The organism is Variovorax sp. dw_954 (assembly GCF_018449755.1).
Lineage (GTDB): Bacteria > Pseudomonadota > Gammaproteobacteria > Burkholderiales > Burkholderiaceae_C > Variovorax.
Genome location: NZ_JAAVVD010000005.1, coordinates 1 through 57,184, shown reverse-complemented (window position 1 = coordinate 57,184; position 57,184 = coordinate 1). Strand labels below are relative to the sequence as shown.

Genomic DNA, 57,184 nt, shown 5'->3' with positions numbered 1-57,184 from the left:
CCACCTGCTTCCATCTCAAGGATCGCGGCCTCATCGTCATTTCTTCCTGCGGGCATGCGGGCATCGTCAATTCGACACGGCAGGCGATGAAGGTGTCGGGGATCGACAAGGTGCATGCGATCGTCGGCGGCTTCCATCTCTTTCCGGCCGATGATGCCTACCTGAAGCAGACCGTCGTGGAACTGGGCAAGATCAATCCGGATGTGCTGATCCCCATGCACTGCTCCGGGCCCGGCTTGATGACCGCGTTGCGCAACATGATGCCGGAGCAGGTGGTTCCGTCGACGACGGGTACCGAGTTCACGTTCGGCGCATGACGTGCCTGTGGCCCATCGGACGACGACGATGACTCGCCGCGCCGCCGGGCTCTTGGCCGCATGGACGCTGGGTGCGTGGGCAGCTTTCGCACCCAACTGCGGCAATGCCGAAGAGGCAGCGAGCACGCCCGTTCGTGCCGAGGCTGCGCGCCTCATGAACGAACTCATGACCGGCACCGGGCAGCCCATCGGCGGACCGTTCCAGCTCACCGACCCGGACGGTCGCCGCGTGGGGCCGGCGCAGTGGCGCGGCAAGGTGGTGCTGATGTACTTCGGCTACACGGGCTGCCCGGATGCGTGCCCCACGGCCCTGGCCGACATGGCCGCCGCGATCACCGCCCTGGGAGCCGACGGGGACCGCGTCCAGCCCGTGTTCGTGACGCTCGATCCGTTGCGCGATACGCCGGCCGTGCTGGCTGCCTATGTCCGGAGTTTCAATCCGCGCCTTGTCGCTCTTGGCGGCACCGAAGAGGAGGTGCGGCGGGTCGCGTTGTCGTACAAGGTGTTCTACGAGAAGGTGCCGATACCAGGGTCGCGTTTCTACATGATCGACCACACGTCGTTCACCTATGTGCTCAACGAAGCGGGCCAGTATGTCGGTTACTTTCCGCCTGCCACCAGCGGCGAGCGGATTGCCGCGCAGATGAGGGCGATGTTGCCTGCACCCGAGCGTTCGCAGTGAAGTGAAGACCCTGTCCTCGTCGGCTTGTCAGGCTTGACGCACCGGCCGAAAGGACGTCATCGCTGGCGCCGCGAGCGCATGGCCGGGTACAAACGGCCGCGTACCATCGCCGTCATCGGCGACGCCGGGATTCCACTCACCGCCACCCGCAAGGTCCTCCACCGCACACTGCGCGAGCGCATGGCCAGCGCCGCGACGCAGTGACACGAACCACCGCATGCAACAGATCCTGCTCGTCACCGCTCCCTTCTTCGCGCTGGTGTTCTGCGGCTGGATCGTGGCGCGCGCAGGGCTGCTGCCGCTGGAGGCGATTCCGGGGCTGAACGTCTTCGTGCTGTACTTCGCCCTGCCCTGCATGCTGTATCGCTTTGCGGCGACCACGCCGATCGTGCGTCTGCTCGATCCCACGGTCTCGTCGGTCTACCTGCTGTGCGCGCTCCTGATCGTGGCGCTCGCGATCCTGGCCACCCGGCGCGGGGACATCGGCTGGAACGACGCGTCCTTCGGCGCCCTGGTCGCGGCATTCCCGAACTCGGGCTTCATGGGCGTGCCGTTGCTCGTGGCCCTGCTCGGCCAGCGCGCGGCCGGCCCGGCCATCGTGGCGCTGGCCATCGACATGGTCGTGACTTCGTCGCTGTGCATTGCCCTGTCGCGCCTGGACAGCGCCATCGAGCACGGCGTCTCGCGCGCCATCGGCAATGCGTTGAAAGGCATGCTGAAAAACCCCCTGCCCTGGGCCATCGGGCTCGGGTGCCTGACCGCCGCCACCGGCTTCCGGCTGTGGGAGCCGGCCCGCAATTCGGTCGGCATGCTGGCCGACGGGGCGTCGCCGGTGGCGCTGTTCACCATCGGCGCGGTGCTGGCGCGGCCGCAGAAGGAGACGGCCTCCAGGGGCGTCGGCGACGTCCCGCTGATCGTGCTCTGCAAGCTCTTCGTGCATCCGGCGCTGGTGCTGGGCGTCGGCAAGCTAGCACAGGCCATCGGCGTGCCGCTCGACGATTTCGCGCTCGTCGTGCTGGTGCTCATCGCCGCGCTGCCCAGCGCCAGCAGCATCCCCATGCTGGCCGAGCGATTCAGTGCCGACACCGGCCGCATCGCACGCATCGTGCTCATCACCACAATGCTGTCCTTCGTCAGCTTTTCGGTGGCGGTCGCGTGGCTGGCCTGAGCCTGAAGACATGGCGTCGGCGCGCAGCGCGACGAGGCACGTTCCGACAGGCGCCCATGACGGCGCCCGCGGAAACTTGCTGCATGACCCAATTCATCCTTGCCTCGCTGGTTTCCCTCGCAGCTGCCGCCGTAATGACTGCCACCCTGCCTGCGGATGCGGCTTCGGTGGATTGGCAGTTGCCTTCCCTTGAAAGCCGGTGAGGCGCGGCCAGGGGCCTGGACGACGACCAGGCCACCACATGCCAGATGCTCAGCGTCTCACCGAGGCGCAGATCACCTGCCCTCCGCTTCCCTGAAATGCCCGGCATGGCGCTCCCGCAGCACGGACTTCTGGATCTTGCCGGTGGCAGTCTTGGGCAGCGCGTCGACCATGATGTAGGCCTTGGGGCATTTGTAGGGACTCAGCCTTTCACGCAAGCGACTGTCCAGAGCCTGCGTGTCCAGTTGCGCGCCCGGCCGCGTCACGACGACCGCGGTCACAGCCTCGCTCCAGTGCGCGTGCGGCAGGCCGATCACCACCACTTCCGCGATCGCCGGCTCCGCTTCATAGAGGGCCTTCTCGACCTCGATCGAGGCAATGTTCTCGCCGCCGCTCTTGATCACGTCCTTGAAGCGATCCTTGAACCACAACAGGCCGTCGGCGTCGAAGTAGCCCACGTCGCCCGAGTGGAACCAGCCGTGGCGGAACGCCTGCTGCGTGGCCGCCTCGTCATGCAGGTAGCCTGACAACGCCTGCGGGCTGCGATAAACGATCTCACCGGCCTCGCCTTGTGGCAGCCCGATGCCGTCCGGATCGACGATGGCCACCTGCACATTCGTCCCCGGCGTGCCGGCCGCGCCGGGATGGCTGAGCTGGTGCTCCGGCCGGAAGAAGGTCGCGACCGGGCTCATCTCGGTCTGGCCGAACATCAGCGAGAAGCCGCAGCCAAAGGTCTCGATGGCCGCGCGCAGTTCGTGGTCGGGCATCGGCGCCATCGCATACACGGCCAGGCGCAGGCTGCGCACGTCGCGTGGGCGCTCGCGCTGCGCCTCGAGCAGTGCGCGGTACATCATCGGCAGGCCGAACAGCAGCGTGAGCTTCTCCTTCTCGACCAGGTCGAGCAGCCGTTGCGCATCGAAGCCCTGCATGACGCAGATGGCGCCACCGACGGCGATCACCGGCGTGCAGATAGCGTTGATCTGCGCGGTATGGAACATCGGCATCAGCGCCACCGCACGCTCGTCGGCGCTCATGCGCGTGTCGATGGCGGTGCCGAGCGACTCGAGGTAGATGGCGAGCTGGCTGCCGACCACGCCCTTCGGCGCGGAGGTGGTGCCGCTGGTGTAGAGGTAGGACAGCGGCGCCCGGTCCTCGACGAAGACCGGCGGCACGTGCGCCGGCTGCGCTCGCTGAAGCGCGTCGTAGGCGTGCAGCGCATAGGTGTCCGCCAACTGCCCGCGCACCTTGTCGATGTCCCCGATGACGATGACCTCGCCCAAGGCCAGGCCGGGCTCCAGGCCGGTGCTGAACTGCTCGAACAGGTCGGTGGTCACCACCGCGCCGCGCACTTTCGCGTGGCCCAGCACATAGGCCAGTTCGCGGTTGCGCCAGAACAGGTTGATCGGCACGCAGACCACGCCGACCTTGGCGCAGGCGAAGTAGGTGGCAAGGAACTCGGCGCTGTTGGCGGACATCAGCGCGAGCGCATCGCCGGGGCCGTACCCCAGCGACAGCAGGCCATGCGCAACCCGGTTGGCGAGCGCCTCGAATTCACCGTAGCTGAATCGCCGTTCGCCATCGATCACGCAATCCTTCGCCGGCCCACGTGCGGCACTGCGCGTCAGCAGGTCGCCGACGTTGACGCGCTGGATCAGGTTGCGGTCGATGCGCTGGTCTTGTTCCATGTTGTCTCCTGTCGTTGTTGTTCAGTGCCCGGTGAAGTGCGGCGGGCGCTTCTCGATGAAGGCGCTGCAGCCTTCGTGCGCGTCGTCGCTATCGAACACGAGGCTGATCATGGCCTGTTCGTATTCGAGCGCGGCATCGAGCGGCATTTCCGCTCCATGCAGCATCGCGCGCTTCAACATCCGCAGGGCGACCGGGGATTGCGCCGCGATGCGCTGCGCCAGCGCCATCGTCTCGGCCATCAAATGCATGGCCGGCACCACGCGATTGACCAGCCCTAGCGAGAGCGCCTCGGCGGCGGTGATCGGATCGCCGGTGAACATCAGCAGCTTGGCCTGGCACAGGGGCAACTGGCGCATCAGGCGCTGCGAGCCGCCGCCGCCGGGGAACAGGCCCAGCTTGATCTCGGGCAGCCCGATCTGCGCGCCGTCGGCGATCAGGCGGATGTCGGTGCACAGCAGCAGTTCCATGCCGCCGCCCAGCGCCCAGCCGTTGACGGCGGCCAACGTCGGCTTGCTGCAGCTCTCCAGGCGCCGGAACACACGCCGCACCACTTCGCCGAACTCGCCGTGATGCGCGAGGCCGCGCCGCGTGTTCAGGTCCCGGATGTCGCCACCGGCGACGAAGGCGCGATCGCCCACGCCGGTGATGACGATGGCGCGCACCGACGGGTCCTGCGCGAGACGGTCGATCGCCTGTTCCATCGCCAGCAGCATCGGCACGTCCAGCGCGTTGAGCGTGCGCGGACTGTTGAAGCGCATGACGCCGACGGCGCCCTCGTTGAACAGCTCGATGGGTGGGGCTTGCATGGTCAGGGCGGGGCGAGTGCAGTGAAGGGCCGCGAAGCCAGGGCGCCGGCGAGCACGGCGTCGATCTGCGGCAATCGATCGACGCCGAAGAATGGCTCGCCGTCCACCATCACGAAAGGCGAGCCGAAGACGCGCTGGCGCACGGCTTCGTCGACCGCCGCCGCCAGCAAGGACCTCGCCTGCGCGCCTTGCAACAGTTGCAGGCAGGTGTCCGCATTGCCAAGGACAGGCGCCTGCGCGGCCAGCCATCGCGCCACGACCGCCGGGTCGCCGATCGGCGTCGCATCGACGAAGTAGGCGCGCATCACGCCGCGGGCGAAGCGCACCGCGGCCTGCGCATCGACGGCCTCCAGCAGGTAGAAGCCACGCGCCGCATGCTGGGTGATCGCAGGAAAGCCCGGGGGCAGGCGGAAGTCCACGCCCAGGTGCCGCGCCGAACGCTCGAAGTCATGCGCCATGTAATCGCGCTTGACAGGGTTCTCCAACGGCGCGGGCAACCCCAGCGCACGCAGCACGGCAAACAACAGGATCGGTCGCCAGCGCACGCTGCGACCGTGGCGCGCAGCCAGCGCGTCGATCTTTTCGCCCATGAAGTAGCCATAGGGCGACGCGAAGTCGAACCAGAAATGGAGCGGAGCGGGAGCCTGCATGGTCATCAGGCCGTCCGCAGCGCGGGGCTCGGCGGAATGCGGCAGGCAGCCCGGTATTCCTCGGCTATGCGCCTGACGAGTTCGGCGACGGTCGGGATGTCGTGGATCGTGGCCACGCCCTGCCCTGCGCTCCACAGGTCTTTCCAGACGCGGGCCTCGGTGTCGGTCAGCGACGCCATGTCGGGCTTCTTCGGCGGCAGCGTGGCGACGTCGATGCCGAAGCGATCGATCGACGCGCGCAGGAAATTGGCCGGCACGCCGGAGAAGCGGTCGGTGTAGATCAGGTCGGCCACGCCGGCGTCGACCACCATCTGCTTGTAGGCCTGCTGCGCCTGCGACTCGCGCGTGGCGAGGAAGCGCGTGCCCATGTAGGCCAGGTCGGCGCCGAGCATCTCGGCCGCGCGCACCTGCCAGCCGTCGTTGATGGCGCCGCCCAGCACCAGGCTGCCCTGCCAGAACTCGCGGATCTCGCGCACCAGCGAGAACGCGCCCTGGCTCGATGCATGGCCGCCTGCGCCGGCGCCGACGCAGATCAGGCCATCGACGCCGGCCCGCGCCGACTTGCGTGCGTGCTCGGCGCTCGTGACGTCGCAGAAGACCGTGCCCCCATAGGCATGCACAGCCTGCACGACCGGCGCGGGATTGCCGAGGCAGGTGATGACGAAGGGCACCTTGTGCGCCACCACCACTTCGAGGTCCGGCTCGAAGCGCGGATTGGTGTGGTGCACCACGAGGTTGATGCCGAACGGCGCGATGAGGGCTTTCGGGTCGGCCGCGCGGGACGATGCCAGCTCGCGCTCGATCTCGCTGAGCCAGTCATCGAGCTGCGCCGTCGGTCGCGCATTGACGTGCGGAAAGGTGCCGACCACGCCGGCCTTGCACAAGGCCGTCACCAGCGGCGGAAAGGACACCAGGAACATCGGCGCGCCGATGACAGGCACCGACAGGGTGTTCTGGAACAGCGTGGGCAATGGCATGGTGGATCGCTTAGCCGTCAGAGCCGCAGCACGCCATACCCGATGTCGTCGTCGAAGGGCGCATTGAGCGAGGCGACGATCGCCATGCCGAGCGCATTGCGCGTGTCGACCGGATCGAGGATGCCGTCGTCCCACAGTTCCGAGGTCGAGTGGTAGGCATCGCTCTCCTCCTCGAAGCTCTTGAGCACCGGGTCGCGAATGGCGGCCACCTCTTCGGCCGACAGCGTGCGGCCCTTGCGCTCCAGCTGCCGCACCTTGACCTCGGCCAGCGTATTGGCGGCCTGCTCCGCGCCCATCACCGCGATCTGCGACTGCGGCCACATCCAGAGGAAGCGCCCGTCGAACGCGCGCCCGCACATGCCGTAGTTGCCCGCGCCGAAGGAGCCGCCGACGATCACGGTGAACTTCGGCACCGTGCAGCCCACCTGCGTCATGATCATCTTCGCGCCGTCCTTGGTGATGCCGCGCTCCTCGTACTCGCGCCCGACCATATAGCCGGTGATGTTCTGCAGGAAGACCAGCGGCGTGCGGTCACGGTCGCACAGCCGCATGAAGTGCGCGGCCTTGAGCGAGCTGTCGTTGAAGAGCACGCCGTTGTTGGCGAGGATGCCGACCTTGCAGCCCCAGATGCGCGCATAGCCGCAGACCATCGTGGTGCCGTAGCCCGGCTGGTATTCATGGAAGTTGCTGCCGTCGACGATGCGCGCGATCACCTCGCGCATGTCGAAGCCGGTCTTCCAGTCGGTCGGGATGATGCCGTAGAGCTCCTGCGGATCGTAGTGAGGCGGCTCGGCCTCGACGCGGTCGATCGCCTGCTTCCGGATGGGCGTGGTCTGGGCCAGGATGTCGCGCGCGATGGCAAAGGCATGCGGCTCGTCGTCGGCGGCGTAGTCGCAGGTGCCGGAGACGGTCGTGTGCATCTCGGCGCCGCCGAGCGCCTCGGCCGTGACCACTTCGCCGGTGGCCGCCTTCACCAGCGGTGGCCCGCCGAGGAACACGCCGCCGTTGCCGCGCACGATCACGCTGTAGTCGCACAGCGCCGGGATGTAGGCGCCGCCCGCCGTGCAATGCCCCAGCACGATGGCGATCTGCGGCACGCCCATCTTCGACAGCGTGCACTGGTTGCGGAAGATGCGGCCGGCCGCATGCCGGTCCGGGAACAGGTCGGACTGCAGGGGCAGGAAGCCGCCGGCGCTGTCGCACAGGTGCAGCACCGGCAGCCGGTTCTCGATCGCGATGTCGAGCGTGCGCACGATCTTCTTCACCGACAGCGGATACCAGGCGCCACCCTTGATGCTCGGGTCGTCGGCATGGATGACGACCTCGCGGCCCTGGATGATGCCGATGCCCGACACCTGCCCCGCGCCATGCACCTCGCCGCCATAGGCGCGATTGGCGGCCAACGTGCCGATCTCCAGGAACGGCGTGCCGGGGTCCAGCAGCAGGTCGAGGCGTTCGCGCACGGTGAGCTTCTTCTGGCGATGCAGGCGCTCGATGTCGCGCTCCGGCCGCTCGTGGCGGGCCGTGTGGATGCGCTGGCGCAGCGCCTCGACGCGCTCGCTCATGGCCGCATGGTTTTGCCTGTAGCTGGCGCTGCCGGTGTCGACATGGCTCTGGATACGACTCATGCGCCGCTCCCTTCCTCTGCGGCCACGCGCACCAGCACCGCCCCGCGCTGGAAGGTCTGGCCGACCGCGAATGGCAGTTCGGCGACCACGCCATCGCATGCGGCGCCGATGGTCATCTGGAGCTTCATGCTCTCGATGACGAGCAGCGCCTCGCCCTGGCGCACCAATTGGCCCGGCGCGGCGTGCAGCGACACCACGACGCCGGGCATCGGCGCCTGCGAACTGCCGTCGGCGGAAGCGCCGCCCGCAGACCGGGCGCGCGTCGGATCGATGCGCTCCACGCGCCAGGCACGGCCCTGCAACTGGACGTAGATGGCGTCGCCGTTGGCCACGGCCAGCAGCTTCTCGATGCGGCCATCGACCAGGGTGCTGAACTCGCCGTTGCCGGTCTGGCGCACGGCCAGCCGGGTGTCATCGACGGCCACGCCGTCGTGGCGCAGGTGCACCTGATGCCGCGTGGACGGCTCGTCGCTGAGGGAAAGCAGGGTCATGGATTGAAGAGGTCCACTCGGAACCTGTGAATAAATCGGACGTGTACGAGCAGTTCGTCCAAACGCGCCCAATCCAGGCGCAAAGCGCAGCCGTAGCTCGCGCTACGGCGAGCATTCGCAACGACGAGTGGGCGTGTTTGGGCGGGCTGAGCGTGCATGGCTGGTTTGTTCACAGGTTCTCAGTTGCGCCACGCGCCCATCGAGGCGTAGGGCTCGGGAATCGGCCTGGCGCTGCGCTCGGGCGCGGCGCTGGCGGCCACCGCCAACAGGGCGTGGCGCTGCGCATCGCTCAGCGAGTCCGGCAGGAGGTCGGCGCGATGCCGCTCGAGGAAGCCGGTATCGGTCTCCCCGCGTCCGAAGGCCGGGTGACGCAACACGCGGCCCAGGTAGTCGCTGTTGATCGTCACGCCGAGCATCGCGGTCTCGGCCAGCGCGTTGCGCATGCGCGAGATCGCCAGCCCGCGGTCCACGCCATGCACCACCAGCTTGGCCAGCATCGAATCGAAATCCGCCGTCACCGCCGCGCCCTCGATCACGCCGCCGTCGAAGCGCACGCCCGGGCCCTGCGGCGTGCGCAGCAGCAGCACATGGCCGGTGTCGGGCACGAAGCCGGCGTCGGCGTCCTCGGCGAGGATGCGGCATTCGATCGCGTGGCCGGCATGGCGCACGTCTTCCTGCGCAATGCCCAGCGGCTCGCCCTGCGCCACGCGCAACTGGAGTTCGACGAGGTCAAGGCCGGTCACCATCTCCGTCACCGGATGCTCGACCTGCAGCCGCGTGTTCATCTCGAGGAAGAAGAATTCGCCTTCGGGCGAGACGATGCATTCGACCGTGCCCGCATTGACGTAGCCGGCCGCGCCCGCCAGCCGCACGGCGGCGGCACAGATGCGTTCGCGCAGGGCCGGCGCAAGGCCGGGCGCGGGCGATTCCTCGATCAGCTTCTGGAAGCGCCGCTGGATCGAGCACTCGCGCTCGCCGAGGTGGATCACGTGGCCGTGCGCATCGCCGAACACCTGCACCTCGATGTGCCGCGGCCGCTCGACGAAGCGCTCGGCAAAGAGCCGGCCATCGCCGAAGTAGCGCTGGCTCTCGCCGCGCGCGATCGTGATCGCGTCTGCCAGTCCGTCTTCGCCCCGGACGATCTGCATGCCCTTGCCGCCGCCGCCGGCCGCGCCCTTGATCAGCAGCGGAAAGCCGACGGCGCGTGCACGCGCGGCGAAGGTCGACGGATCGTCCGCCTCGTCGGCTGAAGGGGTGACCGGCACGCCATGCGCCACCGCGAATTTGCGCGCGCTGATCTTGTCGCCCATCAGCTCGATCACCTTGGCGGGCGGGCCGACGAACACGAGGCCGGCATCGGCCACGGCCTGCGCGAAGGCGGCGTTCTCGGAGAGGAAGCCATAACCCGGGTGGATTGCGTCGCAGCCGCTGTCGCGGGCCGCGCGGATCATCGCCTGTGCGTCGAGCCAGGCCGCGACGGGCGGCTGGCCGAACACCTCCACCATGTCGGTCGCCGCTGCAAGCGCAGGGCCGGCGCGATCCTGCTGGTGCCAGGGCACGACGGTGTCGATGCCCAGGCGCCGCGCGGTGCGAACGATGCGCAGCGCGATCTCGGCGCGGTTGGCGATGAAGAGCTTGCGAATGGCTGTCATGAACGTGCCTTGCGGCGTTTGGCCGCAACCGGCTGTTTCGCTGCGACGGTGGCTGGTGGCGCTGCGACGGTGGGCATGCTGCGTACATCCTCTGCCGCGGCGCCGGCGACGATGCGTTCGAGCCGCGCCAAGCGGCGCTCGATGTCGGCCGGCGAGCCCGCGGCCGGCTGCGCCGCGACGGCGTCTTCCATCAACAGGCCGTTCAGCAGCAGGGCGGTGAACTGGTCGGCCATCGCCTCCACGTCGACAGCGCCCCCGCGGCCGAACAACTGCGCCCACATGCGATGCTCGATGCCGCCATAGACCATGCTGCGAACCAGTTCGGCATCGGTGCCCGCAGGCAACTCGCCGCTGTCCACCGCCTCGTGCACCGTGTGCAGCAGGAAGGCGGTGTAGCGCACGTGCAGGTCGTGCAGCACGGACTTGAAGTATTCAGGGCTGGTGCGCACCTCGTGCAGCACGATGCGCGAAAGGCTCGGCTCCTCCACGTACACGCGCAGATGTCGCCAGACCAGGAAGCGCAGCCGGCTGCGCAGGCCGTGGATGCGGGCGAAGCTGGTGGCGATGTCCTCGATCAGCGGCTCGTACATGCCGCGAAGCACTTCGTTGAGCAGGTCGCGCTTGGTCGGGAAATAGGTGTAGACCAGTCCCTCGACCACGCCGACACGCGCGGCAATCTCCCCGACCGAAGCGCGCTCGAAGCCCTTCTCCAGGAACACCGCGCGCGCGGCGGCGAGGATCTCTGCCGCGCGTCGCAGGCGGCGAGGCGTCTGCTTGCCGGCGGCGATGGGCGTCACCTTGGCGGTGGAAGTGGATGGCTTGGCCTCTGGTTTCATGGCAATTCCTGTAGCAGGCTGCGTGGCACTTCCACCGGCAGGTCCAGCAGCATCTGGGCGAAGGCCTTGCCCTGCGGGTCGTAGCGCAGCGAGGCGACGCCACCGCCGCCCAGGGCGTTCTCCAGTGTGAAGTTGAAGGCGTGGCAACCGGGCATTGCGAAGCGTGTCACCTTGCCGCGGCACACATGGGCGAAGTAGGAGGCCACCGAGTCGGCATCGAGCACCCGGCCCAGGAACTCGTACGCGGCCGGCGAGCGCGCGATCACGCCGATGTTGGCCATGTCGCCCTTGTCGCCGCTGCGGGCATGGGCGATGCGGATCAGTGGCACGGTTTCAGTGGGCGTGGTGGGGCTGCTTTCATCGATGCGCGGTTCAAGGTCAGGGGCGCTGTCATCGCCGGAAAGGTGTGCGACCGGCTCCGCCTCGAACGCCAGTGGCTCGCCGTCCAGGCTGACGCGCACGTCGACCTGCGACGGATCGACGCGCAGCGAGAACAGGCGCACCACCGGCGACGGCGAAGGCCTGCCCGCCGCGAAGCCCGTGATGCCCTGCGCCATCGAGGTGGCCGAGGGTGCGATCTCGCGGGCCAGCAGATCGAGCGCCGCGCGCTGCGCATGGCGCGCCGCCAGTTTGAGGATTACCTCGCGGCTGTCCGCAGTCCGCGCATGCGGGCCATACGTGCTCTCTGCGCCCAGCACCTCGATGCTCGTCTCGTCGAAGTCCGCCATGCCGCGCGCGAGGTTCAGTCGGCGGCAGCGCGCGAGGATCGCGTCGCCCACGCGCTGCGCCTTTCGTGCCGCGGCAGGGCCGCCGATCATCAGCGTGCCCAGCAGGCGCCAGCCGTCGGCATAGGTGGCGCTGGCCTTGAGCGTGGCCGGCGCGGGTCGGCCACGCGCGCCGGTCACCCGCACGCTGTCGGGGCCCGCTTGCAACATCGTCACCCCGGAGAAGTCGCAGCAGACATCCGGCAGCAGGTAGGCACGCGGATCGCCGATCTCGTAGACGAGTTGTTCCGCCACGGTCGCCGGCTCGACCAGTCCGCCCGTGCCGGCCGGCTTGGTGAGCGTGAAGCCCTGCCCATCCGGATCGCATTCGACGATCGGGAAACCCATCTCCTCCCAGCCGGGCACGCGCTCCCAGTCGGTGAAGAGGCCGCCCGTCGCCTGCGCGCCGCATTCGATCAGGTGGCCGGCCAGGCTCCCGGTGGCGAGCCGGTCCCAGTCCTGCCAGCCCCAGCCGAATTCATGCACCAGCGGCGCCAGCGTGACCGCGCTGTCGACAACGCGACCGGTGATCACGATGTCGGCGCCGGCGTCCAGTGCGGCGACGATCGGTTGCGCGCCGAGGTAGGCGTTGAGGCTCAGCAATTGCGGTGGCATCGGCGCACCGCTGAACATCTCGCGCGTGCCGGCCGCACGCAAGGCATCGGCACGGCTCGACAAGTCGTCGCCCTCCACCACCGCGATGCGCAGCGGCACGCCGAGCGCCCGGAGTTCTCCGGCCAGGGCGCGCGCGCAGGCGGCTGGATTGACGCCGCCCGCGTTCGACACCACGCGGATGCCGCGCGACTGGATCTCGCCCGCAAGCGCCGCTACCACGCGTACGAAGTCCGGCGCATAGCCGGCCTCGGGCGACTTGGCGCGCGCCCGTGCAAGCAGCGACATCGTGATCTCGGCCAGGAAGTCGAACACCAGGTAGTCGATGTCGCCGCGCCGCACGAGCTGCGCGGCGCCCTCCTCCGAGTCGCCCCAGAAGCCGCTCGCGCAGCCGATGCGCAACGGGTGTGTGCGGAGCGTCGAACGGCTCATGGCACGGTCCTTCAACGCCCGGGCCACACCGGCGCGCGGCGCTCGGCGAAGGCCTTCATGCCTTCGCGCGTGTCCTCGCTCTGCGACAGCACCGGCAGGATGGCCTGCGCCAGGTTCAGCGCATCGCCAAAGGCAAGATCATGGATCGCAGAGATGGCGCGCCGCCCGATGCGCAACGCCACGGGCGAGTTGGCGGCCAGCCTGGCCACCATGGCATCGACCGCGCCGTCCAGTTCACCGGCCGGCACCACGGCATTCACGATGTCGAAGCGCTGCGCCTCGGCGGCCGTGAAGCGCTGCGCGAAGAAGCACATCTCCTGTAATCGGCGCCGCGGAATCACGCGCATCAGCACCGGCAGGATCATCATCGGAAAGACGCCGACCCTGGCCTCGGTGGTGCCGAACATGGCGCCTTCGGTGGCAATGGCGAAGTCGCAGGCGCAGACCAGGCCGAGGCCGCCGCCGAAGGCGCCGCCGTTGACGCGGGCGATGATCGGCAGGTTGCAGCGCTCCAGCGCACGGAACAGTTCCGCGACCGGGTTGTCGAAGCGGCCCGGCTCCAGCGCGAACGGCGAGCCGTCGGCCGTGGGCTTGAGGTGTCCGCCGGCGCAGAAGGTCTTGTCACCCGCGCCGGTCAGGACGATGGCGCGCACGCCCTCCATCGCTTCGGCTTGCTGCAGGGCCTCCACCAACGCGGCCATGACGGCATCGGTCATCGTGTTGTGCGCGTCGGCCCGATCGATCGTGATGCGGCAGGCGGCGCCGTCGCGCTCGACCCTGACCTGCGAAGTAGCCGTAGTGGTCGAAGCAGTCATGGGCCCGCCGCCCCTTCCGGCGCGCCGCCATCGGCGAAGGTCACCGGCGGCTGGTACTGCGGAAAGCCATCGAAGGGGAAGCTGCGCTGGGCCGCGGCCAGCGTCCATGTGTGGCGCGCCGTGGGAACCCCACCGTCGACACGGATCACCGTGCCGTTGATGAAGCCGGCCGCTTCCGACAGCAGGTACACCACGGCCGACGACAACTCCGCCTCGGTGCCGAAGCGCTGCAGCGGCACCTTGCCGCGCAAGCCCCGCAGCACGTTGCGGTAGTCCTCGTCGTAGGTGTCGATGCCGGCGGAGGCGATCCAGCCCGGCGCGACCCCGTTGACCCGCACGCCTGAATGCCCCCATTCGCAGGCCGCCGTCTCGGTGAGCGTGAGCACGCCGCCGCGCGCCGCCCCCGAGTGCCCCATGCCGGGCAGCCCGCCCCAGATGTCGGCCAGCATGTTGACGATGCTTCCGCCATGCGCCTGCATCCATTGCACGTAGCACTCGCGCGAGAAGAGGAAGGTGCCGTGCAGGTTGTTGCGCACCACCGCATCCCAGCCCTTGAAGGAGATGCTCTCCAGCTTCGCCGGGTACTGGCCGCCGGCGCAGTTGAAGAGCCCGTCGAGCCGGCCATGGGACTGCACGATGGCCGCGACCGTGGCCTGGACCGACGCCTCGTCGCGGATGTCGCAGGCATGGCATGTGACGTCCGCGGCGCGCTCCGGGTAGATCGCGGTGATCTCCGCCGCGACCGCCTGCAGCTTGGCCGTCTGCCGGCCCACCAGTGCGACGTGCGCGCCCAGGCTCGCCAGTTCATGCGCGGTGCAGCGGCCGAGTCCGCTTCCGCCACCCGTGACGACGACGGTGCGGCCCTCGAACAGGCCGGGCCGGAAGGCCGACCGATAGCGCTCGAGATTGGGAGATGGCGTGGCTGGAATGGTCATCGTCGGAAAGTTCAATACGCGTCGAAGTCGGTCAACGCCTTCACCGTGCCAGCCTGCGGATCGGTCTGGAACAGCTTGATCGGCAGCACCGCCTGGGCCTTCGGGTTGTCGAAGGAGACCGGCCCGCTCAGCCCACCGACCTTGAAGTCATGCAGCTTGTCGAGCTGCGCCACGACGCAGGCGCGCGTCAAGGTGGCGCCGCAACGGCGCACCCCTTCGGCGAACACCATCGTGCCGACGTAGCCGCTCACGGTGTAGCGGTTGAAGTTGTTGTAGTCGTCAGGGCTCAGGTACTTCCTGGCGGAGGCCATCAGCGCCACGCCGGCCGGGTCGTAGTTCGATGCGTAGTAGTCGGGGATCAGGTACTGGTAGCCGGACGGCGCGGCCAGCTTGACCGCCGCAGGCAACTGACCCGCCCACAGCGTCGCCAGCGTCACGTCCATGTCGAGCCGGCGCAGCTCCGACATGATCGAGGCTGACTCGGTCGTCAGCGTGCCGAGGTAGATCGCGTTCACGCCCTTGTCCTTCAGCGTGAGCACCTCGGCCGAGAAGTCCTTGGCGCCGCGCTTGAAGGAAATCTCCGCGACGCTGTTCAGGCCGTACTGCTTCACCGCCTTCTGGTAGCCGGACAGCAGCGCCTTGCCGAAGTCGTCGTCCTGGTAGAGGATGCCGAACTTGGCGCCCTTCTTGTTCATCTTCTCGACCATGTAGCGCATCGGCGCGTAGCTTGCATAGTCGTAGTCGGGGCCGATCATGAACACGGTGGGCCGGCGCGGCGACACCACCGCGGGGTTCGGCGCCATGTGCACCACAGTCGGCACCTTGGCTTCCTCGATGGCCGGCAGCATCGCCACCATGTGCGAGCTGCCGCTGGTGCCGGTGATGCCGAAGACCTTGTCGGTATCGATCAGCTTCTTCACCGCCGACACCGAGCGCGATGGCACGTAGCCGTCGTCCTCGTAGATCGCGCGCAGCTTGCGGCCGTTGATGCCGCCGGCCGCGTTGATCTCGGCGATCGCGAGCTTCGAACCGGCGGCGCCCGCCTTGCCGATCAGCGAGGCCGGGCCCGACATCGGCTGCACCTCGCCGATCAGGATTTCCGTGGCCGTCACGCCCACGTCCTGCGCCTGCGCGCCGAACGCCGCAAGAAGGCCGGCGAGGCCGAGGGTCGTGGTGGCGGCAAGGCGAAGCGCGCGTCTCGTTGCAAGCTGGTTCACTGGGGTCTCCTTCTGTGGGCGCCGGCGCTGGACGATTCCGGACCGTGCGCTGTCTTCGTATTCATCTGTCTCGACGATCATTGCGACAGGGGCCACTGCACCCAGAAGCGCTTGGACTTGCGCCAGATGCCAGCCAGGCCTTCGGGTTCGAGCCGCAGGAACAGCAGGATCACCACGCCGTACATCAGGCCCTTGACCTCGTAGATGCGGTCGGCCATCAGCGTGCGCACGCTGTCACCCGCGGCCGCGAAGCCGTAGTTCAGCAGTTCAGGCAGGAAGAGGATCAACGCCGCGCCGAGGATCGCGCCATGGGTGCGGCCCATGCCGCCCACGATCACCATGGCCAGCGCCTCGATGCTGATCAGCACCGTGAAAGTGTCGACGTTGACGAAGCGCGTCTGCAAGGCCACCAGTGCGCCCGCCACGCCGGTGTAGAAGGCGCTCACCATGAAGGCCAGCAGCTTGTAGCGCATCAGGTCGATGCCCATGGCGCGGGCCGCGATGTCATGGTCGCGCAGCGCCAGCCAGGCCCGGCCGATGCGCGTGCGCATGATGTTGAGCGTGATGAGCACGAACAGCACCAGCATCGCCAGCGCGGCATAGTAGAAGCGTTCGTCGCCCTTGAACGAGAAGCCGGCGATGGACAGCGGCTCGACCGGCATCCCCGCCGAGCCGCGCGTCAGCCCTTCGGCAAACAGCACCACATGCCGCACGATGAAGGTGAAGGCCAGCGTGGTGATCGCAAGGTACAAGCCCTTGAGTCGCAGCGACGGGACGCCGACGATGAGGCTCGCGAGCGCGGCGACCAGCCCGGCCAGAGGAATCGCCAGCAGCGAGGGCACGCCATAGTCCGTGCCGAGGATCGCCTGCGCATAGGCGCCGATCAGCAGGAAGCCGGCATGGCCCAGCGAGATCTGCCCGGCCACGCCCGACAGCAGGTTCAGCCCGAGCACGCCGATCGACACCACGAAGATGTCGGTCAGGATGTTGAGCCCGTGCGCGCCGAACCACGCCGGTGCCAAGGTCAGCAGCACGAGCCCGGCCAGCGACCACGACCAGGTGGAGCGGCGCGGCGCCAGCGCGACGAGGCCGGCGTAGGTGGTCTGGTAGGTACGGCTTTGCATCAGACGCGCTCGATCTCACGTTGGCCGAACAGGCCGTAGGGCTTCACCATCAGCACGACGATGATCAGCACGAAGCCGGCGATCTCCTTGAGCCCGCGCCCCAGGTAGCCGCCGGCCAGGTTCTCGACCACGCCGATCACCAGCCCGCCGAAGGCGCCGCCGATGACCGAGTCGAGCCCGCCGAGGATGGTCGCCGGAAAGCCGCGCAGGCCCATCTGCGAGATCTCCGGCTCCAGGCTGAACATCAGGCAGAAGGTCAATCCGGCGAAGGCCGCGAACACCGCCGACAGCGCCCAGGCGATGGCGCTGATGCGCTTCACGTTGATGCCCATCAGCAGCGCGGTGGTCTCGTTGTTGGAGGTGGCCCGCATGGCGATGCCGATGCGCGAGCGCGAGAAGAAGAGCCACATCAGGAGGCACAGCACCGCCAGCACGACCATCGCGAAGATCTGCCCCGGATAGAGCGCGAGCCCGGCGAAGCGGATGACCGTGTTGCCGAAGGGCCGCGGGAAGGCCGTCGGCTCGACGCCCCAGATCAGGATGACCGTGGAGCGGATCACCACTGCCAGCCCGATCGTGACCATGACGCGCGAGAACATCGGCTCGCCGAGCATCGGCCGGATGAAGACCCGGTCGATCGCCAGGCCCAGCAGCACGGCGATCGCCAGCACCGCGGCCAGCAGCGGACCGAAGCCGATGCCCGGAATCGTGGCCAGGCTGAAGCTGATGTAGGCGATCAGCATCATCACTTCGCCCTGCGCGAAATTCACCATGCCGGTGGCGCGGTAGACGATGGCGAAGCCCATTGCGACCAGGCCGTAGAGCGCGCCGATGACGAGGCCGGAGGTCACGAGGTTGAGGAAGTAGTTCATGCCGCTTCCAGCCCGTAGATGTGCGCCACCTCGGCCGCGAACTTCTGCTCGATCACGCGGCGGCGCACTTTCATCGTGGCGGTGAGTTCGCCATCGTCGTGGTCGAGTTGCTTCCGCAGCAGCGCGAACTTGCGGATGTTCTCCACGCGCGAGAAGCGCTCGTTGACGCGTTTCACATCCTCCGCGATGAGCGTGTTGACCGCCTCCAGCCGGGCCAGGGTCTCGTAGGTGGTGTAGGCGATGCCGCGCTCCTGCGCCCATTTGCCCACCGTGTCGAGGTCGATCTGGATCAGCGCCGAGACGAAATGCCGGCCATCGCCGAGCAGCACCGCCTCGCTGATGTAGGGACTCTCCTTCAACGCGTTCTCGATCAGCGAGGGCGTGATGTTCTTGCCGCCGCTGGTGATGAGGATCGCCTTCTTGCGGTCGACGATCTGCACCTGGCCGGTGGCCGCGTCGAGCTCGACGATGTCGCCGGTGCGCAGCCAGCCTTCGTCGAAGGCCGCGCGCGTGGCCTCCTCGTCATGCAGGTAGCCGTTGAAGACGATCGGGCCGCGCAATTGCAGTTCGCCATCGGCAGCCACGCGCTGCTCGACCACGCCGGGCACGGGCGGCCCGCACCAGCCGAGCCGCGATTGCGCCGGCGATTGCGAATGGCTTGCGCCGCTGCTCTCGGTCATGCCGTAGATCTGGTAGATCGGCACCCCCAGCGCGCGAAAGAACAGGATGACCGAGGGCGAGATCGAGGCGCCGCCCGTCATCGCGACCCGGGTGCGGTCCAGCCCGACGCCGGCCAGCAGGTTGCTGAACACCGTGACACGCAGCAGCCACGCGCCGAAGGCATCGCGCGCACTCACCGGCTTGCCGCCGTTGGCAATGGTCCGCTCGGCAATCGGCGTCGCAGTCGCCAGCGCACGCTCGAAGGCGCGCCGCGCGATGGGCCGCGCGTCGCGCGAGCGAATCAGGATCTCCTGCTGCAGCTTCTCCCAGATACGCGGCACGCCGAAGAAGAAGCTCGGCCCGATCTCGTGCAGGTTGTGCGTCACTGCGTCGATCGATTCCGCGAAGTTGACGACGGAGCCATAGACCAGTTGCATCACCGTCGACATCAGCCGCTCGGCTACATGGCACAGCGGCAGGTAGCAGACCACGGTGAGCGGCTTGCCGCCGAAGCCCTGCACCTGGCCAAGCGCGGCCGCGTTGCGCACGATGCCGGCGTGCGAGATGCGCGCGCCCTTGGGCATGCCGGTGGTGCCGGAGGTGTAGACGATCAATGCGTCCTGGTCGGCGTCGACCGCTTCCAGCGTGGCGTCCCAGGCGGCGCTGCGCACAGGGTCGCCTGCCAGGGCATGGCCTTGCGCGAGCGCCTCCGCAAAAGGCTGCAGGATGGGCTCCTGGTAGTGGCGCATGCCCTTCCAGTCGACGGTCAGCACATGCTCGAGGTCCGGCAATCCACCGTCGCGGCGCATCGCTTCGAGCACCTTGTCGGTCTGTTCCTGGTCGCCGCAGACCGCTACGCGCGCCTTGCAATGGCGCACGATGTATTGAAGCTCCGGCCACGGATTGGTCGGGTAGATGCCCACCGTGACCCCGCCGAGCGACTGCGCCGCGAGGTCGGCGAAGAACCATTCGGGCGTGCCGTCCGAAGCGATGACCAGCTTGTCGCCCGCGCCGAAGCCGATGCCCTGCAGGTACAGCGCAAAGGCCCGCACCTGCTCGAAGTAGCCCGACCAGCTCGTGCCCTGCCAGATGCCGCGAACCTTCTCGCGCAGCGCGATGCGATCCGGCGTGCTGCGAGCCCGATGCCGCAGGAGGCCGGGCAAGGTGGCGCGGCCTTCCAGGACACCGGGCGGCAGCTCGGCATCGGCATGCAGCGTGTGGTCGCGCTGGGTCATGCGGCTTGGCCCAGGTAGGCGGCGATGACCGCGGGGTTGCCGGCGACCTCGGCCGGCGTGCCGTCGGCAATCTTGCGGCCAAAGTTCAGCACGCAGACATGGTCGGAGATGTCCATCACGATGCCCATCTCGTGCTCGATCATCATCACCGTGACGTTGCGTTCCTCGCGGATGTCGAGGATGAAGCGCGCGATGTCCTCGGTCTCTTCCTGGTTCATGCCGGAGACCATCTCGTCGAGCAGCAGCAGGCGCGGCTGCATCGCCAGCGCGCGGCCCAGCTCGACACGCTTCTGCAGGCCATAGGAAAGCGTGCCGACCGGCAGGTCGCGGATGGTCTCGATCTCCAGGAACTCGACGATCTCTTCCGCGGCCTCGCGCGCGGCGATCTCCGCACGGCGGGTCGCGCCCCAGAACAACGCGGCGCCGAAGATGCCGGTGCTCAGGCGCGCATGCAGGCCGGTCAGGATGTTGTCGATGACCGATTCGTGCTTGAACACCGCCAGGTTTTGGAAGGTGCGCGCGATGCCGCGGCGCGACAGGCTGTGGGCCGGCGCGCCGGTGATGTCCTCGCCCTCGAAGGCGATGCTGCCGCTGCTCGGCCGCAGCAGGCAGGAGACCAGGTTGAACAGCGTCGTCTTGCCCGCGCCATTGGGCCCGATGACGCTGCAGATGTGGCCGCGCTGCACACGCAGGTCGATGCCTGCCAGGGCTTCCAGTCCGCCGAAGCGCTTGCCGATGCCTTGGAGTTCGAGCAGCGTCTGCGCCGCGGATTCCACCGCCGACGTGCCAGCGGCGCCGATCGCCCCCGCCATCACGACACGGTCCGTGTGCGGCGCCAGCACTGCACTCACCTGCAGACCTCCGCGCTGCGCGCTGCGGTGCGAGCGCCTTCGGGCGGCCGGGCGGCGCTCATTGGAAACCTCCGCACTGTCGCGCTGCGGTGCGAGCGCCTTCGGGCGGCCGGGCGGCGCTCATGACAACCACCTCTTGCGCCGCTTGTAGTGCTTGATCTCGCGCATGCTGCGCCGCTGGCCGCCAGCCTGCACGCCAAGGTAGAACTCCTTCACGTCGTCGTTGGCCAGCAGCTTCGCGGGCGTGTCGTCGAGCACCACCCTGCCGCGCTCCATGATGTAGCCGTAGTCCGCCAGCGAGAGCGCGAGCTGCGCGTTCTGCTCGACCAGGAGCACCGTCAGTCCGCGCTCGTCGCGAAGCCGCCGGATGATGTCGAAGATCTCCGCGATGATCTGCGGCGCCAGCCCCAGCGAAGGCTCGTCGAGCAGCAGCAGCTTCGGCTGGCTCATGAGCGCCCGGCCGATCGCCACCATCTGCTGCTGCCCGCCAGAGAGATAGCCGGCCACCCGATGCCGGTGCGCCTCGATCGCGGGGAACAATCTGTAGATGTTGGCGAGCGCCTCCGATGTGCCGGCTGCGGGCTGCAGGTAGCCGCCCATGCGCAGGTTCTCCTCCACCGTGAGGGTGTCGAACAGGCGCCGGCCTTCGGGTACCTGCACCAGGCCGCGAGCCACGATCTCGTGCGGGGCGCAGCGCTCCAGGCTGTCGTCGCGGTAGCGGATGGTGCCGCCGGTGATCTCGCCGTCCTCGGGGTACAGCACGCCGCAAATGGCCTTCAGCACGGTCGACTTGCCGGCGCCGTTGCTGCCCAGCAGCGCGATGATCCGGCCCTCGCCCACTTCGAGCGACACATCGCGCACAGCCTCCACCGCATGGTCATAGAAGACCTGCAGGTTGGTGACGTTCAGCATGGCCGTGCGCCGCGGGTCGGCGACTCTCGCAAGTTCAAGTCTTGTCTCCGCGCCGATGCCGGCGTCTGTGTTGTGTGGCCGGATATTGCGACCCGGCTTCGAGCCTGTCAACAGATTTATGACCCTCACTCAAATTCTGGAATCGACCGATCACGGGCATCATTTCCCCTCGTTCATTCGCATGGAGCCTCAAGCCGGAGCGAATGAAGATTGCATATGTCAGGGTATTACCTAGCCCTGCATCCCTTCCAAAACCAGCCGATCGGGTGTCTCATCGCATTCGCATCCCAACACTTTTATTGAGTGACGGTCAATACGAGCAGCATGGCCTGTGCAGGGGCCCTGGAGACATATGGACAAATCGAATTCCGTGGTGCTCGACGCATCGAGCGAAGTCGTCACGCTCACACTCCAGCGCCCCGCTTCGCTGAACGCCCTCGACTTCGACGCGATCACTGCCCTGGCCCGCGCGGTCGCGCAAGTTGCCGCGATGCCGCATGCGCGGGTGCTGGTGTTGCGCGGCGAGGGACGTTCCTTCTGCGGCGGCGGCGACGTGGCCGCCATGCATGCGGAGCGCGCGGACCTGCCGGCCTTCATCGCCAGGATGATCGACAGCTTCCACGGCACGGCCATGGCCCTCAACCGCTTGCCAATCCCGGTGATCGCCAGCGTGCACGGCGCCGTGGCGGGCGGCGGCATATCGCTCGCGCTGGCCTGCGACTTGGTGGTCGCAGCGCGCGGCACGCGCTTCGTGACGGCCTATGCGCAACTGGGCGCGTCGGCCGATGGCGGGCTCAGCTTCAGGCTCACGCAGCAACTGGGCGCGGCGCGCGCCTTCGAACTGCTGACGGTGCGCAGCACGCTGGAGGCCGAGGAGGCACTGCGCCTCGGACTGATCAATCGCGTGGTCGATGCCGACCGGGCCGACGATGAAGCCTTGCGCTGGGCGCACCAGCTGGCAGCCATGGCGCCGCAAGCCGTCGCGGAGATCAAGGGCCTGACCTCGGTGCAGGTCCGCGATGCACTGGAGGTGCACCTTGCGCGAGAGAAGGAGGCATTTCTTCGATGCGCGGCCACACCGGACTTTGCTGCGCGCGTGGCGGCCTTCGCGGAGCGCGGCAACGCGGCCCCGGCACAGAGGAGCGCCGCGCCATGATCGCCCGCCGGTCGCCCGAAGGCGCTCGCACCGCAGCGCGTAGCGCGAAGGTTCCCCGATGAGCACTGCTTCCGCCACGCCCACCTGGTCGACAGACGCGGTGCTCGCGAGCGACATCACGCTCGATGCGATGTTCCGCCGTGCGTTCACCGTGTTCGGCCCGCGCACCGCGATCAGTTGGGACGGGGGCACACGAACCTACGCGGAAACCGGCGAGCGCGCCTGGCGGCTGGCCAGCGCATTGCAGGCCCGTGGCTACCGGCGCGGCGACACCATCGCGGTGCTGTCGGAAACGCGCGCGGAGTACATCGAGTGCTATGCCGCACTCGCAGCGCTCGGCATCACGGTCGCGACGCTGAACACCCGCCTGCACCCTCGCGAACTGGCGACCTGCCTGCACAAGTGCCGGCCGACCGGCCTGCTGGTCTCGGACGCCCTGGCGCCGGTGGCGGAAGGACTGCGCGCGGACCAGGCGCAGATCCGCCACTGGATCGCCTTCGGCAACGTGCCCGGCTTCGATGACTACGAAGCCTTGCTGCGCGCGAGCCCAGCCGATGCACCGCCGCGCGTGGCGCAGGGCTCGGACATCCACAACATCCTCTTCACCAGCGGCACCACCGGCCAGCCCAAGGGCGCCCTCATCAGCCAGCGCGCCGCGGCCACGCGCGGCCTGCGGCTGGCGCAGTGGTTCGGCCTGACCGAGAACGACGGCTTCATCGGCTGGCTGCCCCTGTTCCATTGCGGCGGCGACGAACCGCTGTACGCCACGATCTGGACTGGCGGCACCTACGCGACCTTGCGCAAGGCGGATGCGGCGCAGATGTTCAACCTGGTTGAGCGCGACCGGCTGAGCTGGACCCTGCTGCTGCCCGGCGTCATCACCGATTTCCTGAACCATCCGGCGCGCACGTCGCACGACCTGTCGAGCCTGCGCTTCGCGATCGGCTACGCGAACATGATGCCGCAGGTGATCGCCCGCCTGACCGCGGCCTGCAACATCGACTTCTACGATGCCTTCGGCCAGAGCGAGAGCAGCCTGCTGCTGGCGCACCGGCGTTCCGGTCCCGGCGAGATGCCGTCGCTTCGCAAGCTGCCATCCCCGCTCATGGAAGTGCGCATCGTCGACGACGACATGAACGAGATGCCGGTGGGCCAGCCTGGCGAATGCGTGGTGCGCGGCCCGAGCGTCATGTCGGGCTACCTCGACGACGACGCCGCCAATGCCGAGGTGTTCCGCGGCGGCTGGCTGCACACCGGCGACCTGTTGCGCCGCGAGGCGGACGGCACGCTGGTCTTCGTCGACCGCAAGAAGTACCTCATCAAGACCGGCGGCGAGAACGTCTACCCGGCCGAGGTCGAGGCCGTCATCGGACGGCACCCTGCCGTGCAGGAGGCCTGCGTCTTCGGCGTGCCCGATGCCCACTGGGGCGAGACCATCAAGGCGGTGCTGGTGCTGCAACCGGGCGCGCAAGCCACGCGCGAAGAGATCGTCGCCTGGTGCCGCGAAGGACTCGCGGGCTACAAGCGCCCACGCTACCTGCAGTTCGTGCGCAGCGAGGAACTGCCGCGCAGCACCACCGGCAAGCTGCAACGGCACGAACTCGCGCGGCTGCCGCTCGACGACGGGCAGCGCATCGACTAGCGGTGTGCCATCACGCCCTTGAATTTCCCATCTCCAAACCACATGAACTCCACCGCCTCCACGCAAAGCGCAGCCCAACGCTTCTCCGGCCTCTCCGACGACGAGCAGCAGATCCTCGACCAGGCCGACCATTTCGCCCGGCAGGAGCTCTACCCGCTTTCGCAGCGCATGGACGACGAGGAATGGTGGCCGCCCGAAGCCTTCGCGCGCATCGGCGCCACCGGCTACTTCGGCGTGCCGGTGCCCGAGGCCTACGGCGGCGTCGGCATGGACCTGTTCGCCAGCGGCCTGGTGGTGCAGGCCTTCTCGCGCTGGAACCATGCGCTGGCGCTGAGCTGGGTCGCGCACGAGAACCTCTGCCTCTACAACATCTACCGCAACGCCAACGAAGATCTGCGCAAGACCTACCTGCCCGGCCTGTGCAACGGCACAAAGGTCGGCGCACTCGGCCTCACGGAACCCGGCGCCGGGTCCGACGCGCTCGGCTCCATGCGCACCACCGCCACGCGCGACGGAGACGACTACCTGCTCAACGGCAGCAAGATCTACATCACCAACGGCGCCGTCGCCGACGTGATGCTGGTCTATGCCAAGACGAACAAGGACAAGGGCGCCAAGGGCATCTCGGCTTTCATCGTCGAGAAGGACTACCCCGGCTTCAAGGTCGCGCAGAAGCTGAAGAAGATGGGCTTCCGCGGCAGCCAGACGGCCGAGCTCGTGTTCGACAACTGCCGCGTGCCCGCGCGCAACCTGGTCGGGGAGGAAGACCGCGGCGTGCAGGTGGTGATGAGCGGGCTGGACCTGGAGCGCTCGATGATCTCGCCGATCTGCCTGGGCATCTGCGAGCGCGCGCTGCAACTGTCGATCGACTACGCCCGCACCCGCCAGCAGTTCGGCCAGCCGATCTCCAATTTCCAGATGATTCGCGCCAAGCTGGCGGACATGTACGTGTGGATCGAGTCGATGCGCGTGTTCACCTACCAGGCGCTGCGCGCGGCCAACGAGCTCGAGATTGGCGGCGGCGGCCGCGGCGACATCCACATGATCACCGCCGCGTCCGTGATGTACGCGGCCGAGACCATGAACAAGGTGCTCAACGAAGCCGTGCAGATCCACGGCGGCACCGGCTACATCTGGGAGTCGGAAGTGAACCGGCTCTATCGGGCGATCAAGCTGCTGGAGATCGGCGCCGGCACGACCGAAGTGCGAAAGATCATCATCAGCGACGAGTTGCTCAAGCGCTGAGGGAATTGACGGATCGGGCAGCCGCCGCTGCCCCGCGCACGGCGCAACCGCCTCTTGCGCCGGTCTGCGACTTGCGATCTGCTTGCGCCCATGAGCAGCAATGAGCCCGGGGCAGATGATCGCAACGTGCGCGTCCGGGGCGCGCGCGAGCACAACCTGAAGGATGTCGACGTCGACATACCGCGCGATGCGCTGGTCGTCTTCAGCGGCGTGTCGGGCTCCGGCAAGTCCTCGCTCGCCTTCGGGACGATCTATGCCGAGGCGCAGCGCCGCTACTTCGAATCGGTCGCGCCCTATGCGCGGCGCCTCATCGACCAGGTCGGCGTGCCCGACGTGGACAGCATCGAAGGGCTGCCGCCCGCCGTCGCCCTCCAGCAGCAGCGCGGCACGCCCAGCACACGCTCGTCCGTCGGCAGCGTCACCACGCTGTCGAGCCTGTTGCGCATGCTCTATTCGCGCGCCGGCAGCTACCCGCCGAAGCAGCCCATGCTGTATGCCGAGGACTTCTCCCCCAACACGCCACAGGGCGCCTGCCCGACCTGCCACGGCCTCGGCCGCGTGTTCGAGGTCAACGAGAAGACCATGGTGCCGGACGATTCGCTCACCATCCGCGAGCGCGCCATCGCCTCCTGGCCCCCGGCCTGGCAAGGGCAGAACCTGCGCGACATCCTGGTCAGCCTGGGCTACGACGTCGACACGCCATGGCGCGACCTGCCCAGGAAGCACCGCGACTGGATCCTCTTCACCGAGGAACAGCCGACCGCCCCGGTCTATGCCGGCTTCACGCCCGAGGAGACGCGCGCAGCCCTGCGCCGGAAGATGGAACCCAGCTACCAGGGCACCTTCACGGGCGCAAGGCGCTACGTCCTGCACACCTTCGCGACCACCCAAAGTGCGTTGATGAAGAAGCGTGTCGCGCGCTTCATGATCGGCGCCACCTGTCCGACCTGCGGCGGCAAGCGCCTCAAGCGGGAAGCGCTGGGCGTGACCTTCGCCGGCCATGACATCGGCGAGATCTCGCGCATGCCGCTCAGCCAGTTGGCGGAAGTGCTCAAGCCGGCTGCCGAAGGGCGGCTGGTGGGCGCGCAGGCCGCTTCGACGTTCAGCCGCTCGGCCTCGCGCAAGGACACCGAGCGCCGGATCGCCGCTGGCGGCGCCAGCCACGCGGCCTCGCCCGACGTGCGCCGCACGCCCGAGCTGTCGGAAGAAAAGCGCATCGCAGCCCAGCGCATCGCGCACGACGTGCTGGAACGCGTCACCACGCTCACCGAACTCGGCCTCGGGTACCTCTCGCTCGACCGCAGCACGCCCACGCTGTCGCCGGGCGAACTGCAGCGCCTGCGGCTCGCCACGCAGATCCGCTCCAACCTGTTCGGTGTCGTGTACGTGCTCGACGAACCTTCCGCGGGGCTGCACCCGGCCGACGGCGAGGCGCTGCGCGTGGCGCTCGGCCGCCTCAAGCGCTCGGGCAACTCGATCTTCGTGGTCGAGCATGACCTCGAGGTGATGCGCCATGCGGACTGGATCGTCGACGTCGGCCCGGATGCCGGCGAACTCGGCGGTCGCGTGCTCTACAGCGGCCCGCCCCAAGGCTTGCGCGACCTGGCCGGCTCGCATACCGCGCGCTACCTGTTCGCCGAACCGGCGCCGCGCGCCCGCCCGCCGCGCCAGCCCGTCGGTTGGCTGCAGCTTGCGAACGTGACGCGCAACAACCTGCAGCACCTCGACGCGGCCATCCCGCTGGGCGTGTTCACCACGGTGACCGGCGTCTCGGGCTCGGGCAAATCGAGCCTCGTGAGCCAGGCGCTGATCGAGCTCGTGGCTGCACACCTCGGCCACGAGCCGCCCGAGGCCGAAGACGAATCCGATGACCCGGAAGCCTCCTTGCCGCCGGGCGCCGTGGCCGGACACATCGCCAGCGGCGTCGCGGGCATCCACCGGCTGGTGCGCGTCGACCAGAAGCCGATCGGCCGTACGCCGCGCTCCAACCTTGCCACCTACACCGGCCTCTTCGACGCGGTGCGCAAGCTGTTCGCGGGGACGGCGGCGGCAAGGCGGCTGCGCTATGACGCCGGCCGCTTCTCTTTCAACGTTGCCAAGGGCCGATGCGACACCTGCGAAGGCGAGGGCTTCGTGAGCGTCGAACTGCTCTTCATGCCGAGCGTCTATGCGCCCTGCCCCACCTGCCACGGCGCCCGCTACAACGAGGCGACGCTCAAGGTGCAATGGAACGGCCGCAACATCGCCGAGGTACTGGGCCTGACGGTGAGCGAGGCCGTGGCTTTCTTCGCCGACCAGCCGGCGGTGGGCCGCCCGCTGGCGCTGCTGGAGGCGATCGGCCTCGGCTACCTGCGGCTGGGCCAGCCGGCCACGGAACTCTCGGGCGGCGAAGCCCAGCGCATCAAGCTCGCGACCGAACTTCAGCGCGTGCAGCGCGGCCACACGCTCTATGTGCTCGACGAGCCGACCACCGGCCTGCACGCGGCCGACGTCGACAAGCTGATGGCGCAACTGGATGGGTTGGTCGAGGCCGGCAACACCGTGGTCGTGGTCGAGCACGAACTGCGCGTGATCGCCGCGAGCGACTGGGTCATCGACATGGGGCCGGGTGCCGGCGACGAAGGCGGGCGCATTGTCGCGCAGAGCACGCCCGACGCGATCACGGCGGCGAGCGCAAGCGTGACCGGCAGGTACCTGGCGCGTCTCGGGGCAGGCGCATGAAGCTCGCCGACCCCGGCTCAGGCTCAGGCTCAGGCTCAGGCTTCGTCATCGTCTTCTTCGTCATCGTCTTCGGACGCAGCGAGCTCTTCCACTGACGCTGCCGCCGGATCGTCGATGGACACGGCCGCATCCATCGCGTCCTGCGGCACGGTGCCGATCCGGTCGGGCAGGATGTCCGCGTCGACATCGGGTGCGTCGGCTTCAGCCGAGGCGCGCTCCCCGGTGCCGGCTGCGTCGCTGCTGCTGGCGTGCGAGATGGGGAAGGCGCCCTCGGCGCTCTCATCGGGCAAGGCCGAATGGTTGCGTTCGGTTTGCACGTCGCTGCCGCTGTCGCTGGTGTCGCTGGGGCCGAGGGCGTCGACGTCGGTACCGGCCGGATACGCAGGCGCGTGCTCGCCGCCGAGGATGCTGCTGTTGCTCATGGGGGTCTCCTGTTCTGGTGCGGTATGTCGATGCCGGATCACACGGGACTACGTGCGCGTGCGGTCAGTGCGATGGCCCGACGGCGCGCCAGATGACATTGCCCACGTCATCGGCCACCAGCAGCGCACCCTTGGCGTCGATGGCCACGCCAACCGGCCTTCCGTACGCTTCGCCCTTGTCATTGACGAAGCCCGTCAACACATCGACGGGCTGCCCATCAGGCTTGCCGTCCGCGAACGGAACGAAGACCACCTTGTAGCCGACAGGCGGCTTGCGGTTCCACGATCCATGCTCCCCGATGAACACGCCGTTTGCAAACGGCGCCGGCAAGCTCGTCTTGCCGGCAGCCACGAGCCCGAGTGCGGCCACGTGGGCGCCGAGTGCGTAGTCCGGCGGGATGGCCTTTGCGACCAGGTCGCCCCGCGTGGGCTTGACGCGGTCGTCGACATGCTGGCCGTAGTAGCTGTAGGGCCAGCCATAGAACGCGTCCTTCCTGACCGAGGTGAGGTAGTCCGGCACGAGGTCGTTGCCCAGCTCGTCGCGCTCATTGGCCACAGTCCACAAGTCACTGCTGCCCGGCACCCACGCCATGCCGTTGGGATTGCGCAGGCCGGTCGCAAAAAGATGCTTCTGCCCGGTGGCACGGTCCACCTCCCAGATGGCGGCGCGGCCCTCTTCTGCGGCCATGCCGTTTTCGCCGGCGTTGCTGTTCGATCCGACGGTCGCGTAGAGCTTCGAGCCATCCGGGCTCGCGATGATGTTCTTGGTCCAGTGGTGGTTGATCGTTCCGGCCGGAAGATCGGTCAGCTTCGTGCCCTTGTCGCTGATGCTCGTCTGGCCTGCGGCGTAGGGGAAGCGGAGGATGGCGTCGCTGTCGGCCACGTAGAAGTCCGAACCCACGAGCGCCATGCCGAAGGGCGAGTTCAGGTTGTCGATGAACACCGTTTTTGTCTCGGCCACGCCGTCGCCATCGGTGTCGCGCAACAGCATGATGCGGTTGCCCGTTGGCGCGCCGGCGCCGGCCCGTGCCTGAACCGCCTTCATGATCTTGCCCTTCACACCCTTGCTGTCGTCGGGCTTGGGCGGGGCATTGGTTTCGGCGACGAGCACGTCCCCGTTGGGGAGCACGTAGATCCAGCGTGGATGATTCAAGCCGGCGGCAAAGGGGTTCACGGCAACGCCGGCCGCCGCCGCCGGTTTCCCGGCCGCAGGCCACCCTTTGGCGGGGGCGATTTGCACCGTCGTCACCAGCGGCTTGTCAACGGGCGCAATGGTGGGATGCGGTCCGACGGTTCCGGCAGGGGATGGAACCGGTCCGCTGTTCGCGTCGCCGGGTAAGGCCATGCCCGAATGAGCGATGAACGCGCTCGCCAGGGCGAGGGCGAGTTTCGGAAAGGTCGTCATGGAGACTCCTGACTGATCAAGGTGCTGACGCGGCCATCCTGTCGAGCGCGTATGTGCGAATGCGTAGGCCGAGCCCTGCAACTCGCGCCGGAAGATCGACATTGGCGGGCTCTACGCCTCAGCCTTCCCGATCGCGGGTCATTCCCCGGCAATCGTCGGCTTGCCAAAGGCTTTTCTCAGCGCATTCTTCGCCTTGCCCAAGCGTGCGCGCCGCGTGGCCGAGAGCGACTTGCCCGCCCGGTTGATGTAGAAGTTGAGCATCGACATGGCCGAGCGGAACGGCGCGCTCTTGCGGCGCTTGCTGTGCTCCGCAGAGGACTTGAGCGAGCGCGCAATGGCTTGCGGCGACTTGTCGAAGATCCCGTGCCGGAGGTCCAGCGCATCGCTGGATTCCGTCACGTGCTGCGACCATTTCCTTTGCCTGCGGGCCGATGAGGTAGACATGGGCTATCTCCTTTCGCTCCCGACACACTACGAACGCATCGCGATGTCACTGTAGGACGGCGCGCTCTCGCCTCCACATCCGCGGGCGTGCGCGGATGCGCGTGCGAATCCCGCGACACGCAATCATTCCCTTGTCCCACATCCACGCGCGGCAGTCGTGCCGAGGATGACCCGACACGACAGGAGCCTCGTCATGAGCATGAACGTCAGCGAATATGTGTGGCATCGCCTCAAGCAATGGGGCCTGCATCGCGTCTACGGCTATCCGGGCGATGGCGTGGGCGGTCTCGACGTCGCGCTCGAAAAAGCCAGGGACATGCACTACGTGCAGGTGCGCCACGAGGAAATGGCTGCCTTCATGGCCACCGGTCATGCCAAGTTCACAGGCGAAGTCGGCCTGTGCTATGCCACCTCCGGCCCCGGGGCGATCCATTTGCTGACGGGTCTCTACGACGCGAAGATGGACCACGTGCCGGTCGTCGCGATCGTCGGCCAGCAAGCGCGCAGTTCGATCGGCGCGCACTACCAGCAGGAGGTCGACCTGCAGTCGCTCTTCAAGGACGTGGCGGCCGACTTCGTCGCCACGGCCAGCGTGGCGAGCCAGGTGCGCCACCTTATCGACCGCGCGGTGCGCATCGCCGCGACGCGGCGCACCGTCACCTGCGTGATCCTGCCCAACGACGTGCAGCTGCTCGACTACGAGGAGCCGCCCATGGCGCATGGCTCCACGCACACCGGCGTGGGCTATGCAGGCCCTGCGCAATTGCCCGCCGCCGGCCTGCTGCAAGGCGCTGCCGATGTGCTGAACGCAGGCAAGAAGGTGGCCATCCTCGTTGGCGCAGGCGCGCGCGGCGCAACGGACGAGGTCATCGCCGTGGCGGACCGCTTGCAGGCCGGGGCGGCCAAGGCCTTGCTCGGCAAGGCCGTGCTGCCCGACGATCTGCCATGGGTCACGGGCTCGCTGGGCCTGCTGGGCACCGAGCCGAGTTGGGACCTCATGCAGGGCTGCGACACCTTCCTCATGATCGGCTCGGCCTTTCCCTACAGCGAGTTCCTGCCCAAGCCCGGCGACGCGCGCGGGGTCCAGATCGACCTCGACGGCACGATGCTGAGCCTGCGCTACCCGATGGAAGTCAACATGGTGGGCGACAGCGCCGTCACCTTGCAAGCCCTGCTGCCGCTGCTGGCGCAAAAGACCGAGCACGCGTGGCGCGACAGCATCGAGGCCAAGGTCGCAAAGTGGTGGAACACGCTGGAGGAGCGCGCCATGCAGCCGGCCAGGCCCATCAACCCGCAGCGCGTGTTCTGGGAGCTCTCCAGGCGCCTGCCAGACAACTGCATCTTCACCGGCGACGCCGGCACGGTCGCCAACTGGTATGCGCGCGACATCCGCATGCGCCGCGGCATGATGGGCTCGCTCTCGGGCAGCCTCGCCTCGCTGGGCTCGGCCACGCCCTATGCGGTGGCGGCGAAGATGGCTTTCCCGGATCGCGTGGTCATCGCCTTCATCGGCGACGGCGCCATGCAGATGAACGGACTCAACGTGATGATCACCATTGCCAGGTACTGGAAGCAGTGGTCCGATCCGCGCCTCATCGTGATGGTGCTCAACAACCGCGACCTGTCGCAAGTGACCTGGGAAGAGCGCGTGCAGATGGGCGAAGGCAAGACGGAATCGACGCAGGCGCTGCCGGACTTTCCATATGCGCGCTATGCGGAACTGCTGGGGCTGCGCGGCATCCATGTCGACGATCCGGAGCGCCTGGGCAGCGCATGGGACGAGGCCCTGTCCGCCGACCGCCCGGTGCTGCTCGAATGCGTGACCGACCCCAACGTGCCGCCCCTGCCGCCACACATCACGGCCAAGGATGCGAGGAACTTCATCAAGATGGCCGCGTCGGAGCCAGAACTGGGCGGCGTGGTGGCCAACACCGTGAAGCAGGTGCTGGCGGGCATCCTCGGCAAAGGCAAGGTGAAGTAGCCGTCGAATCAACCTGCTTGCGCTGCGGGCATCCGGCCGCATATATCGTCTCCAGGGCGCTCCGGCCCGCGGCCCGCAGACGACATGCCCACCGAATCCTTTCACCCCGCCGTTTCCCGCTGGTTCCAGCGGACCTTCCCCGCCGCCACCGCGGCGCAGGTGGCGGCGTGGCCGAGCATTCGCGCGCGTCGCGACACACTGGTGGCGGCGCCGACCGGGTCGGGCAAGACGCTCACCGCCTTCCTGGCTGCGCTGGATGAGCTGGTGCGTCAGGGTCTGGAGCCGGACGGCCTGCCGGAAGAGACGGCGGTCGTCTACGTCTCGCCGCTCAAGGCCCTGTCCAACGACATCCGCCTGAACCTCGACGCACCGCTGGCCGGCATCCGGGCGGAATTGGCGCAGCTCGGCATGCCCGATGTCGAAATCCGGACAGCCGTGCGCACCGGCGACACGCCGCCGCGCGAACGCCAGCAGAACCTGCGCAAGCCGCCGCACATCCTGGTGACGACGCCGGAGTCGCTCTACGTGCTGCTGGGGTCCCTCTCCGGGCGCAAGATGCTGTCGACCGTGCGCAGCGTGATCGTCGACGAGATCCACGCGATTGCCGCGAGCAAGCGCGGCAGCCACCTGGCGCTGTCGCTGGAGCGGCTGCAATCGCTCTGCGCATCCGGCTGGGGCGGGCGGCCGGTGCGCATCGGCCTGTCGGCCACGCAAAAGCCCATCGACGAAGTGGCGCGCTTCCTCGTCGGCGCGGGCGCGCTGCGCGCCGATGGCACGGCCGAATGCGACATCGTCGACATCGGCTATGCCAAGGAGCGCGACCTGGCGCTGGAGCTGCCGCCCGCGCCGCTCGAAGCGGTGATGTCGGGCGACCAGTGGACGCAGGTGTATTCGCGCGTCGCCGAACTGGTCCGGCTGCACCGCACCACGCTGGTCTTCGTGAACACGCGGCGCATGGCCGAGCGGGCGACGCGGCACCTGGGCGAAATCCTCGGCAAGGAGGCGATTGCCGCGCACCACGGCAGCCTGTCGAAGGAGACGCGGCTCGCGGCCGAGCAGCGCCTGAAGCGCGGCGAACTCAAGGTGCTGGTCGCGACCGCCTCGCTGGAGCTGGGGCTGGACATCGGCGACGTTGACCTGGTCTGCCAGCTCGGCTCGCCACGCTCGATCGCGACCTTCCTGCAGCGCGCCGGGCGATCCGGCCATGCGGTGGGCGGCGTGCCGAAGGCGCGGCTCTTCCCGCAATCGCGCGACGAACTGGTCGAGTGCGCCGCACTGCTCGACTGCATCCGCCGCGGCGAACTCGACGCACTGCGCATCCTGCCCGCGCCACTCGACGTTCTTGCGCAGCAGATCGTGGCCGAGACCGCCTGCCGCGAATGGCAGGAGGACGATCTCTTCGCGCTCATGCGCCGCGCATGGCCCTATGCGCAGCTCACGCACGCACGTTTCATGGAGGTCGTTCGCATGGTCTCCGAGGGCTTCACCACGCGGCAGGGCCAGCGCGCCGGCTATGTGCACCGCGATGCCGTGAACCACCTGCTGCGCGAGCGCAAGGGTGCGCGCATGACGGCGCTGACTTCCGGCGGAACCATTCCCGAGACCGGCGACTACACCGTGATGCTGGAGCCGCAGGCCGAGAAGATCGGCACGGTCAACGAAGACTTTGCGGTCGAGAGCCTGGCAGGCGACGTGTTCCAGCTCGGCAATACCAGCTACCGCATCCTCAAGATCGAGCCAGGCCGCGTGCGGGTGGAAGACGCGCATGGCGCCGCGCCGAACATTCCGTTCTGGCTGGGCGAGGCGCCGGGGCGCAGCGATGAGCTGTCCTTCGGCGTTTCGCGCTTGCGCGAGGAAGTGGCCCAGTCACTGGCCGATGGCGGGCGCGATGCGGCGATGAATCTGCTCATGCAGTCCATCGGCCTCGACGAGGAGGCAGCGCGCCAGATCGTCGAACACCTCGCGCACGGCGCCGCAGTGCTCGGCACGCTGCCGACGCAACGCACCCTCGTCATGGAGCGCTTCTTCGACGCCTCTGGCGGCATGCAGCTGGTGATCCATTCGCCCTTCGGCAGCCGGCTCAACCGTGCCTGGGGCCTGGCGCTGCGCAAGCGCTTTTGCCGCACCTTCAACTTCGAGTTGCAGGCCGCGGCGACCGAGGACGCGATCGTGCTGTCGCTCTCGACCAGCCACAGTTTTCCGCTGGACGAAGTGGCGCGTTACCTGCACTCCGCCACCGCGCTGGACGTGCTGGTGCAGGCGCTGCTCGACGCGCCCCTCTTCGGCGTGCGCTGGCGCTGGAACGCGACCACCGCGCTCGCATTGCCGCGCTTCACCGGCGGCCGCAAGGTGGCGCCGCAGTTGCAGCGCATGCGCTCCGAAGACCTGCTCGCGGCGGTGTTCCCCGATCAGGTGGCATGCGCCGAGAACCTCGCGGGCGAGCGCGAGATCCCCGAGCATCCCCTGGTCGCGCAGACGCTGGACGATTGCCTGCACGAGGCCATGGATGCCGACGGCTGGCTCGCCCTGCTGCGCCGCATGGAGTCGGGCGAAGTGCGCATGGTGGCGCTCGACCTGCCCGCGCCATCACCCCTGGCCATGGAAGCGCTCAACGCGCGCCCCTACGCCTTCCTCGACGATGCGCCCATCGAGGAACGTCGGACCATGGCCGTGCAGAACCGCCGCTACACCGACCCGGAAAGTGCCGACGACGTGGGGCAGCTCGATGCCGAAGCGATCGCCAGCGTGCGCGAGGAAGCCTGGCCGCAGCCGCGCAGCCCCGATGAGATGCACGAGGCGCTGGGCATGCTGGGCGCGATCAGCGACGACGAGGTGGCGCGCGAGGCCGATTGGAAGCCCTGGCTCGGCGCCCTTGCCAAGGCCGGCCGTGCGACGCGGCTGCTGCTGCATGGCAAGGGCCGCAGCGCACGCGGCGTGTGGGCGGCGGCCGAGCGGCTGCCACTCTGGCGGGCCATCGCGCCCGACGCGCCGATGCAGCCCGCCATCGCCGCCCCGGCCGACGCAGAACAACCGGCAGGCCACGACACCGCGTTGCGCGAACTGCTGCGATCCCGGCTCGGCGGCCTCGGCCCGGTCAGCGTGGCCGCCTTGGCCGATGCGCTGTTCCTGCCGCACGCCGAAGTGCAATCCGTGCTGCTCGCCTTGCAAGCCGAAGGCAGCGTGCTGCAAGGCCGCTTCACACCGGGCATCGACACCGTCGAATGGTGCGAGCGCCATCTGCTGGCGCGCATCCATCGCTACACGCTCAAGCGCCTGCGCCGGGAGATCGAGCCGGTTGAGCCGCGCGACTTCATGCGCTTCCTCTTCGAGTGGCAGCACGTCGGTGCAGCCACGCGCGTGAGCGGGCCGGAGGCGCTCTCGGGCGTGCTGTCGCAGCTCGAAGGCTACGAGGCCCCCGCGGCGGTGTGGGAAGCGGACCTGCTGCCGGCGCGCGTCGCCGACTACTCAAGCGCGTGGCTCGACGACCTGTGCACCGCAGGCCGCGTGTTGTGGACACGGCTACGGCCCCTGCCCGCATCCGCCCTCGAAGCCGCGAAGGGCACCGGCAACAACTCCCTTCGGGCCACGCCGGTCGTGCTGCTGCCACGCCGCAGCGCTTCGCTGTGGACCGGGCTTGCGCCCTCGCCCGCCGATGACGACACGCTGGGCTCGCGCGCCGAACGCGTCGCAACGCACCTGGCGCAGCACGGCGCCTGCTTCTTCGACGAGATCGCGAGCGGCACGCGCCTGTTGCCGGTCGAGATCGAGATGGCGTTGACGGAACTGGTCGCCAAGGGCCGCGTGCGCTGCGACAGCTTCGCAGGCCTGCGCGCGCTGCTCGTGCCCGCATCGAAGCGTGCATCGGCCGACTCGCGGCGGCGCCGGCGCGTGCCGCTCTCCGGCATCGAGGACGCGGGGCGCTGGACGCTGGTGCGGCCGCAAGCCCAGCCGCAAACAGCCGACGACAACCCCACGCAGGCCATCGAACAGGTCGTGCACGTGCTGTTGCGCCGCTATGGCGTGATCTGCTGGCGTCTGCTCGAACGCGAAGCCGCTTGGCTGCCGCCGTGGCGCGACATGGTGCGCGTGTGCCGCCGACTGGAGGCGCGCGGCGAGATTCGCGGCGGGCGCTTCATCGCCGGCGTGCCGGGCGAACAGTTCGCGCTGCCCGAGGCGGTGGCCGCCATGCGCCGGATGCGCCGCACGCCAGGCGACGGTTCGCTGATCGTGCTGGCGGCCAGCGACCCGGCCAACCTGCTCGGCACCATCGTGCAGGGTGCCAGGGTGCCGCGCGTCGCGGGCTCGCGCGTGCTGTATCGCGATGGCGTGCCGATCGCCACCAGCGTGGCCGGCGAGATCGAAGCGCTGGTGGGCCTTGGAGAGGCGGAGGACCGTGTGGCGCGCCGCGCACTCACGCTGGATTCCCCGACGCGACTACTAATTGCGTCGATGGCGGGGACCGGCGCCTGACCCGCGTGTCCGTTCAGCCCATCAACTTGTCCAGCGTGATCGGCAACACACGCACGCGCTTTCCGCAGGCGTTGTAAACCGCATTGGCCACCGCGGCCCCGACCCCGGTGATGCCGATCTCACCGACACCGCGAGCGCCCATCGGCGAACGCGGATCGGCGATGTCGGTCCAGATCACGTCGATCTCTGGCACGTCCATGTGCACGGGCACGTGGTATTCCGCCAGGCTTGGATTCATGACGCGGCCGTTGCGTTCGTCGAACTGCGTCTCCTCCATCAGCGCGAGGCCCAGGCCCATTACGATGCCGCCGCGGAACTGGCTGCCCGCTGTCTTGGCATTGAGGATCCGTCCGCAGTCGAACGAGCCGAGGAAGCGGCTGACATGCGTCTCGCCGGTCACCGCGTTCACCCGCACCTCGCAGAACATCGCGCCGTGCGAATGCATCGACCAGTGCTGTGTTTCCAGCGGCGGCGGCGCGCTTGCTTCCACGACGAGCTCGTTTCGCCCGGCCCGCGCGAGGATGGCGGTGTAGCGCTCGAAGCGCGCAGGGTCGTCCAGCTTGCCGAGGCCGCCGTCGCGGCACGCCACCTCGTCCGGCTTCAGGCCATGCAGTGGCGACTCCTTGCCGGCGAGCTTCAGCAACGCGGCGACGAGTTCCTGTTGCGCTGCCATCACGGCGCTGCCGATCGCGGCTGTCTGCTGCGAGCCACCCGCCAGCACGATCCCGGGAAAGCGGGAGTCCCCGTGGCAGAAGCGAACCTTCTCCATCGGCAGGCCGAGCCGCTCGGCAGCGACCTGGGTCTGGGCCGTGGCGGTGCCCATGCCCATCTCGTGCGCCGCGATCTCGACCTTGGCCTGGCCGTCCCGGCTGAGCGTGATGCGGGCCGCGCCACCGGGCATGCGGTAGTAAGGGTACGTGGCCGTGGCGCAACCCATGCCGACCAGCCACTCGCCCTCGCGTCGCGAGCCAGGCGCGGTGTTGCGCAGGCCCCAACCGAAGCGCTCCGCTCCGGCCCGGTACGCCTCCACGATATGGCGAGACGAAAAGGGTGCGCCGGTGGTCGGATCCTTCTCCGGCTCATTGCGGATGCGAAGTTCGATCGGATCGATCTTCATGAGACAGGCCAGTTCGTCGATGGCGCTCTCGAGTGCGAAGGTGCCGACCGCTTCGCCCGGTGCGCGCATGAAGGTGTTGGCCAGCATGTCGAGGGTGGCCACCTCCACGTCGAGCTTGAAGCTGCCGGCCGCATAGGCCGAGCGGGCCGGAAGGACGAAGGGCTCCGGCAGGTTGTTGTGCGCGGTCATCGCGACCACGCCGGTGTGGATCAATGCATCGAAGCGACCGTCGGCCTGCGCGCCGAGCGCCACGCGTTGCTCGGTGAGCGTGCGGCCGCCGACGACGCGGTAGACGCCCTCGCGGCTCAGCATGACGCGTACCGGTCGGCCGGCCAGCTTCGAGGCCGCCGCCGCAAGCACGTGGTGTCCCCACAGCGTCTTGCTGCCGAAGCCGCCGCCGACGAAGGGCGAGGTCACATGCACCTGCTTCTCGTCCAGCCCGAAGATTTCCGCCATCGACCAGGCCATGTGCGAGACGGCCTGCGAGGCGTCGTGGATGGTGAGTTCATCGTCTTTCCAGGCAAGGGTCGCGCCGTGCAACTCGATCGCGTTGTGGTTGTGCCGCGGTGTGTGATAGACGGCATCCACCCGGTGCGGGGCCGCTGCGAGTGCGGCCTCGGCGTCGCCGATTTCCCGCTTCAGCGGCTCGCCCTGGAAGGTGCCGGGTTTCGTCCCTTTCGCCCTGGCCGCGGCGAACGAAGTCGTCGCCGGCTCGGCTTCATACGTCACGCGGATCAACGATGCCGCGTGATCCGCCCCTTCCTGGGTCTCGCCGAGCACGACGGCGATCGGCTGGCCGTTCCAGTGCACCCTGTCGTCCTGCATCACCGGCAGATCGTCGCCACCGGCGGCCTTGCTCTTCGACATGAAGAGCGGCATCGGCTTCATGCGCGGTGCGTTCTTGTGCGTCATCACCAGCGCCACGCCGGGCGCGGCTTCCGCCGCGGCGGTGTCGAGCATGGCGATGCGCCCCTTGGGCACGGTGCTGTAGACCAGCGCGGCATAGAGCATGCCCTCCATCGGGAACTCGGCCGCGAAGCGCGCCTCGCCCCGCACCTTGAGCGGCCCGTCGACGCGCGAGATCGGCGCACCGATCAGACCTTGCCGGCGCGCGATCAGCGGATCGGGCGTGCCACCGGGCATCCATGCATCGGGAGCGATCTCGATGGCCTTCTTCATGACCGCCTGAAGGGCTTCCTGAACGATGCTCATGCTTTGATCTCCGTCAGTTCGACGAGCACGGCGGCGATGGTGCGCTTCGCCAGCTCGACCTTGAATCCGTTGTCCCGCAAGGGCTGTGCGGCGGCCAGCTCCGCCTCGGCCGCCATCCGGAAACTCTCTGCCGTGGCCGGCTGTCCCCGCAGCGCCTGTTCCGCCTTCCAGGCACGCCACGGCTTGTGCGCGACCCCGCCCAGGGCGATGCGCACGTCCTTGACCGTGTCGCCGTCCAGTTCGAGCGCAGCGGCCACCGAGACCAGCGCAAAGGCGAAGCTGGCCCGGTCGCGGACCTTCCGATAGGTCGAACGAGCACCGAATGCCAGCGCGGGCAATTCGATCGCGGTGATGAGTTCGCCGGGCTCGAGCAGCGTGTCGATTTCGGGATGGTCTTCGGGCAGGCGATGCAGGTCCGTGATCGGCAAGGTGCGTTCGCCCCGGGCGCCCTGGAGGTGGATCACCGCATCGAGCGCCGCGAGCGCCACGCACATGTCGGACGGATGCGTCGCGACGCAACCCGGCGAGGCGCCCAGGATGGCATGGCCGCGGTTGAAGCCGTCAAGCGCATCGCAACCCTGGCCGGGGTTTCGCTTGTTGCAGCGCGAACCCTCGCAGTCGTAGAAGTAGGTGCAGCGCGTGCGCTGCAGGATGTTGCCGCCGACCGTCGCCATGTTCCGGATCTGGGCCGAAGCGCCGGCCGTGATCGCCCGGGCCAGCACCGGGTAGCGGCTTCTCACTGCGGGATGCGAGGCGAGCGCCGTGTTGCGCGTGGCGCCGCCGATCCACAGGCTGCCGTCCGCGCGTTCCTCGATGTCCCTGGACAGCCCGGTCACGTCGACCAGCATGCCCGGGCCCTCGATCGCCTCGCGCATCAGGTCCACGAGATTGGTGCCGCCGCCCAGGTACCTGGCGCCCGGCTGAGTGCACAGCCGCAAGGCATCGCCCGCGTCCTGCGCGCGATGGTAGGTGAAGGGCATCATGACGCGGCCTCCGCACAGGTCTCGGCGATGGCCGCGACGATGCCGTTGTAGGCCCCGCAGCGGCACAGGTTGCCGCTCATGCGTTCGCGCAGCTCGTCGTGGCTGAGTGCGATCGTGGCGGCCGAGAGGTCCGCCGTGACATGACTGGGAACGCCTCGCCGCAACTCGCCGGCCATCCCGACGGCCGAGCAGATCTGCCCGGGCGTGCAGTAGCCGCACTGGAAGCCGTCGTGCTCGATGAAAGCCTTCTGGAGCGGATGCAACTCGCCCTCTTTCGCAAGCCCTTCGATCGTGGTCACGGAGCTGCCTTCGCACTGCACGGCCAATGTCAGGCACGCGAGCACGCGATCGTCATCGACAAGCACCGTGCACGCGCCGCATGCGCCTTGGTTGCAGCCCTTCTTGGCGCCGTAGAGATGGAGATGCTCGCGCAGGAAATCGAGCAGCGAAACCCGCGGATCGCCGGGCAACTCCGCCGGCAAGCCATTGATGGTGATGGTCATGGATACCTCGTGGGGGTATGAGGTGAGCAAAGAGTCGTCCCACCGTTGCGTGACGATGCGATCGACTGCCGGACGCACTTCTTAGCATGACGGGGGGCGGTGCGCCGTCATCCTTTTTCCACAACGCGTGCATGGGAGGGCCCTGGCGGGCGCGCTCGTCCTACGACGAATCCGTATGTGTTCCTTCGTGGCGACTCGCCCGGCGACTTCACCATCCGACGGATGAAAACCTCGCATCGCCTTGGAGCCGTGGCCTCGGCAGCAGTCGGATTGCTGGCAGCCGTGCTGGCCGTCGCGGGGTGCTCCTCCGCGCCGCAGCGCCAGGCGCAATGGACGAATCCCGCCCTCGGTGCGCAGTCGGGGTTCCTCCGGGGCGAGAAGGTGCTCATCGCGTGCGACGCCTTCGACGTGGCGATGCGCCGCACCTGCGAGGACGGGCTCTACCGCGAGGTGCTCGCGAAGGGCGCCACGCCGGTGCAGGTGCCCGCCGGTACTGTGCTGCTCAACGACCGCGAACTCGACGGCCAACTCGTTGCCAGCGCCCGCGCGCTCGGGGCCAAGGCCGTGTTCACGATGACCTTGACGCCAGCAACCTCCAACGCGGGCTCGGGTGTCTCGCTGGGGATCGGCGGATTCAACTTCGGCAGCGGCGGGGGCGGAGGGATCGGCCTGAGCGTTCCGGTGGGCGGCGGTGGTTGGTCAACGGGTTTCGCAGCCAATGGTCGTGTCACCGAGGTGAGCAGCAGCCGGCTGGTGTGGACCGCGACCGTGGTGGCAGCACCGTCATCAGACCTCAATGCGCAGTTCGCGGACTTGTCGCGTTCGATGCTGGAGACGGCGCAAGGCGCAGGCCTGCTCTAGTGCCTTTCAGCAGCCAGCAGGACTGACGCAGGAGAGTGAGTCAGCGCGCAGAATGCTGGCACGCGCAGCATCCTGCAGCTCGACGCAGCCCGTTCGTCCCACCGTGCAACCATCGCGCCGTAACCGCCCGCGGAGAAAATTCCATGCCACTTCTTGTCGCTGGCCTCATCCTGTTCCTCGGCATCCATTCGGTCTCGATCGTCGCGCCAGCCTGGCGGGATGCGCAGATCGGCCGGCACGGAGAAAAGCTCTGGAAGGGCCTCTATTCCCTCGCGTCGCTGGCCGGACTGCTCTTGCTCATCTACGGCTACGGCGTTGCCCGCCAGAGTCCGGTTGTGCTTTACACGCCGCCGCAGGCCCTGCGCCATGTCGCGCTGCTGCTGATGGTTCCTGTGTTTCCCTTGCTGTTTGCCGCCTACCTGCCCGGCCGCATCGCGCGCATGGCCAGGCACCCGATGCTGGTTGCCGTCAAGCTCTGGGCCACGGCGCACCTGTTGGCCAACGGCACGCTCGCTGACGTGCTGCTGTTCGGGGCCTTCCTTGCGTGGGCCGTGGCGGACAGGATTTCCGTCAAGCGGCGTGCCGTGCCGCACAGCGTGCCTCGGGCCCCTGCAGGTGCCATGAACGACCTGATCGTGGTCGTCGGCGGGCTGGTGGTCTATGGAGGTTTCTTGTACCGGGTACACGTCTGGTTGACCGGGGTGTCACCACTGGGCTAATACGCAAGGCACAAGCCCGGGTTTGCCGCCGCCATGACTGAGCGCGGCATTCGGCTCCCCCGGGAGTGCCAGGGTTGGCTCGGCGAGATCCTCTCGAGCTGACGGAGGACGATGGCGCGATCAGGCAAGCAGGAGCGGCATGCCTGGGTCGCCCTTCTGCATCGCGCGCTGATAGGCCTCGCGCCCTGCGATGCGCTGCAGGTAAGCCAGGATGTTCGGATACGGCGTGAGGTCGAAGGGCATGAAGTAGCGCATCGTCGTCAACGAGAAGCCGGTCATGATGTCCGCGGCGGTGAAGTCCTTGCCGGCCAGGAACGGTACATCGCCGAGCCGGCCCTCGATCAGCGCGAAGGCGCTGACAAGCCGGCTGTTCAGGCGCGCTGCGATGGGATTGTCGGACGGCAGTTGCAGCCGCCGGACAAACATGTTGCGGCCCATGTTCGGCTGGAAATTCCCGTTGGCGTAGTGCCACCAGAAGATGTAGTCGACGAAGTCCGGATGGTCCGGTCCGAGCACCAGCCGGCCACCCCCGTGCTTCGCGATGATGTATTCCATGATGGCGCCGGACTCCGCAAGCAGAAGCTCCCCGTCGCTGATCACGGGCGCCGTGCCCAGCGGGTGCAACGCCACGAGTTCCGGCGGCGCCAGGGAGGTGACAGGATCCCGCACATAGTGCTTGAGTTCGTACGTCAGGCCGAGCTCCTCGCAGAGCCATACGATGCGCTCCGATTGCGACTTGCCGAGATGGTGGACTATGAGCACTTTGCTTCCTTGAAATAGACGCTCGATCATCGCAGGTGCGTGACGGCGCAAAAGGGACTTCAGCATGCAAACTCACCACCAGGCAGACAAGGATGGCCGCGCCATGGAAACACCGCATGGTCACGGCATCCATCTCGGTTGCGCGGGCTGGAATGTGCCACGGGACTTTGCGGACGCGTTCGGCGAGGGCTCCTCGCATCTCGCCCGCTATGCCACCCGGTTTCATGCCGTGGAGATCAACAGCTCCTTCTACCGGCCGCATCGGCGGCAGACCTACGAGCGCTGGGCCGCGAGCACGCCGCCCGACTTTGCCTTCAGCGTCAAGCTTCCGCAGGCCATCACGCACGAACTGCGGCTGGTTCGTGCGATGCAGGTGTTCGACACGTTCCGGGATCAGGTCCAGGGCCTTGGAGAGCGACTGCGCTGCCTGCTGGTCCAGCTCCCACCGAGCCTGGCCTTTGACGCACGCGTGGCGGGCCGCTTCGCCACCGCGCTGCGCCGACGCTACGCAGGACCGGTAGCGATCGAGCCGCGTCATGTCAGTTGGTTCACGCCGGAAGTCGATGCATTGCTCGCGAGCTGGCGCTTCGGCCGCGTGCTCGCCGACCCGGTGCGCCATGACGCGGGAGCGGCACCAGGCGGATGGCCCGAGACCGTCTACTTGCGGCTGCACGGATCGCCGCGCATGTACTGGTCGCGCTACGAGGATGACCTGCTCCGCCTGCTCGCGCCGCGGCTGTCGACGGCGGTCGCGGACGTCCAGCATTGCTGGTGCATCTTCGACAACACGGCGGCCGGCCAGGCAGTGGGCGACGCGCTGCGGCTCGACGCGATGCTCGCCAGGATGCCCAAAGCGCCAGGCTAGCGCGACGACCTGCCGGGAAGAGCCGCTCGCAGTGCCCAACCCTCAAGCGCGAGCCGGCTCGAAGCGCCCCGCGAACTCCTCGGCACACGCCCGAAACTTGGCGTTGCGCTGGTCGAGCGCTTCCTGCGTCATGGGCACCATGATCGGTCCGCCCTCGTGCGCGAAGGCCTGGCACTGCTCGACGTAGGGACGCAGGCGCTCGTGATAGATGGGCGCGGCAGCGCCCATGTCGCCGCCGCAGTCGGTCCAGGTGCTCGCAAGCGTTTCCGCGGCCACCATTGCCAAGGTGGTGCCCATGCCCGACAGCAGCGCCGCGCAGTGGCCTGCATCGCCGATGACCGCCACGTTGCCGTGGATCCAGCTGGGCATGTGGGTCTGGCTCACCGAGTCGAAGTAGAAACCCTTGGCGGCGGGATCGGTGAACGCCGCGCGGATCTCGCGCACCTGCCAGGCGTCGACCCGCGACAGGAAGCCATCGACGATCCCGCGATGACTGGCCGCGTCACGGTAGTCGTAGTCGATCTCCGGACTGGCGCACAGCATGAGCGCTTGCGGACCGTCACCCGCATCGCGCACGGCGATGGTCAGGCCCGGGACGTTGAGCATGCCTCGTTGCCATGGGCGATCGTTCGGGAGATCGACGAGGGCGACGTAGTAGCCGAAGTGCCGGACGTAGTTCTTCTCGGGCCCGAAGGCGAGCTTGCGCACATTGGAGTGGAGGCCGTCGGCGCCGACCACGAGGTCGTAGCGGCCTTGCGCGCCATCCAGGAAAGTGACCGCCACGCCATCCGCACCGTCGACCATCGACGCTATGGACGCCTTGAAACGAAACTCGACATCCTCCGGTATCGCGCCGAGCAGGATGCGGTTGAGGCGGTCGCGCGAGATCTCGATGTCCTCGTCGGTCTCGTTGGCGAACCAGCGCAGATCCAGCGTCGCGACCTGTGTTCCGGTGGCATCGAGCACCGGCGCCGGGCCTGCAATCACGACCTTCTGGTCATCGATCTGCTGGAGGATGCCCATGCGCCTTGCCGTGCCGAGCGCGCGTCCACGCACGTCGATCGGCGCACCGCCGGGACGCAGGCCATCGGCACGCTCGATCACTGTCACCTGGTGACCGAGATGGGCAAACCACCAGGCGGCCGAGAGGCCGGCCATGCTGGCTCCGGAAATGAGGACGTCCATGGGGCTGCTCCTGAGTGTTGCGCGTGAAAAAGATTCTGTTCGCCTACAGCTTGAACGCTTTCGCCATCTCCACCACCGCCTGCTTGTCGAAGGCATTGACCTCGTCGATCAACTCGTTGGAGAACAGCCGGTTGGGGTCGCCCAGCTCTTCGGCCAGCTTCGGGTTCTTGCTGCTCTCGGCGGCCATCGCGATGTTGGCCTGCCATTCGGCCAGCGACGATGCGCCCATGCGCTGGTCGGGGTCGTCGGGGCGGCGCATCCAGCTGTTCTTGCGGTCTTTCAGGATGAAGGCCAGTTCCTTGCGCGCCTCGTCTTCGGTGCGACCCTTGGGCTTGCTCTCGGGGTACACAGCCCAGTGCAGGTCGATGCCGGCGTCGAGGTTGGCGTTCGAGAAGATGGTGGACTTGGCGATGCCGCGGAACAGCGCCACCAGGTTCTTGCGCTCGTCCTTCAGCAGCTTGCGGGGCACGCACATCCAGCCGGAGCCGAGCTGCGCAAACTTGGGCGTGAGCGGCACGTAGCGCAGCTTGGTGCCGACAAGTTCGATGCGCGCGGCCGCCGTGTCGAAAGCCACCATCGCATCGACCCGGTCGTTGTCGATCGCCGCGCCGGCCGGCGCGCCGTCACCGATGGCGATGTACTCGCACTTGTCGTCCTTCAGGCCCAGCTCGGCCAGCATGGTCTTGGTGATCACGATGCCCGTGTCGCCCTGGCTGCGCACGCCGATGCGCTTGCCGGCCAGGTCGGCAGCCGTCTTGATCGGGCTGTCCGGCTTCACCACGATCACGTTGGCATTGCGCGGCAGCCACTTGTAGACGCTCACCAGGTCGAGCGTCGGGTCCTTGACCATCGCCGGCACCAGGATGCCGGGGACGGCCGGGCCAAACTCCACGTGGCCGGCGCGCAGGCTTTGCAGCGCCTGCGTCATGCTCGACATGTTGACGTACTCCACGTCCACTCCGCCGGACTTGTAGAAGTTCAGCTTCGGCGACTGACCTGCGGTGACGAAGCATTGCTGCGGGTCGTTGACCGCCGCGGTGTTTGCGACCTTCATGATGCGCAGGTTCTGCGCCAGGGCCGGCAGGCCGCCCACGAGTCCCAGGCCGCCCAGGCCCAATGCGAAATCACGACGTGTCAACATGGTTCACTCCTTGCCGGTACCGTACCGGCCGCGTTCAAAAAAAGAAAGTCGTGCAGCTGGATGCGCCCGCCGCACCGAGGGCGGTTTCAGGCATTGACCGTGCGCTGGGAGCTGTCGGCCGGCATCCAGTGCAGCACCCGGGCCTGCACGCGCCGCAACAGGCTGGTCAGCGCGATGCCGATCACCGAGAGCACGACACACACCGCAAAGCTGCCGCCGGTGTCGGCCTGCGCTTCCATCTGCAGGATCAGCACGCCAAGCCCCGCCTGCGCCCCGACGAACTCGCCCACCACCGCACCCACCACGCTGAAGGCGGCGGCCATGTTCAGGCCGGCAAAGACATAGGGCAGCGCACTCGGGAACTTGGCCTTGCGAAAGATCTGCCAGCGCGTGGCCGACAGGGAGCGCAGCAAGTCGATGCGGTCGGGGTCCACCGCCTTGAAGCCCGCGATGCTGGTCACCAGCACCGGGAAGAAAGTCAGCATGCAGATGATCACCACCTTGGAGCTGATGCCGAAGCCGAGCCACACCACGATGATCGGCGCCACCGCCACCTTGGGCACGCTCTGCAACGCGGCCACGTAGGGTTCCACCAATGCCTCCACCTTCGGCATCTGCGACACCAGGATGCCGATGGCCAGGCCCACGCCGCTGCCGATCGCGAAGCCCAGCAGGATCTCGGCGAGCGTGACGCCGCCGTGGTACCAGAAGCCGTCCTTCGCCATCGGTCCGGTGGCCAGGCCTCGCCATAGCGCAACCGCGATGTCGCTCACCGGCGGCACCAGATGCCCGGGTACCTTGAAGAGGCGCACCGCCCCTTCCCATGTGCCGAGCAGCGCGATCAGCAGCAGGATCGACTGCACGCGTGTGGACCCGAGCGGATTCCCGCGGCGTGGCTGCGGCGCCTGTGCCCGCTTCGTGGTGACGACCTCGGGCTGCGGGGCGGATTCGGTGTTCATCGTGGCAGTGGTCATGGCAGCACCTTCTTCTTCAGTCGAATGAAACGGCATGCGAAAAGCGCTCGCGGATCGAGGCGGACGCCGCGGCGAAAGTCGGGTGCGACATCACGTCCATCGATCGCGGCCGCGGCAGGTCGATGGGCAGGACGCGCTCCAGCGCGCCCGGGCGCGGCGACATCACGAAGACCTTGTCGCCGAGGAACACCGCCTCGGGAATGGAGTGCGTGATGAGCACCACGGTCTTGCCGCTCTCCATCCAGATGCGTTGCAACTCGATGTTCATGCGCTCGCGCGTCATGGCGTCGAGGGCGCCGAAGGGCTCGTCCATCAGCAGGATCTTGGGGTCGTGCAGCAGCGCCCGCGCGATGGAGGCGCGCTGCTGCATGCCGCCGCTCAACTGACGCGGCAGCTTGTGCTCGAAGCCTTCGAGACGGACCATGTGCAACAGTTGCATGGCGCGTTCGCGCGCCTGCTTGCGGTCGATGCCGAGCACTTCGGCCGGCAGCATCACGTTCTCCAGGATCGTGCGCCACGGCAGCAGGATCGAACTCTGGAACACCACGCCCACGTCGCGCCGCGTGCCATGGATCGGCTGGCCGTCGAGCACCACCTTGCCGACGCTGTAGTCAAGCAGGCCGGCCAGGATGCGCAGCAGCGTGCTCTTGCCGCAACCGCTGGGTCCGACGATGGTGACGAAGCTGCCCTGCTCGATGGTGCAGTCGATCTGCTTGAGCGCGAGCACGCCGTCATTGCCGCGGCCGAAGTTCTTGGACAGCCCCTCGATGCGGATGTAGTCGGGCCGGCCGCGCTTCATCGCGGGCGCGGCCGCCAGCAGGGTTGTGTTCATGCCTTGACTCCTTTGGGATTCAGGAAACGGACCATGTGATGGGCAATGACTTCGGGCGCCTGCATCGCCGTGACATGGCCGATGCCTGGCAGCAGGACGGCGTCCGCGCCCCCGATGCGGCCCGCCATCGCGAGCGTGACCGACGGCGGCACCACGCGATCGAGTTCGCCGGCCAGCACCAGGGTGGGCGCGACGATGTCGGCCACGCCTTGGTCCAGGGTGCTGGCCACAGTTGCGGCCCGCCGCGCGGATCGGGCCGACGCGGGCCTCGCGCTGGCGAAGATGTGGCGCAGTTCCGGCCGCTGCGCGAGAAACGCCTCGGGGAAGAACCAGGTTGCCAGCTCTTGCGCGGTACCGGGCAAGCCGCTGCGCAGTGCGGCCAGGCGGCGTGCATCCGGGCACAGCTCCTCGTAGGGACGCGGCAGCGGCCAGGTACTCCCGAGCACGAGGCGATCGATGGCCTGCGGATGCAGCAGCGCCAGCGCCTGCGCCACGCGTCCGCCGAACGACGAGCCGAACACATGCGCCCGCTTGAAGCCCAGCGCCTTGATGAACTGCTGTGCGTCGTTCGCGAGGTCGGCGAGCGTTGCCGCGCGCTCGGGCGCCTCGGTGTCGCCGCAATCGCGCTGGTCGTACGCGATCACGGTGAAGTGCCTCGACAGATGCGGCACCAGCGCGGCGAACATGCTGCGCGAGGCCTCCGCGCCATGCATCAGCACGAGCGGCGGGCCTTCCCCATGGCGCTCGAACGCGGTGCGTACCTCGCCCGCCTGGATGAAGTCGGTCATGCAGCGCCCTCCTCTTCCGTGTCCAGCCAGAACGTCATCTCGATCTTCAGCCCGCGCGGGTCGTGCAGGAACAACTGCTGGATGGCCCATCCTGGAATCGGCGCCTCCGCAAAGGGCACGCCGGCCGCGGCGAGGTGCTCGCGCATTTCCTTCAAGCCCTGCGAGCGGAACGAGATGTGGTCCAGATGCCCGGTGACGGGCCGCACCGCCGCATCCGGCGTCGACAGGTGCGCATACAGGTGCACGATCGGTTGGCCTCCCGCATAGAGCCAGGCGCCGGGCGCGGGAATGTCCGGCCGCGCGCCGACCTGCAGTCGCAGCACGCGCGTATAGAAGTCGACGAGCGGCGGCAGTTCGTCCGGCGTGCAGCGGATCGTGAAGTGGTGCAGTGCGGTGACGGGCATGGTCAAACCTCCACGGGGCTGCCGAGCGACGCACCGGCAAAACGCTGTGCCAGCCCGGGCGCGACCGGCACCCAGCGCGCCGCAGCCAGCGCCAGCAGGCGGATGCCCCAGACCTCGTGCGGCAGCCAGCGGGCGCGGGTGCCGAAGACGTTGAAGGTGGCGTAGCAGAGCGTGCCTTGCAGCAGCGGCACGTTGATCACGCTCTGCAGGCCCAGTGCGTGCATCTGCTCGAAGTCATCGAAATGAAGCGGCAGCGCCTGGGGGCCCTCCGCGACGAACACGCGGCCGTGCACGAACAGGCACTCGGTCCACGGCGTGAGCGTCTTGCGCTTGGCGCCCTTGACCGGGAAGCGATCCGCTTCGGATGAATAGAAGCGGCTCAGCCGGATCTCGTCGATCGGGTCGTGTGCCGTCGTCACGTTCTGCTGGATGCTGAAGACGCTGTCGCCGGCAATCTGACGGCGGCAATCGTCGATCAGGCGCAGGGCGGCGTCGACGCCTCGCGCCTCCGGGAGCGCGTCGAGCAATGGGGCCAGGTGGTCTGTGAAGGTGGATGGGGTGGCGTTGGGCATGCAGAAAGTCTAGGCGCCTCAATTCACCAAAATGCACTAAATTCTGATGGCTCGATAACCTTCGAGTTATGACCATGCCGAACATCCGGGACCCCGCCACCGACCTGCAACACGCGCTGCTGTCGCGCCTGAAGATGCGCCAGCTTTCATTGCTGCAAGCCATCGACCGCCACCGCACGCTGGGCCGCGTGGCGGCCGAGATGCGGCTGAGCCAACCGGCCATCACGAAGGCGCTGCGCGAAGCGGAAGACATCTTCGGCAGCAAGCTGTTCGAGCGCACCAGCCGCGGACTGGTCCCTACGCCTGCGGGCGAGGCCGTGTTGCGCTACGCCCATCGATGGCTGGCCGACCTGGAGGCCACCACGCGCGTCCTCACCTCGCTGGAAGCCGGCCACGGCGGGCGCCTGCGCCTGGGCCTGACGCCGCAGGTGCCGCAACAACTGCTGTCCGCGGCACTCAACCATCTGCTGAACCGCACGCCGCGCATGGCCGTCATGACGCGCGAAGGAACGACCGACGAACTCGTCGCCGGCCTCGTCGCGCGAGAACTCGACTGTGCGATCGGCCGCTCCTACGACGGCGATGCAAGCGAAGTGGTGCAGGAGGCCATCCACCAGCAGGAGCCCTGCCTCGTGGTGTGCGCGACCAGCGTCAAGCGGCTGTCCCGCGGAGCGCTGGACTGGGCACGGCTGGCCCAGCTCGACTGGATCCTGCCGCCGCCCAACACGCCCATGCGCCGAACCTACAACGCGATCTTCGTGGGCGCGGGCGTGCAGCCGCCGCTGCCGATGCTGGAAACCACGTCGATCCGCAGCATCGAGATGGTGCTGCGCACCGAAACGAACGCGGTCTCGATCCTGGCCCGCGACGTGGTGGCCGAGATGGCGCGCGGAGGCCACTGCGCGGCCCTGCCCTACCGACTGAGCTGGAACCTGCCGCCGGTGAGCTTCTTCACGCTGAAGGAACTGGAGGCGCACCCGACCGTGCGGTCGCTCAGGGCGGCCGTGACGGAAACCGCGCGGGGCATGCAGCGCACGACGGCGTGAATGCGGATCAAGCCTGCAAGCTGCCCCCGCTCGCTTCGGCACCTCCGGCGTACCTCGCCACAAGCCTCGCGCGGCGTTCCGGATCCGGGTCGATGTTCACGCGCGCCAGGTTGCCATTCACATGCGGCAGCGCCAGCAGCCGCGGGTCCATGACGCGGAACCACAGCGCGGGAACATACGAGAGCGGGAACATGCCGAAGTAGCCGCTCGGCAGTTGCGGAAGGTCCTCGAGGTGCCGCAGCGACTGGTAGCGGCGCAATGGATACGCATGATGGTCCGAGGGCCGCTGCAGGTGAAACAACGCGAGGTTGGTGACCAGATCACGGCATAGCTCTGCAGCATGGTGTTGTGCACGCTCCAGACCGACCTGCGCTGCTGGGCAAGGCGCTCGGCCTCCAGCGACCATGCGCGGCGGATGCCACCCGGCAGTTCCCGGCAGGCGAATCGATAGATGCTCTCGCCCATGCGCGCGCTCGCGTGGTCCTCGGGCGTCGATACCGAGCGATGGTGCCCGCGTCCGTGCTCGACGGTGAAGTGCCCGTAGGCCGGCACCGCGAGGACGAGGCGCGCCAGCCATTGCTCGATCGCGGTGTTCTTGTGCCCCAGTTCGTGCCCCGTGTTGATGCCCAGCCCCGAGTCGGTGCCTGCCACGTAGGCGAGCATCAGCACCGCCCACCACGACAGGTCGTGCGTTCCTACCCACCAGGCGCAGCCGATGAGCGCGACGAAATGCAGCGGCACCGTGAGCCAGGTGAGCCAGCGGTAGTAGCGCTCCTGCTCGAGCTGCGGCACGACGGCTTCGGGTGGATTGTTCTGGTCCTCCCCGATCAGCAGGTCCAGCAGCGGCATCAGGCCGTAGCTGATCAGCAACGGCAGGCCCAGGGCGATCTCGTGGCCGGTGGCGGCGTGCAACGCGATGCCGGTGAACGGCAACAGCGGGTAGACCACGGACAACAGCCACCACCAGCGCTTCCTGTCGCGGTACTCGACGCGCTGGTGATCGGGACCGACGGAAAGATACAGCTTCGTCATGCTGGGCACCTCGGAGGAACTTCGACATTCTTCGCCCAAGCGCGCGGCAGGGCAATCCTTTGCCTTCGGCTCGCCGAAGCCTTGACCACCGCCGCGGCTTCCCGCTCGTACACGCGCACTTCACGCCACGCGAGTGCGGCACGCAAGTTGCGTGTATCGATGCACTGGCGAAATGGCGATCCGTCATCCACCATTGCGGTGCATTCAGATGTCTCCTCCACCCTCACCTTGGTGGACTTGGTCCTCGGGGCGCACGCCTCGGGGACTTTTCTTGCCTCATCGGAACCGCACCGCCCGATCGGTGCACCGTCTCGCGCACCCGGGGGCCACGCCGCCCTGCAGGCCCTTGCCCCGTGCGTCGATTCGCTGCACCCTATGCGCATGGCAACGCCCATCGTCATCAGCATTCCACATCAGCTCGGCCGCGCCGAGGCGCGACGTCGCATCGAGGGCGGTTTCGCGAAGATCATCCACCTGTTGCCCGGCAGCAGCGGGGCCCGCAGCGAGCGCTGGGACGGTGACCGGCTCATCTTCAGCGTCGCCGCGCTGGGGCAGACCATTTCGGGCGCAATTCAGGTCCTCGACGCCACAGTCACGATGGAAATCGAGCTGCCCGGTGTGCTCTACGTCATCGCCGGCGGACTCAGGGACAGGCTTCAGAAAATGGGCCAACTTCTACTGACAAGGAAGTAGCGGATTTTGCAGCGCAGAGCAGCGCAATCGTGTTCAGTGCCAGATCGCGGTCAGGACCTGTGCGAGGCGCGCACCCGCCCTGGCAATCTCCTTGCGCTGGACATCCGTCTTCAGCTTTGAGTAGCCGGCAGGCAGCGTGACGCCGTGGTGATGATGGGCATCCGCGGCGGCGTACGTGACGCCGTCGAACGCGACTTTCCCATCGGTGAGCGTTTCGGTCGCCCATGCTGTCGACCAGCCCGACATGTCTCCCGCCGTCACGGGCACCGCGCGCGCAAGCGTCATCAGGGCCGCCGATGGCGGCTGCGACGCAAGGCTCGATGCCACCGTGTCCCATTCGCTGTGGAGTTTCTTCGAGCCGATGAGCAGATCGTTGCCACCGTGTGTTTCGGTGTCCGCGTCAAAGGGGCCTTCGTCCGGGTCCACCACCTTTCCGGTGGCATCCACGTAGACGGCGACCACGTGCAGCGGCTGATGGATGTCGCCGACGTAGTGAGACAGCAGGCGCAATGCCTCCTTCTTGCTCGTGATGTCGAACGGTGGTGGACACGGCTTGCCCTGGAGCACGGCGATGGTCGCGGCAATGGCCGAGACGACGTCCTGGTCGGTGGTTCCGACCTTCCCCTTCTCGTAGGCCACGCGTTGCACCGCGACGTCGGTGTAGTGGTACTGCTTGTGGCAGGGCTCGGTGTTGTTGAATCGCGAGGTGCAGTTGCCCACATTGCGGCGTACGAAGGCTTCCATCTGCCGCTCGCTGGCCGTGTTCTCATAGATGGCGCATTCGGCGTACCGGCCCTCGCCGCCATACTTGAAGGTCGTGGGACTCACGCCCTTGGCGCAGTCGGCCCAGACCGAGGCGGTGCGCAGGGTGCTCCCCAGGATCTTGCGGACCTGCGTGGCGGTTGGCGTTCCCGCGATCATCGCGTCGGCGATCGCGCCGACTTCCAAGTGGCCATTGGGTCCGTAGGCGAACGTGCTTCCGCACGCGACGGTGCAAGCGAAAGCCAGGGCGCATATTTTTGCTGACATGGAACTCTCCTTGAGATGAGTGGCAACCCTCGACGCTAGTCGCTTCAACCTCTTGAGGCGACCCCACACGGGAGGAGGAATCACACCCCAGGCTTTGACGTACGCCGCAACCGATGCGTTGACGCTCGGCGATGGCAGCATGACCGCTCGTTGCCAGGCCCTGCGGGTCGGCGGACCCGGAGACATCGCGCAGATCCGCACCTATCATGTGTCGACCCGTCCAATCAACGTATTTCGGCAGTTCCATCAAGGACTCGAATATGGACATTCCACCGTCAGGGCTTTCGCGTCGCGGCTTCATGGGCGGCGTCGGCGCCGGAGGTCTGGCCCTTGGGGCCAGCCTGATGGGGCACGCCGGAAGCGCAACCGCGGCATCGCTGATCGACGTGAACACGGTCACCACGCCCGTCTCCAGCGTGCAGGCCCTGCCGAGCGTCTATTACCTCACCAACGTCCGTCTCGAGACCGGCTTTGTCGAAGAGAAAAAGGCCTGGCTCGATACGCCGGTCCTCACGCATACCAGGACCGAACTGAAGACGTTGCGCATCGCCAGTGGCGCGGTTGCCGAAATCCTGGATGCGAAGTCGGCTGTGCCTTCAGACGCCGCGGTCTATGACGCGCAAGGGCAGTTGATGCTCCCGACCTTTCGCGACATGCACATCCACCTGGACAAGACCTTCTACGGCGGCCCGTGGGAAGCGACACTTCCCACGCAGCATGGCCGGGCAGATCGCGTCGCCCAGGAGCACGAGCTCCTGCCCAGGCTTCTCCCGGTGGCCGAAGAGCGTACGGCTGCCATGGTCCGCCTCATGCACTCGCAAGGCACGACGGTGTGCCGCAGCCATTGCAATGTCGATCCCGTCAGCAAGCTGGGCAATCTCGAACATCTCAAGGCGTCGCTCAAGCGTTTCAAAGGCACGCTTGATTCGAGGATCATCATCTTTCCGCAACACGGCCTGCTGGCCTCCGACAGCACAGGCTTGATGCGCGAGGCGCTGAGGTCGGGCGGTGTCAGCTATGTCGGCGGGGTCGACCCTACCTCCTTCGATCACGCGATGGAGAAGTCGGTTGATACGACGGTACAACTCGCGATCGATTTCAACGTCGGCATCGACATCCATATCCATGAGCCGCGCGCAACCGCCCTGCCTGCATTCAATCGCATCATGGATCACGTGGAGAAGAACAAGCAGCTGCAAGGCAATGTGACCTTCAGCCACGCCTATTCGCTGGCCGAGCTCTCCAGGGACGAACTCAAGGACATCGCAGCCCGCATGAAGGCGCTGGACGTCACCCTGGCCAGCGCGGTTCCGTTGGGCAGGAGCGCCATGCCGCTGCGCGAACTGCACGAGGCGGGCGTCAAGGTGATCTGCGGCACCGACAGCGTCATGGACTGGTGGAACTCGTTTGGCAATTGCGACATCCTGCAGAAGGCGCAGGAGATCGCCCGACTCCAGTACGCCAGCACGGAGTACGAGATCAGCCGCACGCTGGGCTATGCGACCGGCTTCGTCACGCCGCTCAACGAAAAAGGTGAGCAGGCCTGGCCGAAAGCCGGGGACGAGGCGAGCTTCAATCTTCTGCCTGCGAGTTGCTCGGCTGAAGCGGTTGCCCGTCTACCCGTCCGCAATGCCGTATTTCACAAGGGCAAGCTCGTCCACGGCGCAGTCCCGAAGGCCGCATGACGGCCCTGCTTTGCAGCGCCGTCGCAAACCTTTGCATTGCCCTTCTCATATGAGTTGCGCGCCGGGATCTTTGCAGCAGGAAACGGGCTTTGGAGCCCGGCGTAGCAGGCTCCTCACCCACGTCTATCGGACGATCCTCGTATCACCAGTTGTCCCGGCAAGAGGATCTGCCTCGGTGCCGCTTGCTCACCATGCAACCGATCGATCAGGCAGGTGGCCGCCGCCCGCCCGATCGCATCGGTCGGCTGGGCAATGGCGCTCAGTCCGGGGCCGATGAGGGGTGCCCACTCGGGATCGTCAAAACCCAGAAATCCCACGTCGGCGCCGAACCTCCAATGGCACTGCGCCGCAATGCTTGCAATGCGCAGCGTGACCACGGCGTTGCCGGAGATGACGGCAGCGCGTCGGCCATCCGTTGCGCTTTTCGCGCGGAGAAGAAGTGCACGTATCGCGTCTTCCAGCAACTGGCCGTCTTCCTCCGAATACTCGAACACCTGCCCTGCCACCAGCCCGGCTTGCGAAGCAATGCATTTGTTGAATGCAGTCGCACGCTCGCGCCGACTGCTCACGCCCTTCTTCGGCTCGGTGACGTACATGAGTTCACGGTAGCCATTCCCGATCAGGTGCTTGCAGGCGGTCTCCATCGCGTCGGCGCTGTCCAGGGCCACGAAATCGGCCGTCATGCCGCTGTGTCGCCGATCCACCAGCACGGCAGGCTTGCCGTTGCGCTCGAGCGCTTCCACGACGCCAGCCCCGCGGCCCAGCGTGTTCAGGATGAAGCCGTCGACCTGGTAGCCCGCCAGCGCATCGATGGCTTCGCGCTCGCGTCCGACCGCATTCCCCAGATTGAAAAGCATGACCAGGTAGCCGGCTTCCTGGCACGCCTTTTCCGCGCCTCTCAAGACCGCGACGGAATACGGATTGGTGATGTCCGCCACGATCAGGCCGATCAATCGCGAACGACCACGGCTGAGCGCCTGGGCCATCGGGCTGGGCGCGTAATCGAGTTCGGTGATCGCCTTCTTGACGCGCGCTGCGATGTCGGGCGTGAGCAGCTTCTCGTGATTGAAATATCGCGAGACAGTGGCCTTGGATACGCCGGCAGACGCCGCGACGGCCGCAATGGTGGGGCGTCGAGCCTGCAAGCTGTCATGAGAAGCAGCTGATCTCAAAATCCGCCCTGCTGTAGTTCTTCGCGCGTCGGCAGGCCTTCGGTGTCGCCAAGGACTTGCACGGCGCGCGCGCCGATCCAGGCGCCACGGCGCACTGCATCCGGCACGCTGCGGCCTTCGAGCAAGGCGCTGACCACGCCGGCCGCAAAGCCATCGCCGGCACCGACGGTATCCACGACCTTCTTCACCGGATAGCCGTCGACATAACCGGTACCTTCGGCATGGCTGTCGAAATAGGCTCCCGCGGCGCCGAGCTTCACCACCACGAGCTTTACGCCCCTGTCGCGGTAGAAGCGCGCGATGCCCTCGGCCGTGTCGTGGCCGGTCAGCAGCAGGCCTTCCTCGATGCCAGGCAGCACCCAGTCGGCGAGCGAGGCGAGGTGATTGATCCAGTGGCGCATCACCTCGGTCGACTTCCACAGCGTGGGGCGCAGGTTGGTGTCGAAGGAGATCGTGCGGCCCGCGCCGCGCATCACGTCCATGGTCTTGATCGCCGCTTGCAGGCTGGTCTCGGAGATCGCCGGGAACACGCCCGTGGCATGCAGGTGGCGCGCCGAGCGCAGCCAGGACTCATCGACGTCGGCCGGTCCCATCTGGCTG

Annotated in this window: 51 protein-coding genes (1 of these 51 cut by a window edge); 16 read left to right on the top strand and 35 right to left on the bottom strand. The window is 67.7% G+C overall.

Going from position 1 to position 57,184, the window contains the following annotated elements; genetic code table 11:
* From HB681_RS10305 to HB681_RS10295, 4 genes are all read left to right on the top strand, one after another.
* A protein-coding gene (locus HB681_RS10305) for an MBL fold metallo-hydrolase (RefSeq protein WP_213954722.1) crosses the window boundary here: on the top strand, positions 1-317 show its 3' portion. It extends 796 nt beyond the left edge of the window; the window shows 317 of its 1,113 coding nt (coding positions 797-1,113); its start codon lies off the left edge, out of view; its stop codon occupies positions 315-317.
* Positions 318-345: 28 nt separating this feature from the next.
* On the top strand, positions 346-999 hold the full coding sequence (locus HB681_RS10300) for an SCO family protein (RefSeq protein ID WP_213954721.1): 654 nt from the start codon (positions 346-348) through the stop codon (positions 997-999).
* 78 nt (positions 1,000-1,077) lie between these two features.
* Positions 1,078-1,203, top strand: coding sequence for a hypothetical protein (locus tag HB681_RS38035; protein WP_256734897.1), 126 nt, complete (start codon positions 1,078-1,080; stop codon positions 1,201-1,203).
* A 13-nt stretch (positions 1,204-1,216) separates the two neighbouring features.
* Positions 1,217-2,167, top strand: coding sequence for an AEC family transporter (locus HB681_RS10295; protein ID WP_213954720.1), 951 nt, complete (start codon positions 1,217-1,219; stop codon positions 2,165-2,167).
* A 275-nt stretch (positions 2,168-2,442) separates the two neighbouring features.
* On the opposite strand, the gene HB681_RS10290 is transcribed toward HB681_RS10295, so the two are convergent.
* The 17 genes from HB681_RS10290 to HB681_RS10210 all read right to left on the bottom strand — a co-directional run bounded on the left by HB681_RS10290 (position 2,443) and on the right by HB681_RS10210 (position 21,523).
* Complete coding sequence (locus HB681_RS10290) at positions 2,443-4,053, bottom strand: AMP-binding protein (protein WP_213954719.1); 1,611 nt, start codon at positions 4,051-4,053, stop codon at positions 2,443-2,445.
* 21 nt (positions 4,054-4,074) lie between these two features.
* Positions 4,075-4,860, bottom strand: a complete 786-nt coding sequence (locus HB681_RS10285; protein WP_213954718.1) for an enoyl-CoA hydratase/isomerase family protein — start codon at positions 4,858-4,860, stop codon at positions 4,075-4,077.
* Positions 4,861-4,862: 2 nt separating this feature from the next.
* A complete protein-coding gene (locus HB681_RS10280; RefSeq protein ID WP_213954717.1) occupies positions 4,863-5,510 on the bottom strand; it encodes a 2-hydroxychromene-2-carboxylate isomerase in 648 nt (215 codons plus the stop codon).
* Between the two features lie 5 nt (positions 5,511-5,515).
* On the bottom strand, positions 5,516-6,487 hold the full coding sequence (locus tag HB681_RS10275; protein WP_213954716.1) for a nitronate monooxygenase: 972 nt from the start codon (positions 6,485-6,487) through the stop codon (positions 5,516-5,518).
* Positions 6,488-6,504: 17 nt separating this feature from the next.
* A complete protein-coding gene (locus HB681_RS10270; RefSeq protein ID WP_213954715.1) occupies positions 6,505-8,115 on the bottom strand; it encodes a carboxyl transferase domain-containing protein in 1,611 nt (536 codons plus the stop codon).
* Complete coding sequence (locus HB681_RS10265; RefSeq protein ID WP_213954714.1) at positions 8,112-8,606, bottom strand: acetyl-CoA carboxylase biotin carboxyl carrier protein subunit; 495 nt, start codon at positions 8,604-8,606, stop codon at positions 8,112-8,114. The genes HB681_RS10270 and HB681_RS10265 overlap by 4 nt, the downstream gene beginning before the upstream one ends.
* A 179-nt stretch (positions 8,607-8,785) precedes the next feature.
* Positions 8,786-10,258, bottom strand: coding sequence for a biotin carboxylase N-terminal domain-containing protein (locus tag HB681_RS10260; protein ID WP_213954713.1), 1,473 nt, complete (start codon positions 10,256-10,258; stop codon positions 8,786-8,788).
* The gene (locus HB681_RS10255; RefSeq protein WP_213954712.1) at positions 10,255-11,094 is read right to left on the bottom strand and encodes a TetR/AcrR family transcriptional regulator; all 840 of its coding nucleotides are present in this window, start codon (positions 11,092-11,094) and stop codon (positions 10,255-10,257) included. Before HB681_RS10255 ends, HB681_RS10260 begins: the two co-directional genes overlap by 4 nt.
* Positions 11,091-12,902 (bottom strand): acyclic terpene utilization AtuA family protein, encoded by a 1,812-nt coding sequence (locus HB681_RS10250; RefSeq protein WP_213954711.1) that lies wholly within the window; start codon positions 12,900-12,902, stop codon positions 11,091-11,093. The genes HB681_RS10255 and HB681_RS10250 overlap by 4 nt, the downstream gene beginning before the upstream one ends.
* Positions 12,903-12,913: 11 nt before the next feature.
* Positions 12,914-13,717, bottom strand: a complete 804-nt coding sequence (locus tag HB681_RS10245) for an enoyl-CoA hydratase-related protein (RefSeq protein ID WP_213954710.1) — start codon at positions 13,715-13,717, stop codon at positions 12,914-12,916.
* On the bottom strand, positions 13,714-14,652 hold the full coding sequence (locus tag HB681_RS10240; RefSeq protein ID WP_213954709.1) for an SDR family oxidoreductase: 939 nt from the start codon (positions 14,650-14,652) through the stop codon (positions 13,714-13,716). Before HB681_RS10240 ends, HB681_RS10245 begins: the two co-directional genes overlap by 4 nt.
* An 11-nt stretch (positions 14,653-14,663) precedes the next feature.
* Positions 14,664-15,869: an ABC transporter substrate-binding protein gene (locus HB681_RS10235; RefSeq protein WP_213954708.1), complete on the bottom strand. Its 1,206-nt coding sequence runs from the start codon at positions 15,867-15,869 to the stop codon at positions 14,664-14,666.
* A 77-nt stretch (positions 15,870-15,946) separates the two neighbouring features.
* A complete protein-coding gene (locus HB681_RS10230) occupies positions 15,947-16,993 on the bottom strand; it encodes a branched-chain amino acid ABC transporter permease (protein WP_213954707.1) in 1,047 nt (348 codons plus the stop codon).
* A complete protein-coding gene (locus HB681_RS10225; RefSeq protein WP_213954706.1) occupies positions 16,993-17,865 on the bottom strand; it encodes a branched-chain amino acid ABC transporter permease in 873 nt (290 codons plus the stop codon). Before HB681_RS10225 ends, HB681_RS10230 begins: the two co-directional genes overlap by 1 nt.
* Entirely contained in the window at positions 17,862-19,760 is a 1,899-nt protein-coding gene (locus tag HB681_RS10220; RefSeq protein WP_213954705.1) for an AMP-binding protein, read from the bottom strand. Before HB681_RS10220 ends, HB681_RS10225 begins: the two co-directional genes overlap by 4 nt.
* On the bottom strand, positions 19,757-20,572 hold the full coding sequence (locus tag HB681_RS10215) for an ABC transporter ATP-binding protein (RefSeq protein WP_213954940.1): 816 nt from the start codon (positions 20,570-20,572) through the stop codon (positions 19,757-19,759). Before HB681_RS10215 ends, HB681_RS10220 begins: the two co-directional genes overlap by 4 nt.
* A 159-nt stretch (positions 20,573-20,731) precedes the next feature.
* Entirely contained in the window at positions 20,732-21,523 is a 792-nt protein-coding gene (locus tag HB681_RS10210) for an ABC transporter ATP-binding protein (protein ID WP_213954704.1), read from the bottom strand.
* Between the two features lie 352 nt (positions 21,524-21,875).
* On the opposite strand from HB681_RS10210, the gene HB681_RS10205 reads away from it, so the two are divergent.
* From HB681_RS10205 to HB681_RS10190, 4 genes are all read left to right on the top strand, one after another.
* The gene (locus HB681_RS10205) at positions 21,876-22,679 is read left to right on the top strand and encodes an enoyl-CoA hydratase/isomerase family protein (protein WP_213954703.1); all 804 of its coding nucleotides are present in this window, start codon (positions 21,876-21,878) and stop codon (positions 22,677-22,679) included.
* 58 nt (positions 22,680-22,737) lie between these two features.
* Positions 22,738-24,321: an AMP-binding protein gene (locus HB681_RS10200; RefSeq protein ID WP_213954702.1), complete on the top strand. Its 1,584-nt coding sequence runs from the start codon at positions 22,738-22,740 to the stop codon at positions 24,319-24,321.
* A 42-nt stretch (positions 24,322-24,363) separates the two neighbouring features.
* Positions 24,364-25,566 (top strand): acyl-CoA dehydrogenase family protein, encoded by a 1,203-nt coding sequence (locus HB681_RS10195; RefSeq protein ID WP_213954701.1) that lies wholly within the window; start codon positions 24,364-24,366, stop codon positions 25,564-25,566.
* 90 nt (positions 25,567-25,656) lie between these two features.
* Positions 25,657-28,287, top strand: coding sequence for an excinuclease ABC subunit UvrA (locus tag HB681_RS10190; protein WP_213954700.1), 2,631 nt, complete (start codon positions 25,657-25,659; stop codon positions 28,285-28,287).
* Between the two features lie 35 nt (positions 28,288-28,322).
* On the opposite strand, the gene HB681_RS10185 is transcribed toward HB681_RS10190, so the two are convergent.
* From HB681_RS10185 to HB681_RS10175, 3 genes are all read right to left on the bottom strand, one after another.
* Positions 28,323-28,709 carry a hypothetical protein gene (locus HB681_RS10185; protein WP_213954699.1) on the bottom strand — a complete coding sequence of 129 codons (387 nt, stop codon included), beginning with the start codon at positions 28,707-28,709 and terminating at the stop codon, positions 28,323-28,325.
* Between the two features lie 64 nt (positions 28,710-28,773).
* On the bottom strand, positions 28,774-30,054 hold the full coding sequence (locus HB681_RS10180; RefSeq protein ID WP_256734911.1) for a sorbosone dehydrogenase family protein: 1,281 nt from the start codon (positions 30,052-30,054) through the stop codon (positions 28,774-28,776).
* Positions 30,055-30,252: 198 nt separating this feature from the next.
* Positions 30,253-30,558 carry a DUF3175 domain-containing protein gene (locus HB681_RS10175; protein WP_213954697.1) on the bottom strand — a complete coding sequence of 102 codons (306 nt, stop codon included), beginning with the start codon at positions 30,556-30,558 and terminating at the stop codon, positions 30,253-30,255.
* Between the two features lie 193 nt (positions 30,559-30,751).
* Between HB681_RS10175 and HB681_RS10170 the strand changes: the two genes are divergently transcribed.
* Complete coding sequence (locus HB681_RS10170) at positions 30,752-32,539, top strand: thiamine pyrophosphate-requiring protein (protein ID WP_213954696.1); 1,788 nt, start codon at positions 30,752-30,754, stop codon at positions 32,537-32,539.
* 84 nt (positions 32,540-32,623) lie between these two features.
* A complete protein-coding gene (locus HB681_RS10165) occupies positions 32,624-37,009 on the top strand; it encodes a DEAD/DEAH box helicase (RefSeq protein ID WP_213954695.1) in 4,386 nt (1,461 codons plus the stop codon).
* A 13-nt stretch (positions 37,010-37,022) separates the two neighbouring features.
* On the opposite strand, the gene HB681_RS10160 is transcribed toward HB681_RS10165, so the two are convergent.
* Genes HB681_RS10160 through HB681_RS10150 form a run of 3 tightly spaced genes read right to left on the bottom strand, consistent with a single transcriptional unit; the run spans position 37,023 to position 40,824 of the window.
* A complete protein-coding gene (locus tag HB681_RS10160; RefSeq protein ID WP_213954694.1) occupies positions 37,023-39,338 on the bottom strand; it encodes a xanthine dehydrogenase family protein molybdopterin-binding subunit in 2,316 nt (771 codons plus the stop codon).
* On the bottom strand, positions 39,335-40,321 hold the full coding sequence (locus HB681_RS10155; protein ID WP_213954693.1) for a xanthine dehydrogenase family protein subunit M: 987 nt from the start codon (positions 40,319-40,321) through the stop codon (positions 39,335-39,337). Before HB681_RS10155 ends, HB681_RS10160 begins: the two co-directional genes overlap by 4 nt.
* Entirely contained in the window at positions 40,318-40,824 is a 507-nt protein-coding gene (locus tag HB681_RS10150; protein ID WP_213954692.1) for a 2Fe-2S iron-sulfur cluster-binding protein, read from the bottom strand. The genes HB681_RS10155 and HB681_RS10150 overlap by 4 nt, the downstream gene beginning before the upstream one ends.
* A 222-nt stretch (positions 40,825-41,046) precedes the next feature.
* Here HB681_RS10150 and HB681_RS10145 point away from each other — a divergent pair, with 222 nt between their 5' ends.
* Both HB681_RS10145 and HB681_RS10140 read left to right on the top strand, forming a co-directional pair.
* On the top strand, positions 41,047-41,685 hold the full coding sequence (locus HB681_RS10145) for a hypothetical protein (RefSeq protein WP_213954691.1): 639 nt from the start codon (positions 41,047-41,049) through the stop codon (positions 41,683-41,685).
* Positions 41,686-41,828: 143 nt separating this feature from the next.
* Positions 41,829-42,404 carry an NnrU family protein gene (locus tag HB681_RS10140; RefSeq protein ID WP_213954690.1) on the top strand — a complete coding sequence of 192 codons (576 nt, stop codon included), beginning with the start codon at positions 41,829-41,831 and terminating at the stop codon, positions 42,402-42,404.
* A 120-nt stretch (positions 42,405-42,524) separates the two neighbouring features.
* Here the strand turns inward: HB681_RS10140 and HB681_RS10135 are convergent, their stop codons facing one another.
* A complete protein-coding gene (locus HB681_RS10135) occupies positions 42,525-43,166 on the bottom strand; it encodes a glutathione S-transferase C-terminal domain-containing protein (RefSeq protein WP_213954689.1) in 642 nt (213 codons plus the stop codon).
* Positions 43,167-43,230: 64 nt separating this feature from the next.
* Here HB681_RS10135 and HB681_RS10130 point away from each other — a divergent pair, with 64 nt between their 5' ends.
* Positions 43,231-44,031 (top strand): DUF72 domain-containing protein, encoded by an 801-nt coding sequence (locus HB681_RS10130; RefSeq protein WP_256734895.1) that lies wholly within the window; start codon positions 43,231-43,233, stop codon positions 44,029-44,031.
* Between the two features lie 42 nt (positions 44,032-44,073).
* Here HB681_RS10130 and HB681_RS10125 read toward each other — a convergent pair whose 3' ends face one another.
* From HB681_RS10125 to HB681_RS10095, 7 genes are all read right to left on the bottom strand, one after another.
* A complete protein-coding gene (locus tag HB681_RS10125) occupies positions 44,074-45,216 on the bottom strand; it encodes an FAD-dependent monooxygenase (protein ID WP_213954688.1) in 1,143 nt (380 codons plus the stop codon).
* Between the two features lie 43 nt (positions 45,217-45,259).
* Complete coding sequence (locus HB681_RS10120; protein ID WP_213954687.1) at positions 45,260-46,357, bottom strand: ABC transporter substrate-binding protein; 1,098 nt, start codon at positions 46,355-46,357, stop codon at positions 45,260-45,262.
* A gap of 86 nt (positions 46,358-46,443) precedes the next feature.
* A complete protein-coding gene (locus HB681_RS10115) occupies positions 46,444-47,331 on the bottom strand; it encodes an ABC transporter permease (protein ID WP_213954686.1) in 888 nt (295 codons plus the stop codon).
* Between the two features lie 16 nt (positions 47,332-47,347).
* Positions 47,348-48,130, bottom strand: a complete 783-nt coding sequence (locus HB681_RS10110; RefSeq protein ID WP_213954938.1) for an ABC transporter ATP-binding protein — start codon at positions 48,128-48,130, stop codon at positions 47,348-47,350.
* Positions 48,131-48,159: 29 nt separating this feature from the next.
* Entirely contained in the window at positions 48,160-48,951 is a 792-nt protein-coding gene (locus tag HB681_RS10105; protein WP_213954685.1) for an alpha/beta hydrolase, read from the bottom strand.
* Complete coding sequence (locus HB681_RS10100) at positions 48,948-49,355, bottom strand: VOC family protein (protein ID WP_213954684.1); 408 nt, start codon at positions 49,353-49,355, stop codon at positions 48,948-48,950. Before HB681_RS10100 ends, HB681_RS10105 begins: the two co-directional genes overlap by 4 nt.
* A gap of 2 nt (positions 49,356-49,357) precedes the next feature.
* Positions 49,358-49,927: a GAF domain-containing protein gene (locus HB681_RS10095; RefSeq protein ID WP_213954683.1), complete on the bottom strand. Its 570-nt coding sequence runs from the start codon at positions 49,925-49,927 to the stop codon at positions 49,358-49,360.
* A 74-nt stretch (positions 49,928-50,001) separates the two neighbouring features.
* On the opposite strand from HB681_RS10095, the gene HB681_RS10090 reads away from it, so the two are divergent.
* On the top strand, positions 50,002-50,973 hold the full coding sequence (locus HB681_RS10090) for a LysR family transcriptional regulator (RefSeq protein WP_213954682.1): 972 nt from the start codon (positions 50,002-50,004) through the stop codon (positions 50,971-50,973).
* A 117-nt stretch (positions 50,974-51,090) separates the two neighbouring features.
* Here the strand turns inward: HB681_RS10090 and HB681_RS10085 are convergent, their stop codons facing one another.
* A complete protein-coding gene (locus HB681_RS10085; RefSeq protein ID WP_256734894.1) occupies positions 51,091-52,005 on the bottom strand; it encodes a fatty acid desaturase in 915 nt (304 codons plus the stop codon).
* 381 nt (positions 52,006-52,386) lie between these two features.
* Here HB681_RS10085 and HB681_RS10080 point away from each other — a divergent pair, with 381 nt between their 5' ends.
* The gene (locus tag HB681_RS10080; RefSeq protein ID WP_213954681.1) at positions 52,387-52,698 is read left to right on the top strand and encodes a polyhydroxyalkanoic acid system family protein; all 312 of its coding nucleotides are present in this window, start codon (positions 52,387-52,389) and stop codon (positions 52,696-52,698) included.
* A gap of 33 nt (positions 52,699-52,731) precedes the next feature.
* On the opposite strand, the gene HB681_RS10075 is transcribed toward HB681_RS10080, so the two are convergent.
* A complete protein-coding gene (locus HB681_RS10075) occupies positions 52,732-53,727 on the bottom strand; it encodes a S1/P1 nuclease (protein ID WP_213954680.1) in 996 nt (331 codons plus the stop codon).
* A 260-nt stretch (positions 53,728-53,987) separates the two neighbouring features.
* Here HB681_RS10075 and HB681_RS10070 point away from each other — a divergent pair, with 260 nt between their 5' ends.
* The gene (locus tag HB681_RS10070) at positions 53,988-55,412 is read left to right on the top strand and encodes an amidohydrolase (RefSeq protein WP_213954937.1); all 1,425 of its coding nucleotides are present in this window, start codon (positions 53,988-53,990) and stop codon (positions 55,410-55,412) included.
* Between the two features lie 113 nt (positions 55,413-55,525).
* Here HB681_RS10070 and HB681_RS10065 read toward each other — a convergent pair whose 3' ends face one another.
* Both HB681_RS10065 and HB681_RS10060 read right to left on the bottom strand, forming a co-directional pair.
* Positions 55,526-56,557 (bottom strand): substrate-binding domain-containing protein, encoded by a 1,032-nt coding sequence (locus HB681_RS10065; RefSeq protein WP_213954679.1) that lies wholly within the window; start codon positions 56,555-56,557, stop codon positions 55,526-55,528.
* 23 nt (positions 56,558-56,580) lie between these two features.
* Positions 56,581-57,184, bottom strand: a 604-nt coding sequence (locus HB681_RS10060; protein WP_213954678.1) for a sugar kinase, incomplete at its 5' end; no start/stop codon positions are given.

Coding starts and splice junctions, on each gene's coding strand:
- HB681_RS10300 (WP_213954721.1), top strand. CDS start 346: ATGACTCGCCGCGCCGCCGGGCTCTTGGCCGCATGGACGCTGGGTGCG.
- HB681_RS10080 (WP_213954681.1), top strand. CDS start 52,387: ATGGCAACGCCCATCGTCATCAGCATTCCACATCAGCTCGGCCGCGCC.
- HB681_RS10280 (WP_213954717.1), bottom strand. CDS start 5,510: ATGCAGGCTCCCGCTCCGCTCCATTTCTGGTTCGACTTCGCGTCGCCC.
- HB681_RS10265 (WP_213954714.1), bottom strand. CDS start 8,606: ATGACCCTGCTTTCCCTCAGCGACGAGCCGTCCACGCGGCATCAGGTG.
- HB681_RS10190 (WP_213954700.1), top strand. CDS start 25,657: ATGAGCAGCAATGAGCCCGGGGCAGATGATCGCAACGTGCGCGTCCGG.
- HB681_RS10140 (WP_213954690.1), top strand. CDS start 41,829: ATGCCACTTCTTGTCGCTGGCCTCATCCTGTTCCTCGGCATCCATTCG.
- HB681_RS10215 (WP_213954940.1), bottom strand. CDS start 20,572: ATGGCGGGGGCGATCGGCGCCGCTGGCACGTCGGCGGTGGAATCCGCG.
- HB681_RS10275 (WP_213954716.1), bottom strand. CDS start 6,487: ATGCCATTGCCCACGCTGTTCCAGAACACCCTGTCGGTGCCTGTCATC.
- HB681_RS10160 (WP_213954694.1), bottom strand. CDS start 39,338: ATGAGCATCGTTCAGGAAGCCCTTCAGGCGGTCATGAAGAAGGCCATC.
- HB681_RS10095 (WP_213954683.1), bottom strand. CDS start 49,927: ATGCCCAACGCCACCCCATCCACCTTCACAGACCACCTGGCCCCATTG.
- HB681_RS10195 (WP_213954701.1), top strand. CDS start 24,364: ATGAACTCCACCGCCTCCACGCAAAGCGCAGCCCAACGCTTCTCCGGC.
- HB681_RS10145 (WP_213954691.1), top strand. CDS start 41,047: ATGAAAACCTCGCATCGCCTTGGAGCCGTGGCCTCGGCAGCAGTCGGA.
- HB681_RS10105 (WP_213954685.1), bottom strand. CDS start 48,951: ATGACCGACTTCATCCAGGCGGGCGAGGTACGCACCGCGTTCGAGCGC.
- HB681_RS10165 (WP_213954695.1), top strand. CDS start 32,624: ATGCCCACCGAATCCTTTCACCCCGCCGTTTCCCGCTGGTTCCAGCGG.
- HB681_RS10115 (WP_213954686.1), bottom strand. CDS start 47,331: ATGACCACTGCCACGATGAACACCGAATCCGCCCCGCAGCCCGAGGTC.
- HB681_RS10255 (WP_213954712.1), bottom strand. CDS start 11,094: ATGAAACCAGAGGCCAAGCCATCCACTTCCACCGCCAAGGTGACGCCC.
- HB681_RS10240 (WP_213954709.1), bottom strand. CDS start 14,652: ATGACCATTCCAGCCACGCCATCTCCCAATCTCGAGCGCTATCGGTCG.
- HB681_RS10295 (WP_213954720.1), top strand. CDS start 1,217: ATGCAACAGATCCTGCTCGTCACCGCTCCCTTCTTCGCGCTGGTGTTC.
- HB681_RS10245 (WP_213954710.1), bottom strand. CDS start 13,717: ATGACTGCTTCGACCACTACGGCTACTTCGCAGGTCAGGGTCGAGCGC.
- HB681_RS10250 (WP_213954711.1), bottom strand. CDS start 12,902: ATGAGCCGTTCGACGCTCCGCACACACCCGTTGCGCATCGGCTGCGCG.
- HB681_RS10100 (WP_213954684.1), bottom strand. CDS start 49,355: ATGCCCGTCACCGCACTGCACCACTTCACGATCCGCTGCACGCCGGAC.
- HB681_RS10070 (WP_213954937.1), top strand. CDS start 53,988: ATGGACATTCCACCGTCAGGGCTTTCGCGTCGCGGCTTCATGGGCGGC.
- HB681_RS10210 (WP_213954704.1), bottom strand. CDS start 21,523: ATGCTGAACGTCACCAACCTGCAGGTCTTCTATGACCATGCGGTGGAG.
- HB681_RS10290 (WP_213954719.1), bottom strand. CDS start 4,053: ATGGAACAAGACCAGCGCATCGACCGCAACCTGATCCAGCGCGTCAAC.
- HB681_RS10090 (WP_213954682.1), top strand. CDS start 50,002: ATGCCGAACATCCGGGACCCCGCCACCGACCTGCAACACGCGCTGCTG.
- HB681_RS10180 (WP_256734911.1), bottom strand. CDS start 30,054: ATGGCCTTACCCGGCGACGCGAACAGCGGACCGGTTCCATCCCCTGCC.
- HB681_RS10085 (WP_256734894.1), bottom strand. CDS start 52,005: ATGACGAAGCTGTATCTTTCCGTCGGTCCCGATCACCAGCGCGTCGAG.
- HB681_RS10155 (WP_213954693.1), bottom strand. CDS start 40,321: ATGATGCCCTTCACCTACCATCGCGCGCAGGACGCGGGCGATGCCTTG.
- HB681_RS10170 (WP_213954696.1), top strand. CDS start 30,752: ATGAGCATGAACGTCAGCGAATATGTGTGGCATCGCCTCAAGCAATGG.
- HB681_RS10150 (WP_213954692.1), bottom strand. CDS start 40,824: ATGACCATCACCATCAATGGCTTGCCGGCGGAGTTGCCCGGCGATCCG.
- HB681_RS10220 (WP_213954705.1), bottom strand. CDS start 19,760: ATGACCCAGCGCGACCACACGCTGCATGCCGATGCCGAGCTGCCGCCC.
- HB681_RS10120 (WP_213954687.1), bottom strand. CDS start 46,357: ATGTTGACACGTCGTGATTTCGCATTGGGCCTGGGCGGCCTGGGACTC.
- HB681_RS10230 (WP_213954707.1), bottom strand. CDS start 16,993: ATGCAAAGCCGTACCTACCAGACCACCTACGCCGGCCTCGTCGCGCTG.
- HB681_RS10125 (WP_213954688.1), bottom strand. CDS start 45,216: ATGGACGTCCTCATTTCCGGAGCCAGCATGGCCGGCCTCTCGGCCGCC.
- HB681_RS10205 (WP_213954703.1), top strand. CDS start 21,876: ATGGACAAATCGAATTCCGTGGTGCTCGACGCATCGAGCGAAGTCGTC.
- HB681_RS10200 (WP_213954702.1), top strand. CDS start 22,738: ATGAGCACTGCTTCCGCCACGCCCACCTGGTCGACAGACGCGGTGCTC.
- HB681_RS10110 (WP_213954938.1), bottom strand. CDS start 48,130: ATGAAGCGCGGCCGGCCCGACTACATCCGCATCGAGGGGCTGTCCAAG.
- HB681_RS10260 (WP_213954713.1), bottom strand. CDS start 10,258: ATGACAGCCATTCGCAAGCTCTTCATCGCCAACCGCGCCGAGATCGCG.
- HB681_RS10130 (WP_256734895.1), top strand. CDS start 43,231: ATGCAAACTCACCACCAGGCAGACAAGGATGGCCGCGCCATGGAAACA.
- HB681_RS10075 (WP_213954680.1), bottom strand. CDS start 53,727: ATGTCAGCAAAAATATGCGCCCTGGCTTTCGCTTGCACCGTCGCGTGC.
- HB681_RS10285 (WP_213954718.1), bottom strand. CDS start 4,860: ATGCAAGCCCCACCCATCGAGCTGTTCAACGAGGGCGCCGTCGGCGTC.
- HB681_RS10270 (WP_213954715.1), bottom strand. CDS start 8,115: ATGAGTCGTATCCAGAGCCATGTCGACACCGGCAGCGCCAGCTACAGG.
- HB681_RS10175 (WP_213954697.1), bottom strand. CDS start 30,558: ATGTCTACCTCATCGGCCCGCAGGCAAAGGAAATGGTCGCAGCACGTG.
- HB681_RS10225 (WP_213954706.1), bottom strand. CDS start 17,865: ATGAACTACTTCCTCAACCTCGTGACCTCCGGCCTCGTCATCGGCGCG.
- HB681_RS38035 (WP_256734897.1), top strand. CDS start 1,078: ATGGCCGGGTACAAACGGCCGCGTACCATCGCCGTCATCGGCGACGCC.
- HB681_RS10185 (WP_213954699.1), bottom strand. CDS start 28,709: ATGAGCAACAGCAGCATCCTCGGCGGCGAGCACGCGCCTGCGTATCCG.